At 63.6% G+C, this 57,671-nt stretch carries 46 protein-coding genes and 2 pseudogenes (1 of these 48 running past the window's edge); 20 read left to right on the top strand and 28 right to left on the bottom strand.

The annotated features are described in order from the left end of the window. The first annotated feature begins 48 nt into the window (after positions 1 to 48). From LMTR21_RS10935 to LMTR21_RS10920, 4 genes are all read left to right on the top strand, one after another. Positions 49 to 462, top strand: a complete 414-nt coding sequence (locus tag LMTR21_RS10935; protein ID WP_065753739.1) for a Zn-ribbon domain-containing OB-fold protein — start codon at positions 49 to 51, stop codon at positions 460 to 462. Positions 463 to 466: 4 nt separating this feature from the next. After that, complete coding sequence (locus LMTR21_RS10930) at positions 467 to 1,606, top strand: thiolase C-terminal domain-containing protein (RefSeq protein ID WP_057839587.1); 1,140 nt, start codon at positions 467 to 469, stop codon at positions 1,604 to 1,606. Positions 1,607 to 1,759: 153 nt separating this feature from the next. Continuing rightward, positions 1,760 to 2,674: an SDR family oxidoreductase gene (locus LMTR21_RS10925; RefSeq protein WP_065753740.1), complete on the top strand. Its 915-nt coding sequence runs from the start codon at positions 1,760 to 1,762 to the stop codon at positions 2,672 to 2,674. 448 nt (positions 2,675 to 3,122) lie between these two features. Then, positions 3,123 to 4,058: an SMP-30/gluconolactonase/LRE family protein gene (locus LMTR21_RS10920; RefSeq protein ID WP_084030669.1), complete on the top strand. Its 936-nt coding sequence runs from the start codon at positions 3,123 to 3,125 to the stop codon at positions 4,056 to 4,058. 117 nt (positions 4,059 to 4,175) lie between these two features. Here the strand turns inward: LMTR21_RS10920 and ppc are convergent, their stop codons facing one another. The 3 genes from ppc to LMTR21_RS10905 all read right to left on the bottom strand — a co-directional run bounded on the left by ppc (position 4,176) and on the right by LMTR21_RS10905 (position 9,679). Continuing rightward, positions 4,176 to 6,968 carry a phosphoenolpyruvate carboxylase gene (gene ppc, locus LMTR21_RS10915; protein ID WP_065753742.1) on the bottom strand — a complete coding sequence of 931 codons (2,793 nt, stop codon included), beginning with the start codon at positions 6,966 to 6,968 and terminating at the stop codon, positions 4,176 to 4,178. Positions 6,969 to 7,195: 227 nt separating this feature from the next. Beyond that, complete coding sequence (locus tag LMTR21_RS10910) at positions 7,196 to 8,737, bottom strand: acyl-CoA synthetase (protein ID WP_065753750.1); 1,542 nt, start codon at positions 8,735 to 8,737, stop codon at positions 7,196 to 7,198. Positions 8,738 to 8,863: 126 nt separating this feature from the next. Next, a complete protein-coding gene (locus LMTR21_RS10905) occupies positions 8,864 to 9,679 on the bottom strand; it encodes a crotonase/enoyl-CoA hydratase family protein (protein ID WP_065753743.1) in 816 nt (271 codons plus the stop codon). A gap of 100 nt (positions 9,680 to 9,779) precedes the next feature. Here LMTR21_RS10905 and LMTR21_RS10900 point away from each other — a divergent pair, with 100 nt between their 5' ends. Together LMTR21_RS10900 and LMTR21_RS10895 are read left to right on the top strand one after the other, a co-directional pair. Next, the gene (locus LMTR21_RS10900) at positions 9,780 to 10,652 is read left to right on the top strand and encodes an SDR family oxidoreductase (RefSeq protein ID WP_065753744.1); all 873 of its coding nucleotides are present in this window, start codon (positions 9,780 to 9,782) and stop codon (positions 10,650 to 10,652) included. A gap of 162 nt (positions 10,653 to 10,814) precedes the next feature. Next, positions 10,815 to 12,391 (top strand): annotated as a pseudogene (locus LMTR21_RS10895) (fatty acid--CoA ligase). A 442-nt stretch (positions 12,392 to 12,833) separates the two neighbouring features. Here LMTR21_RS10895 and LMTR21_RS10890 read toward each other — a convergent pair. The 3 genes from LMTR21_RS10890 to LMTR21_RS10880 all read right to left on the bottom strand — a co-directional run bounded on the left by LMTR21_RS10890 (position 12,834) and on the right by LMTR21_RS10880 (position 15,859). Next, entirely contained in the window at positions 12,834 to 13,994 is a 1,161-nt protein-coding gene (locus LMTR21_RS10890; RefSeq protein WP_148635953.1) for an IS110 family RNA-guided transposase, read from the bottom strand. A gap of 106 nt (positions 13,995 to 14,100) precedes the next feature. Next, positions 14,101 to 14,517, bottom strand: coding sequence for a GFA family protein (locus tag LMTR21_RS10885; protein ID WP_246175432.1), 417 nt, complete (start codon positions 14,515 to 14,517; stop codon positions 14,101 to 14,103). Between the two features lie 67 nt (positions 14,518 to 14,584). Next, positions 14,585 to 15,859, bottom strand: a complete 1,275-nt coding sequence (locus tag LMTR21_RS10880) for an acyl-CoA dehydrogenase family protein (RefSeq protein WP_065756507.1) — start codon at positions 15,857 to 15,859, stop codon at positions 14,585 to 14,587. Positions 15,860 to 16,081: 222 nt separating this feature from the next. Between LMTR21_RS10880 and LMTR21_RS10875 the strand changes: the two genes are divergently transcribed. Further along, positions 16,082 to 16,861, top strand: a complete 780-nt coding sequence (locus LMTR21_RS10875; protein WP_065756508.1) for an enoyl-CoA hydratase-related protein — start codon at positions 16,082 to 16,084, stop codon at positions 16,859 to 16,861. A gap of 151 nt (positions 16,862 to 17,012) precedes the next feature. On the opposite strand, the gene LMTR21_RS10870 is transcribed toward LMTR21_RS10875, so the two are convergent. The 3 genes from LMTR21_RS10870 to LMTR21_RS10860 are packed head-to-tail and all read right to left on the bottom strand — an operon-like array spanning position 17,013 to position 19,163. Then, the gene (locus tag LMTR21_RS10870) at positions 17,013 to 17,387 is read right to left on the bottom strand and encodes a DUF6285 domain-containing protein (protein WP_065756509.1); all 375 of its coding nucleotides are present in this window, start codon (positions 17,385 to 17,387) and stop codon (positions 17,013 to 17,015) included. 1 nt (position 17,388) lies between these two features. Continuing rightward, positions 17,389 to 18,375 carry a phosphotransferase family protein gene (locus LMTR21_RS10865; RefSeq protein ID WP_065756510.1) on the bottom strand — a complete coding sequence of 329 codons (987 nt, stop codon included), beginning with the start codon at positions 18,373 to 18,375 and terminating at the stop codon, positions 17,389 to 17,391. Continuing rightward, positions 18,372 to 19,163: an enoyl-CoA hydratase/isomerase gene (locus tag LMTR21_RS10860; protein WP_065756511.1), complete on the bottom strand. Its 792-nt coding sequence runs from the start codon at positions 19,161 to 19,163 to the stop codon at positions 18,372 to 18,374. The genes LMTR21_RS10865 and LMTR21_RS10860 overlap by 4 nt, the downstream gene beginning before the upstream one ends. A 162-nt stretch (positions 19,164 to 19,325) precedes the next feature. Here LMTR21_RS10860 and LMTR21_RS10855 point away from each other — a divergent pair, with 162 nt between their 5' ends. Further along, on the top strand, positions 19,326 to 20,105 hold the full coding sequence (locus LMTR21_RS10855; RefSeq protein ID WP_065756512.1) for an SDR family NAD(P)-dependent oxidoreductase: 780 nt from the start codon (positions 19,326 to 19,328) through the stop codon (positions 20,103 to 20,105). A 315-nt stretch (positions 20,106 to 20,420) separates the two neighbouring features. Beyond that, a complete protein-coding gene (locus LMTR21_RS10850; protein WP_246175431.1) occupies positions 20,421 to 21,827 on the top strand; it encodes an FAD-binding protein in 1,407 nt (468 codons plus the stop codon). On the opposite strand, the gene LMTR21_RS10845 is transcribed toward LMTR21_RS10850, so the two are convergent. Together LMTR21_RS10845 and htpX are read right to left on the bottom strand one after the other, a co-directional pair. Continuing rightward, positions 21,824 to 22,717, bottom strand: coding sequence for a LysR family transcriptional regulator (locus LMTR21_RS10845; RefSeq protein WP_065756513.1), 894 nt, complete (start codon positions 22,715 to 22,717; stop codon positions 21,824 to 21,826). The two genes, LMTR21_RS10850 and LMTR21_RS10845, sit on opposite strands and share 4 nt — an antisense overlap. Before the next feature lie 152 nt (positions 22,718 to 22,869). Beyond that, positions 22,870 to 23,811, bottom strand: coding sequence for a zinc metalloprotease HtpX (gene htpX / locus LMTR21_RS10840; RefSeq protein ID WP_148635952.1), 942 nt, complete (start codon positions 23,809 to 23,811; stop codon positions 22,870 to 22,872). Positions 23,812 to 24,139: 328 nt separating this feature from the next. Between htpX and LMTR21_RS10835 the strand changes: the two genes are divergently transcribed. The 4 genes from LMTR21_RS10835 to LMTR21_RS10820 all read left to right on the top strand — a co-directional run bounded on the left by LMTR21_RS10835 (position 24,140) and on the right by LMTR21_RS10820 (position 28,112). Further along, complete coding sequence (locus tag LMTR21_RS10835) at positions 24,140 to 24,520, top strand: VOC family protein (protein ID WP_065756515.1); 381 nt, start codon at positions 24,140 to 24,142, stop codon at positions 24,518 to 24,520. Between the two features lie 90 nt (positions 24,521 to 24,610). Continuing rightward, positions 24,611 to 25,948 (top strand): amidohydrolase, encoded by a 1,338-nt coding sequence (locus LMTR21_RS10830; protein ID WP_065756516.1) that lies wholly within the window; start codon positions 24,611 to 24,613, stop codon positions 25,946 to 25,948. 153 nt (positions 25,949 to 26,101) lie between these two features. Further along, positions 26,102 to 27,376, top strand: a complete 1,275-nt coding sequence (locus LMTR21_RS10825) for an acyl-CoA dehydrogenase family protein (RefSeq protein ID WP_065756517.1) — start codon at positions 26,102 to 26,104, stop codon at positions 27,374 to 27,376. A gap of 115 nt (positions 27,377 to 27,491) precedes the next feature. Further along, positions 27,492 to 28,112 carry a flavin reductase family protein gene (locus LMTR21_RS10820; protein ID WP_065756518.1) on the top strand — a complete coding sequence of 207 codons (621 nt, stop codon included), beginning with the start codon at positions 27,492 to 27,494 and terminating at the stop codon, positions 28,110 to 28,112. A gap of 102 nt (positions 28,113 to 28,214) precedes the next feature. Here the strand turns inward: LMTR21_RS10820 and LMTR21_RS10810 are convergent, their stop codons facing one another. Beyond that, a complete protein-coding gene (locus LMTR21_RS10810; RefSeq protein ID WP_065756519.1) occupies positions 28,215 to 28,970 on the bottom strand; it encodes an alpha/beta fold hydrolase in 756 nt (251 codons plus the stop codon). Positions 28,971 to 28,991: 21 nt separating this feature from the next. Beyond that, complete coding sequence (gene yghU, locus LMTR21_RS10805; protein WP_065756520.1) at positions 28,992 to 29,885, bottom strand: glutathione-dependent disulfide-bond oxidoreductase; 894 nt, start codon at positions 29,883 to 29,885, stop codon at positions 28,992 to 28,994. A 221-nt stretch (positions 29,886 to 30,106) separates the two neighbouring features. Between yghU and LMTR21_RS10800 the strand changes: the two genes are divergently transcribed. Continuing rightward, positions 30,107 to 31,258, top strand: coding sequence for an aminotransferase class V-fold PLP-dependent enzyme (locus tag LMTR21_RS10800; RefSeq protein WP_065756521.1), 1,152 nt, complete (start codon positions 30,107 to 30,109; stop codon positions 31,256 to 31,258). A gap of 102 nt (positions 31,259 to 31,360) precedes the next feature. Here the strand turns inward: LMTR21_RS10800 and LMTR21_RS10795 are convergent, their stop codons facing one another. Next, positions 31,361 to 33,019, bottom strand: coding sequence for a flavin-containing monooxygenase (locus tag LMTR21_RS10795; protein ID WP_065756522.1), 1,659 nt, complete (start codon positions 33,017 to 33,019; stop codon positions 31,361 to 31,363). Between the two features lie 222 nt (positions 33,020 to 33,241). Here LMTR21_RS10795 and LMTR21_RS10790 point away from each other — a divergent pair, with 222 nt between their 5' ends. Both LMTR21_RS10790 and LMTR21_RS10785 read left to right on the top strand, forming a co-directional pair. Beyond that, positions 33,242 to 34,375 carry a nitronate monooxygenase gene (locus LMTR21_RS10790; protein ID WP_065756523.1) on the top strand — a complete coding sequence of 378 codons (1,134 nt, stop codon included), beginning with the start codon at positions 33,242 to 33,244 and terminating at the stop codon, positions 34,373 to 34,375. A gap of 168 nt (positions 34,376 to 34,543) precedes the next feature. Next, on the top strand, positions 34,544 to 36,058 hold the full coding sequence (locus LMTR21_RS10785; protein WP_065756524.1) for an acetyl-CoA acetyltransferase: 1,515 nt from the start codon (positions 34,544 to 34,546) through the stop codon (positions 36,056 to 36,058). A 100-nt stretch (positions 36,059 to 36,158) separates the two neighbouring features. On the opposite strand, the gene LMTR21_RS10780 is transcribed toward LMTR21_RS10785, so the two are convergent. The 8 genes from LMTR21_RS10780 to ltnD all read right to left on the bottom strand — a co-directional run bounded on the left by LMTR21_RS10780 (position 36,159) and on the right by ltnD (position 48,497). Beyond that, positions 36,159 to 37,901 (bottom strand): methyl-accepting chemotaxis protein, encoded by a 1,743-nt coding sequence (locus LMTR21_RS10780; RefSeq protein ID WP_141688648.1) that lies wholly within the window; start codon positions 37,899 to 37,901, stop codon positions 36,159 to 36,161. Between the two features lie 236 nt (positions 37,902 to 38,137). Then, positions 38,138 to 39,235 carry a helix-turn-helix domain-containing protein gene (locus tag LMTR21_RS10775; protein WP_141688649.1) on the bottom strand — a complete coding sequence of 366 codons (1,098 nt, stop codon included), beginning with the start codon at positions 39,233 to 39,235 and terminating at the stop codon, positions 38,138 to 38,140. Between the two features lie 191 nt (positions 39,236 to 39,426). After that, a complete protein-coding gene (locus LMTR21_RS10770) occupies positions 39,427 to 41,127 on the bottom strand; it encodes a methyl-accepting chemotaxis protein (protein ID WP_065756526.1) in 1,701 nt (566 codons plus the stop codon). A 222-nt stretch (positions 41,128 to 41,349) separates the two neighbouring features. Then, on the bottom strand, positions 41,350 to 43,380 hold the full coding sequence (locus LMTR21_RS10765) for a methyl-accepting chemotaxis protein (RefSeq protein WP_246175430.1): 2,031 nt from the start codon (positions 43,378 to 43,380) through the stop codon (positions 41,350 to 41,352). 248 nt (positions 43,381 to 43,628) lie between these two features. Next, positions 43,629 to 45,320: a methyl-accepting chemotaxis protein gene (locus tag LMTR21_RS10760; RefSeq protein ID WP_065756527.1), complete on the bottom strand. Its 1,692-nt coding sequence runs from the start codon at positions 45,318 to 45,320 to the stop codon at positions 43,629 to 43,631. Between the two features lie 179 nt (positions 45,321 to 45,499). Then, positions 45,500 to 46,777: a 3-oxo-tetronate kinase gene (otnK, locus tag LMTR21_RS10755; RefSeq protein WP_065756528.1), complete on the bottom strand. Its 1,278-nt coding sequence runs from the start codon at positions 46,775 to 46,777 to the stop codon at positions 45,500 to 45,502. After that, on the bottom strand, positions 46,774 to 47,556 hold the full coding sequence (otnI, locus tag LMTR21_RS10750; RefSeq protein WP_065756529.1) for a 2-oxo-tetronate isomerase: 783 nt from the start codon (positions 47,554 to 47,556) through the stop codon (positions 46,774 to 46,776). Before otnI ends, otnK begins: the two co-directional genes overlap by 4 nt. Positions 47,557 to 47,582: 26 nt before the next feature. Beyond that, on the bottom strand, positions 47,583 to 48,497 hold the full coding sequence (gene ltnD / locus LMTR21_RS10745) for an L-threonate dehydrogenase (protein ID WP_065756530.1): 915 nt from the start codon (positions 48,495 to 48,497) through the stop codon (positions 47,583 to 47,585). A 120-nt stretch (positions 48,498 to 48,617) separates the two neighbouring features. Here ltnD and otnC point away from each other — a divergent pair, with 120 nt between their 5' ends. Together otnC and LMTR21_RS10735 are read left to right on the top strand one after the other, a co-directional pair. Then, positions 48,618 to 49,280 carry a 3-oxo-tetronate 4-phosphate decarboxylase gene (gene otnC / locus LMTR21_RS10740; protein WP_065756531.1) on the top strand — a complete coding sequence of 221 codons (663 nt, stop codon included), beginning with the start codon at positions 48,618 to 48,620 and terminating at the stop codon, positions 49,278 to 49,280. A 112-nt stretch (positions 49,281 to 49,392) separates the two neighbouring features. Then, positions 49,393 to 49,614, top strand: a pseudogene (locus LMTR21_RS10735) (GIY-YIG nuclease family protein); the annotation flags it as partial. Between the two features lie 268 nt (positions 49,615 to 49,882). Here the strand turns inward: LMTR21_RS10735 and LMTR21_RS10725 are convergent. From LMTR21_RS10725 to LMTR21_RS10700, 6 genes are all read right to left on the bottom strand, one after another. Beyond that, entirely contained in the window at positions 49,883 to 50,587 is a 705-nt protein-coding gene (locus LMTR21_RS10725) for an ABC transporter ATP-binding protein (protein ID WP_065756532.1), read from the bottom strand. Beyond that, on the bottom strand, positions 50,571 to 51,305 hold the full coding sequence (locus tag LMTR21_RS10720; RefSeq protein ID WP_065756533.1) for an ABC transporter ATP-binding protein: 735 nt from the start codon (positions 51,303 to 51,305) through the stop codon (positions 50,571 to 50,573). The genes LMTR21_RS10725 and LMTR21_RS10720 overlap by 17 nt, the downstream gene beginning before the upstream one ends. Then, a complete protein-coding gene (locus tag LMTR21_RS10715) occupies positions 51,302 to 52,309 on the bottom strand; it encodes a branched-chain amino acid ABC transporter permease (protein ID WP_065756534.1) in 1,008 nt (335 codons plus the stop codon). Before LMTR21_RS10715 ends, LMTR21_RS10720 begins: the two co-directional genes overlap by 4 nt. Further along, positions 52,309 to 53,142, bottom strand: coding sequence for a branched-chain amino acid ABC transporter permease (locus tag LMTR21_RS10710; protein WP_246175694.1), 834 nt, complete (start codon positions 53,140 to 53,142; stop codon positions 52,309 to 52,311). Before LMTR21_RS10710 ends, LMTR21_RS10715 begins: the two co-directional genes overlap by 1 nt. A 217-nt stretch (positions 53,143 to 53,359) precedes the next feature. Next, positions 53,360 to 54,604, bottom strand: coding sequence for an ABC transporter substrate-binding protein (locus LMTR21_RS10705; RefSeq protein WP_065756684.1), 1,245 nt, complete (start codon positions 54,602 to 54,604; stop codon positions 53,360 to 53,362). Positions 54,605 to 54,687: 83 nt separating this feature from the next. Beyond that, positions 54,688 to 55,509: a putative hydro-lyase gene (locus LMTR21_RS10700; protein ID WP_065756535.1), complete on the bottom strand. Its 822-nt coding sequence runs from the start codon at positions 55,507 to 55,509 to the stop codon at positions 54,688 to 54,690. A 120-nt stretch (positions 55,510 to 55,629) separates the two neighbouring features. Between LMTR21_RS10700 and LMTR21_RS10695 the strand changes: the two genes are divergently transcribed. Both LMTR21_RS10695 and LMTR21_RS10690 read left to right on the top strand, forming a co-directional pair. Beyond that, a complete protein-coding gene (locus tag LMTR21_RS10695) occupies positions 55,630 to 56,547 on the top strand; it encodes a LysR family transcriptional regulator (protein WP_065756536.1) in 918 nt (305 codons plus the stop codon). 36 nt (positions 56,548 to 56,583) lie between these two features. Continuing rightward, positions 56,584 to 57,671 carry the 5' portion of a Zn-dependent hydrolase gene (locus LMTR21_RS10690; RefSeq protein ID WP_065756537.1) on the top strand. Its footprint extends 163 nt past the window's final position, so the window shows 1,088 of its 1,251 coding nt (coding positions 1-1,088); its start codon is at positions 56,584 to 56,586; its stop codon lies beyond the right edge, outside the window.

The following is a 57,671-nucleotide window of genomic DNA, read 5'->3' as shown; positions in this document are numbered from 1 at the left end:
AGATTGAAACATGCGGGCAAGCGTCCGCGTCCCAAGGAGAATTGCCGAATGGCGGAGCCCGCGCGCGCTAAACCAAAACCCACGCCCGAGACGCAGCATTTCTGGGATGGAACGCAGGCCGGCGAATTGCGCCTGCAGCGCTGCGACGCCTGCGCCAATGTCTATTTTCCGCCGCGCCCGTTCTGCCCCTCCTGCGCCTCGCGCAAGGTTTCCGTGTTCAAGGCCAGCGGCAAGGGCAAGCTCTACAGCTACGTCATCAACCACCGCCCCGCCGCGCCCGGCTTCACCGCGCCTTACGCGATCGCGGTCGTCGAACTCGACGAGGGACCGCGCATGATGAGCAACATCATCGACTGCCCGCAGACGCCGGAGGCGCTGGAGCTCGACATGAAGCTCGAAGTCGCGTTCGAAAAACTCGACGACAAGATCACCCTTCCTTTGTTCCGTCCGGCGAAGGGTTAAGCATATGCGCAGAAACCAGGTCGCCGTCGTCGGCGCAGCCGAGACTACCGAACTCGGCGTCATCCCGAACATGTCGCAGATCCAGCTCCATGCGGATGCGGCGCTGAACGCCATCGCCGATGCCGGGCTGAAGCTGTCCGACATCGACGGCATCGCCACCGCGGTGGAAACCCCGCAGCAGATCGCCCACTATCTCGGCATCACGCCGACCTGGGTCGACGGCACCTCGGTCGGTGGCTGCTCGTTCATGCTGCATGTCCGCCACGCCGCGGCCGCGATCGAGGCCGGGCTGTGCAAGACCGTGCTGATCACGCACGCCGAGAGCGGCAAGTCGATGATCGGCAAGTTGCCGCGCTCGACACCGGCCGACAGCCTCAACGGCCAGTTCGAGGCGCCGTTCGGCGTCTACGGCCCGCCCAGCATGTTCCCGATTCCCGTGCTGCGCTACATGAAGACCTACGGCATTACCCATGAGCAGATCGCGATGGTCGCGGTGGCCCAGCGCGAATGGGCCGCGAAGAACCCGCGCGCGATGATGAAGGACCCGATCACGGTCGCCGACGTCTTGAACTCGCGGATGATCGCCTACCCGTTCCGCCTGCTGCAATGCTGCCTCGTCACTGACGGCGGCGGCGCGCTGATCCTCACTTCCGCCGACCGCGCCAAGGACTTTCCGAAGAAGCCGGTCTATATTCTCGGCACTGGCGAGAGCGTGGAAACGCCGATGGTCAGCCAGATGGAGACGTTCAACTCCTCGCGCGCCTTCAAGGTGGCAGGGCCGACCGCCTTCAAGGAGGCCGGCATCACCCACAAGGACGTCGATCATTTGATGATCTACGATGCCTTTGCCCATCTGCCGCTCTTTGGCCTCGGCGATCTCGGCTTCATGCCGCATGAAGAGACCGGAAAATTCATCGCCGACGGCAACACCCGCCCCGGCGGCAAGCTGCCGCTCAACACCAATGGCGGCGGCTTGAGCTACATGCATTCCGGCATGTACGGCATGTACGCGCTGCAGGAGAGCGTGCGGCAAATGCGCGGCATCGCACCGGCGCAGGTCAAGGACGCCAAGATTTCGGTCTGCCACGGCGTCGGCGGCATGTTCGCGGCGAGTGGCACGATCATCTTTACGAACGAGAAGTAATCACGTCGGTCATTCCGGGGCGATGCGCAGCATCGAACTATGATGTGCGATTGCACATCAGAGAATCTCGAGATTCTAAGATGCGCAATTGCGCATCATAGTTCCCGCTTCGCGGGCCCCGGAATGACCGACAACAACAGGAGAAATCCCTCAATGGCAAAATCACTGCAAGACAAGGTCATCATCGTCACCGGCGCAGGCCGCGGCATCGGGCGCGAGATCGCGCTGCTCTGCGCGGCCGAAGGCGCCAAGGTCGTCGTCAACGATCCCGGCGGCGCGGCCGACGGCGCCGGTTCGAGCGCGGCGCCCGCCGAGGAAGTGGTCGAGGAGATCAAGAAGCGCGGCGGCACCGCAGTCGCCAATTTCGAGTCGGTGGCCGAAGCGATCCCCGCCAGCAAGATCGTCAAGACCGCGACCGATCATTTCGGCCGGCTCGACGGCGTGGTCAACAATGCCGGCATTTTGCGCGACATGATCTTCCATAAAATGAGCGTGGAAGCGTTCGAGGCCGTCATCAAGGTGCACCTGATGGGCTCGTTCTATGTGAGCCACGCCGCGGCGCGGATCTATCGCGAACAGGAGTCTGGCGCCTTCGTGCACTTCACCTCGACCTCGGGCCTGATCGGCAATTTCGGCCAGGCCAACTACGCCGCCGCCAAGCTCGGCATCGTCGGCCTGTCGAAGTCGATCGCGCTCGACATGGGCCGCTTCAATGTGCGCTCGAACTGCGTCTCGCCGTTCGCCTGGACCCGCATGATCGGCACCATCCCGACCGGGACGGATGCCGAAAAGGCGCGCGTCGAGAAGATCAAGCAGATGGGACCGGAGAAGATCGCCCCGGTCTGCGCCCACCTGCTCTCCGATGCCGCCAAGGACGTCACCGGGCAGATCTTCGGCGTGCGTATGAACGAGATTTTCCTGTTCAGCCAGAATCGTCCGGTGCGCTCGGTTCACCGCGGCGAAGGCTGGACGCCGCAGACCATTGCCGAGCACGGCATGCCGGCGCTGAAGGGATCGTTCACCGCACTCGATCGCTCCGCGGATATCTTTACGTGGGACCCGATCTGAACGCCTAGACGAAAAAGCGCAGGGTGGGCAAAGACGCGTAGCGTCGTGCCCACCATTCCGTCACCGACCGTTCTGCATGGTGGGCACGCTTCGCTTTGCCCACCCTACGCATCCCGGCGCGCCGCCATCTTCGGTTATTCCATCACAGCCCGCCTGCTTTATGCCGGAATGCGGGCTGATGTTTTTCCTCCCAACAAAAAATACACGGGAGGAAATCATGACAACCTCACTGACCTTTTCCGATCCCCACCAACAGGGCGGCGGTTTTGACCGTCGCAAGATACTGACCGGCGCGGCAGCACTCGCCGCCTCGGCCGTGACGATGAAGACGGCTTCTGCCGCCTCTGTGGCGCCGCTCGGCCAGACCGGCGCACCGACCACGGCATCGCCGCCCCTGCCGCTCGGCCCGCTTCCCGGCGCCCGCTATCCGGATGCCCGCCTGGAGTCGATGAAGAAGCCGAAGGTTTCGTTCGGGCCGACGGGCTTTCCGGCTTTCGCCGGCACCATGGCGGTCGAGCGCGTGGCGACCGGGTTCCGCTGGGCCGAAGGTCCGGTCTACTTCCCGGCCGGGCGCTACGTGCTGTTTAGCGACATTCCCAATAACCGCATCATGCGCTTCTCTGAGGATGACGGGCATCTCAGCGTCTATCGCCAGCCCTCGATGAACTCGAACGGCAATACGATCGATCGCGAGGGACGGCTGATCACCTGCGAGCATTCGGGCCGCCGCGTCACCCGAACCGAACTCGACGGCTCCATCACGATCATCGCCGACAAGTACAATGGCAAGAAACTGAACTCGCCGAACGACGCGGTCGTCGCGGCTGACGGTTCGATCTGGTTCTGCGACCCGGCCTACGGTATCGGCGGCTTTTACGAGGGCATCAAGGCCGATCCCGAGCAGGACAAGAAAAACGTCTACCGGGTGGATCCGAAATCCGGCGACATCAAGATGGTGGTCGATGACTTCGTGCAGCCGAACGGCCTTTGCTTCTCGCCGGACGAGAAGAAGCTCTATATCTGCGACACCGGCTTCACCGACGGACCTGACAACCCGTCGCATATCCGCGTGTTCGACGTGGATCTCGCGGCCGGAAAGCTTTCGAACAGCAAGGTGTTTGCTGATATGCCCAAGCCCAGCATTACCGACGGGCTGCGCTGCGACACCGCCGGGCGCCTGTGGTGCTCCGTGGGTTGGGGCGATCCGAATGAGGACGGCGTACGCTGCTACACGCCTGACGGCGATCTCCTCGGCAAGATCCACATCCCGGAAACCGTCGCCAATCTGTGCTTCGGCGGCCAGCAGCGCAACAGGCTCTACATCTGCGGCTCGTCGTCGCTGTATGCCGTCTACACCAGTGCGCAGGGTGCGATGAAGCCGTGAGTGACTCCGCCGTCATTGCGAGGAGCGAAGCGACGAAGCAATCCATCCATCCGCGTATTCGGAAAGATGGATTGCTTCGCTGCGCTCGCAATGACGGGGTGAGGCCATCGCCGCCCCTCACCCGCTGTTCCTCAGCCCCGCCGATATCCCGTTGATCGTGAGCTGAATCTCGCGCAGCACCTGCTCATCCGGGTTCTGCGCGCGATGTTCCTTCAGCAGCTCGACCTGCACATGGTTGAGCGGGTCAAGATAGGGAAAGCGGTTGCGGATCGAGCGATCCAGCAGCGGGTTGCCCTGCAGCAGCCGTTCGTGCCCCATGATGTCGAGCAGCGTCTCGATCGAGGAATGCCATTCGCGCCGGATGCGGCCAAAAATGCTCTCGCGCAGAGCCACGTCTGGCACCAGCTCGGCATAGCGGGAGGCGATTGCGATCGAGCTCTTGGCGAGCACCATGTCCATGTTCGACAGCAGCGTGCGGAAGAACGGCCATTCGCGATAGAGCTCCTGCAGGAACGGCATGCCCTGCTCCGGATGCTCCGCGATCCAGGTCTCCACCGCCGAGCCGAAGCCGTACCAGCCCGGCAGCATCAGCCGGCACTGCGCCCAACTGAACACCCAGGGAATGGCGCGCAGGTCTTCGATCTCGCGGGTCTTCTTGCGCGACGCCGGGCGGCTGCCGATGTTCAGCGTCGAGATTTCGGTGATGACGGTCGAGCCCCAGAAGTAGTCGGCAAAGCCTTCGGTCTCGTAGACCAGCCCGCGATAGGCCTTGAAGGCCAATGCGGACAGTTCCTCCATCGCGGTCAGATACTCCTTGCGCGGCGCGCTTTGCCGGGGATGCAACAGGCTTGCTTCCAGCGTCGCCGCGGCAAGGACTTCCAGATTGCTGCGGCCGACCTCGGGGTTGGAATATTTGCTGGAGATGATCTCGCCCTGCTCGGTGATGCGGATCTGGCCGTTCACGGCGCCACCGGGTTGCGCGATGATCGCGTCATAGCTCGGTCCGCCGCCGCGGCCGACCGATCCGCCGCGGCCGTGAAACAGCCGCAGCCGCACGCTGTGGCGCTCGAACACGTCGACCAGCCCGATCTCGGCCTTGTAGAGCTCCCAGCCCGAAGTGACGAAGCCGCCATCCTTGTTGCTGTCGGAATAGCCAAGCATCACCTCCTGGATGCCGCCGCGGCTGTCGACCAGCCGGCGATAATCGTGGAGGGACAGCATCCGGTCCATGATGCCGGAAGAGGCCTGCAGGTCCTCGATGGTCTCGAACAGGGGCACGATGTTGATGGCGCTGCGGCCGGACGGATTGATAAGGCCCACCTCCTTCAACAGCACCGCGACCTCCAGCATGTCGGACATGCCCTTGCACATTGAGATGATGCATTGGTGGATCACATCGGGGCCGAAATGGGCATGGGCCTCTGCGGCAGCGCGGAACACCGCGAGTTCGCTGAGCGTTTCGTCGCTGTACCTGACGAAGGCCGAGCTGAGCGGCCTTGCGCTGCGCAGTTCGCTCAACAGCAGGCTGACGCGGGCTTCCTCGTTCAAGTCCAGATAGGACATGCCTGATATTGCCGCATCGAACAGTTCCGCCACCGTGCGCTCATGCACCGCGGAGTTCTGCCTGATGTCGAGCCGTGCGAGGTGGAAGCCGAAACAATCCACGGCCCGGCGCAGCAGGCGCAAACGGCCGCGCGCGATCACGCCCGAATTATTCGCAATCAGCGAGCGATCGAGGACATCGAGATCGGCCTTGAATTCCCGCACGCTCTCATACGGCGCGCCCTCGCCGACCGGCCGTCTCGTCGTTTCGATCTCGAGCTTCAGCGCCGTCGCGGTCAGCCGCGCATAGATGCCCGATACCGCCAGGCGGTACGGTTCGCCGCTTCGGTGCGGCGAGGAGTCGGGCGAGCGCCCGGCCAGGGCGCGCAATTCTTCGGAGACATCGGCAAGATGCGCCGCCAGCGACAGTTCCGAGCCGAGGACGTGCAACTCCTCCAGATAGAAGCTCATCACCCGGCTCGACTGAAGTCGCAGCGTGCCGCGCATGACGTCCGCGGTGACGAACGGGTTGCCGTCGCGGTCGCCGCCGATCCAGCTTCCCATGGTCAGGAACGACGCTAGATCGCCCGGCGTGCCGCCCTCTTCCCGGTTGAGCCGATCCTCCAGCGCGCAATGCAGCCGCGGCACCTCGTGCAGGAAGGTGTAGTCGTAGAAGGAGAGACCGTTTGAGACTTCGTCCAGCACGGTCAGCTTGGTCCGGCGCAACAGGTTGGTCTGCCACAGCGTCAGCACGGCGCGGCGCAACTGCTCGTCGCAGGCCTCGGCCTCCTCCGGCGTCATCTGGACGCGCTCGCGCCGGTCGAGCAATCCGGCGATTTCCATCTCGCGGTCGATCGTGCTCTTGCGGCGGACTTCGGTCGGATGTGCGGTCAGCACCGGGCTGACCTGGGCCTCCCCGAAGAAGCGGCGCAGTTCAGCCGCGCTGATCCCGGCCGTCTTGGCATGTGCCAACGTCTGGGTCAGCAGGCTCGGCCGTGGGCCGCCGGGGCCGCGGCCGCGCATCTGGCGGATGTTGTTCTGGTCCTCGGCGATGTTGGCGAGGTGCGAGAAATAGCTGAAGGCGCGGACGATCCGCACGGTATCGGCGGTCGACATGCTGTCGAGGATGGTCTCCAGTTCCCGCCGCGCCAGCCTGTCTTCGTCGCGGTGGAACCGGATCGAGGTCTGCCGGATGCGCTCGACCAGGTCGAACACCTCGGCGCCCTCCTGATCGCGAACGGTATCGCCGAGAATCCGGCCGAGCAGCCGGATATCGGTCCGCAGCCGCGCATCTTCCTCCATCGCCAGCGTTTCATCGCTGCGATTGAGCCGGATCTCGATCTCGGAAGGCATGATCTGGGAAGACATCGGCTCGCCACCTCAGGAACAGCCCGGCTGTCCCGAGTGTGCAATTTTTTTGCCGCAGTGCAAGATAAAGATGGAGGCGGGTCTTCGTCGTCCTTCTCTTGCGTCGTCCCTGCGAAAGCAGGGACCCATAGCCACCGGCCATGGGGCTCGCATAAGGTCTGGGCCGGCGTGGCCGTCAGAGAAGCCGCGGAGTATAGGTCCCTGCGTTCGCAGGGACGACAAGATACCTAAATCCTCCGCCCTGCCCGCTCCCAATAGGGATCGCGCAGGCGGCGCTTGAAAATCTTGCCGGAATCCTCCCGCGGCAGGTTGGACTGGATCTCAATGTGCTTCGGCACCTTGTAGTCGGCGAGCGAAACCTTGAGCTGGCCGCGGATGGATGCGAGGTCGAGCGTCACGCCCGGCTGCGGCTCCACCACCGCCATCAGCGCCTCGCCGAATTCCGCATCGGGAATGCCGAACACCGCGCAGTCATGCACACCGGGAATCGCATGCAGTGCCGCCTCAATCTCGGCCGGATAGATGTTGACGCCGCCTGAGATCACCATGTCGCGCTTGCGGTCGCAGATAAAGACATAACCATCGGCGTCGATATAGCCGACGTCGCCCGAGGTGATGAAGCCTTGGCGATCGATCTCGGCGCGCTTCTCCGGCTTGTTGTGATAGGTGAAATCTGGATTGCCCGCGATGCGCGAATAGATTTCGCCGATCTCGCCCTGCGGCAATTCCCTGCCGTCGTCGCCGATGAAGCGCAGCTCCGCGCCGGGCGAAATCTTGCCGACAGTGCCGGGCTTCTTCAGCGCGTCCTCGGACGTGGCAAAGGTAACCGCACCCGACTCGGTCGAGCCGTAGAATTCGTAGATGACCGGGCCCCACCACTCGATCATCGCGCGCTTGACGTCCGCCGGACAGGGTGCGGCTGCATGGATGATGTGGCGCAGCGAGGACATGTCGTATTTCTTGCGCACCTCCTCCGGCAGCTTCATCAGCCGGATGAACATGGTTGGCACCATGAAGATGGTGTCGATCTTCTCGGTTTCGATCACCCGCAAAAACTCTTCCGCGTCGAAACGCGGCATGATCACCAGCGCACCGCCGAGCCGGCCGGCGCGCAGGCCGAACGAGTTCGGCGCGGAATGATACAGCGGGCCCGGCAGCAGCGCGCGGGCGCCCGGCTTAAGGCCGTAGATCATCGCGCGCATGCGCTCGGCATTGGCGGTCTGCTCCGGCGTCGGCGCGAAACGACGAACTCCCTTGGGATGACCCGTGGTGCCCGAGGTGTAGATCATGTTCTGCGGCTGCGGCACCGCCGGCCCGTCATAGCGCGGGTGCTGCTTCAGCCAGGATTCGAAATCGATGGCGAAGTCGGGCGTCGCGAGGTGATCCGGATCGATCTTGTAGTTCGCGACGATCTCCGGCGGGGTCGGCACGCTGAGCGCAGTGACGCCGCTCGGGATGGCCTCGCGCAACTGATGCAGCATGTCGGCATGCGCGATCAGCACCGCGGTGCCGGAATCCTTCAGCACGTAATTGATCTCTTCCGGTTTGAAATGCCAGTTGACCGGCACTCCATAGGCGCCAAGCCGCATCGCGGCATAGGCCGCCTCGATGAAGGCGATGTCGTTGCGCATCAGCATGGCGACGCTGTCGCCCTGCTTGACGCCGAGCTGCTGCAATCCGCTGGCGATGCGCTCACTGCGCTCGGCGATCTCGTCGTGGCTGCGGCGGCGCGGGCCGCTGATGATGCCGAGGAAGGGGGAGGTAGACATTTGTCGCTTTCCGATCTGCTGCCGGGTTTGTGTCGACGTCATTCCGGGGCGATGCGCAGCATCGAACCCGGAATCTCGAGATTCCGGGTCTGGTGCTAACGCACCATCCCGGAATGACGGATGAGATTATCCCGCCTCCGCGAACCGCGGCGCACGTTTTTCCATATTGGCGCGCACCGCCTCGGTCTGGTTCGGGCTGCCGATCAGCTTCTGCTGCTCGACGGATTCGGCGAGCAGCGCCGGAGCCGGATCGACCGAGAGCTTGTTGAGCATGCGCTTGGCGGCGCGGATTGCATCAGGGCTCTTGCCGGCGATTTCGCGTGCCACTTCGAAGGCCGCCGCGCGGGGATCGTCGCAGATCCGTGTCGCGAGCCCATAGCTCATGGCTTCCTGCGCGGAGAAGATGCGCCCGGTGTAGGTCAGCTCCCGCAAGATATCGTCGCGGACGAGGCTGGCGAGAATGGGCGTGCCCGCCATGTCGGGCACCAAGCCCCATTTGATTTCCATAATCGACATCCGCGCATCAGGCGTGAGGAAGCGCATGTCGGCGCCGAGCGCGAGCTGGAATCCACCGCCGAACGCGACGCCCTGGATCGCGGCGATGACAGGCACCGGAAGCTGACGCCAGCCCCAGACCGCCTGCTGCGGGAAGTTCGCGAGACCATGCGTGCGTGCAGTCAGGTCGCGTTTCTCGCCGCCGGCGATCCCGTTACCGCCGTTTTCCTTCATGGCCTGGAAGCGCCCCATGTCGAGACCGGCGCAAAACGCCCGTCCTTCCCCCGACAATACGACCACCCGGACGCCTTTTTCATGCGCCAGCCGCTCGGTCGCCGCCACCAGCGCCTCGAACATCGCGGCATCGAGCGCGTTCATCTTGTCGGCCCGCACCAGCCGGACATCGGCGATACCGTCCGAAATCGAGATCGAGACGCGTTGCTCCATGAAAATCTCCTCGCTGAGGCCGCTGTTGCGGCTTTACAGAACGGAATTGTCCGGTTTTAGTCAATCGACCAATTAACAGACAATCCCGTGGGTGGAAACGATGTTCAACGATCAGCTTCTCGCCGGGCGCCGCATTCTCGTGACCGGAGGCGGCACCGGCCTCGGCAAGTCCATGGCCGCGCGGTTTCTGCAACTGGGAGCCGAAGTCCATATCTGCGGCCGCCGCAAAATTGTGTGCGACGAAACCGCGACCGAATTGATGGACCTGCATGGCGGGCGTGTGGTCAGCCATGGCGTCGACATCCGCAATGCGCTTGCCGTCGACGAGATGATCGAACAGATCTGGACCTCGGGGCCTCTCACCGATCTCATCAACAACGCCGCCGGCAATTTCATCTCGCGCTCGGAAGAACTCTCGCCGCGCGGCTTCGATGCGGTCGCCAATATCGTGATGCATGGCACCTTCTATGTGACGCATGCGGTCGGGCGGCGCTGGATCGCCGGAGGCCACCGCGGCAACGTGGTGTCGATCACGGTGACCTGGGTGCGCAACGGCTCGCCCTATGTGGTGCCGTCGGCGATGAGCAAGTCCGCGATCCACGCCATGACGATGTCGCTTGCGGTGGAATGGGGCAAACACGGCATCCGCCTCAACACCATTGCTCCAGGCGAAATCCCGACCGAGGGCATGAGCAAGCGCATCAAGCCCGGCGACGAGGCCGGCGCACGCACCAGGGCGCAGAACCCGATGGGCCGGGTCGGCACCATGGAGGAACTGCAGAATCTTGCCGTGTTCCTGATCTCCGGCGGCTGCGACTGGATCAATGGCGAGACCATCGCCATGGATGGCGCGCAGGCGCTCGCCATGGGCGGCAATTTCTACCAGTTGCGCGACTGGAGCGACGACGACTGGAACAAGGCGCGCGACTCGATCAAGGCACAGAACGAGAAGGACCGCGCGGCGCGGGGATAATCCGGTGCCGTCATTGCGAGGAGCGTAGCGACGAAGCATTCCATGCTTCCTGCTCGGCGCTATGGATTGCTTCGCTTCGCTCGCAATGACGGATGATTGCGTGTAACGCTCCGAACCCATATCATCTCCCGGGTAAACAATAATAATGTCTACGGGAGCGACATGTCCGCTTCGCAGGAGTTGACCAACCTTGTCGACATGGTGCGGGAACGCGCACGAACATATGGCGACGCCATCGCCTATGAATTCGAGGGACGGCAGACCAGCTTTGCCGAATTCGCAAGACCAACCGCGTCTCCAACGCGCTGATTGCGATGGGCGTCAAGCCGGGCGAGCGGATCGCCTATCTCGGCAAGAACAGCGACTTCTATTTCGAGCTCTTGATGGGCGCAATGAAGGCCAGGGTGGTGATGGCGCCGGTCAACTGGCGTCTCGCCGGCCCCGAGGTCGCCTTCATCGTCGGCGACTGCCGGGCGCCGGTGCTGTTCGTGGGGCCTGAGTTCATCACCCAGGTTCGCAACATCAAGTCGCAACTGCCTGATGTCCGCACCGTCATCACGACCGAGGGCGGCGCGCCGGAATGGCAGGATTTTGTCGCCTGGCGCGATGCCGCCAGCGGCGACGATCCGAAGGTGCCGATCAGTCCGAAGGACATTGCGATCCAGCTCTATACCTCGGGCACCACAGGCAAGCCCAAGGGCGCGATGCTGTCGCATGCCAACTTCCTCAACCTCGCGACCGCCGGCAATGCGGCCGAGAAGCCGGAGTGGAACAAGTGGTCGACGGATGACGTCTCGCTGGTGGCAATGCCGGTGTTCCATATCGGCGGCTCCGGCTGGGGCGTGATGGGTCTCTATCACGGCGTGAGGGGCGTGATCGCGCGCGAATTCGATCCGACCAAGGTGCTGGATTTCCTCGAGCAGTCCGGCATTACCAAGCTGTTCATGGTGCCGGCCGCGATGCAGTTCGTGGTACGCCAGCCGCGGGCGAAGCAGGTCGATTTCTCCCGCCTGAAATACATGCTCTACGGCGCCTCCCCGATTCCGGCGGCGCTGCTGAAGGAGTGCATCGAGGTGTTCAAGTGCGGCTTCGTGCAGCTCTACGGCATGACCGAGACAACAGGCACCATCGTCGCACTCCCGCCCGAAGACCATGTCGAGGGGCTGGAGCGCATGCGCTCTGCGGGCAAGGCACTCCCCGGCATCGAGCTTGCGATCCTCGATCCCGACGGCAACCGCCTGCCGCCGCGCCAGGTCGGCGAGATCGCCACCCGCTCCGGCTCCAACATGGCGGGCTACTGGAACCTGCCGGAGGCGACCGCCAGGACGCTCGGCAGCGACGGCTGGTTGCGCACCGGCGACGCCGGCTACATAGACGAGGACGGCTACCTCTATATCCACGATCGCATCAAGGACATGATCATCTCCGGCGGAGAGAACATCTACCCCGCCGAGGTCGAGAGCGCGATCTGCGATCATCCTGATGTCGCCGAAGCCGCCGTGATCGGCATCCCCGACGACAAATGGGGTGAGGCGGTGAAGGCGGTCGTGGTGATGAAGCCGGGCAAGCAGGCGAGCGCCACCGACATCATCAACTTCACGCGCGAACGCATCGCCGGCTTCAAGACGCCGAAGTCGGTCGACTTCCTGGAAGCGCTGCCGCGCAATCCGTCGGGGAAAATCTTGCGGCGGAATCTGCGGGAGCCGTATTGGGCTGGCAAGGACCGGCAGGTGAATTGATCCCACTTCGTAGGGTGGGCAAAGCGCAGCGTGCCCGCCATTCCAGCCACCTTCACGCATCAAGATGGTGGGCACGGCGCTAACGCGCCTTTGCCCACCCTCATATGAGGCGTTTTGAGTCAAGCATCCCGACAGGGCTTGGATGTGATTTTTACGTTCGGTGGAGCGGCGGCGCGCGGAGCCATGCGTAGCGCAGCGTGCCGCCGCGGTCGGTGCGCTCAGGGACTGGCTTCCGGCGATTTATGCAGTTGCTCACTGCATCACCTCATATCCGGTCGGACCGTTGTCCGTACCCACATTCCGCATGCATGCGGCGAGGAAGCCACGAGGATGAGACCCATCTACGAAACAGCCTGTTTGCTGGCCCAAGGGTGGCACGGTCATCATCCATCCCGCGCTGACCGCGGCAGATGCCGCGACGCTGACGCATTCGTTGAAGTGGTTAGATCTTTACAGCCTTGAGCGCCGCGCCCTCGGGCACGAGGCCGGTCGTGAGATAGCGCCAGAGCGCCACCATCAGCTTGCGCGCCAGGGCGACGATGGCGACGCGCTTGATGCGCTTGCCGGCATCGAGCGTGCGCTTGCGGTACTCCAGGGTCAGCTTGCTGTCCGGCTGATGCCGCAGCCACAGCCAGGCCAGTTCGATCGCGGCACAGCGGGCGCGCGGATTGCCCGCCTTGCTGATGCCCTGGTCGCGGTCGATGCCGCCGCTCCGCCACGGACTGGGCGTCAGCCCGAAATAGCTCCCGACCTCGCGGCGATTGCGGAAGTCCTTGTAGAACACCTCGCTGGTCAGCGTCGTCGCGAACGCCGGGCCGAGACATTTGAGCCGGCGCAGCAGTTCGCTGCGCCGGGTCATCTCGGCTTCCGCAGGCATTGGCTCCGCTGCGGCCGCCTCCTGCGCGAGCGCATCGAGCCGATCGCGCACCAGCATCAGCCGCGCGTGCTCGTGTCGGATCTCGCTCAGCATCCGCGGCGGGACCGCCTGGCCTTGCCAATCCCGCTGCGTTGCCAGCCAGCTCAGCCAGTCGCGCCGCCGCGGGTTCCCGACCGCCATGCCCCGCAGCCGCAGCAGTGCCTTGATCCGGTTGGTGTGAGCGGTTTGCTCCTTGATCAGCCGGTCGCGTTCGCGGCTGCCGCGGCGGGCGTCCTCCTGTTCGGCTGCAGGCACCCGGACGATCCGCACCACCCGCGGCTCGCCGCGCAGATACGCCATCAGCGTGCGCAGCATCCGCTCGCCATCGATCCGGTCGGTCTTCACCCGCCGCGCCCGCTGGTCCACCGCAATGCTGGCGGGATCAAACACGTAGTTCGTGATGCCGGCCGCCAGCAGCAGCCGGTGCAGCCAGAACCCGTCGTAGCCCGCCTCGTAGCAGCTCGCCACCGCCGGAACGCCTCCCAGCGTTCGAGCCGCCCGCTCCCGAACCCGACCCACCAACGCCAACAGCTCGGCATGATCGCCACCCTCCAGCTTGTGGTGCGATATCTTGTCCTTGTCCGGGCTGTGCAGCGCGACCCGCCAGCTCCGCTGGCTCAGTTCGATTGCAACGAAAATTGTGCCAATATGGCCGGCGGTGGGCGTGGCTACGGTGGATGCTTGCATCTGACTCTCCGAGGGGTTCGAGTGTGGAAACCCAAACCTTATCGGAAAGGCCACGCTCACCGCCTCATGGAATCTATGATTCCTCGCAATGCCCACGTAGCAGCGCCTACTTCTTCATCCGCTCCCGCAACACCCGCCGGCGCTCCTTGGCTTCGTCCGACCAGACCTCGGTGACATCGTAGAACTCCGCCACCGCCTTCGCCCCCTGCGGCAGCGCCACCCAGGGCTGTTTGGTTGAGGTGAAGATGTGGATGTCCGGCGGGCATTGGCCGGGATCGTCCATGGTGCCGACGCGCACGAACCGCACGGCGGGACCAAATCCCGGATAGTTGCTCCAGACGGCAACCTTGCAGACCGGGCAGCGCGCGATGCGCTGGCCCTTGCCGCTGGCCGACGGCGTCACGACGATCTCGGGCTCAGCCGCGATATGCTCGACCCTCTCGGCCTCGTACATCGCATTGAGCGCGTGCACCGTGCCCGTCTCGCGCTGGCACCAGGTGCAGTGGCAGGCGTGCACGATCATCGGCCTGCCATTCAGGCGATAGCGGACGTTCCGGCACGTGCATCCACCTTCCATGACTTACGTCCCTCTAAAGCTTCCCCGCTCCCATGTAGCCGAACAGGAATCCCGCCACCTTGCGCTTCTGGATTTCCTCGCTGCCTTCGGTGATGCGGTAGCGGCGGTGGTGGCGGTAGATGTGCTCGAACGGCTTGTGGCGCGAATAGCCCATGCCGCCATGCACCTGCATGGCGCGGTCGGCGGCTTCGCAGCACAGCCGGTTTGCCCAGTAGTTGCACATCGACACCCGGTCGGACAGCGTGTTCTCGACCTGCGCCTGGGTGAGCTGGTCCATCTCCCACGCGGTCTTGCGGATCAACAACCGCAGCATTTCGGCCTGCGTCGCCAGTTCGACCAGCGGCCACTGGATTGCCTGATTCTCGGCGAGCGCCCTGCCGAACGGCTTTCGCTCACGCGCGTATTTGACGCTTTCGTTGATGCAATAGACGGCGGCCCCCAGCGAGCTCGCTGCCTGGCGGATGCGGTTCTCGTGCACAAAACATTGCGCCAGCGACAGGCCCCGGCCGATTTCGCCGAATAGCGCATCCTCAGGCACGAACACGTCGGTAAAGCTGACACGCGGATGATCCGTCGGCATGTTGAAGGTCCACATATATTCCTCGACCTTCACGCCTTCGCTCTTCGCCGGCACGAGGAAGCAGGTGATGCCGCGCGCATCGCCGTCATTGCCCGAGGTACGGGCAAACAGCGCGCAATGGGTCGCGACATGCATCCCGGTCGTCCACATCTTCTGGCCATTGATGATCCAGCCCTTGACGTTATCGCGGGTCGCCTGCTTCGCTTTGGTTTCCATATGCGTGGCGTCGGAACCGTGATCGGGTTCGGTGAGGCCGAAGGTGATGCGGTATTTGCCCGTGATCGAACCTTCGATCATCGCCTTCTGTTCATCGGTGCCGTAGCGATCGAGCATGGTGACAAGCGGCAGATTGCCGACGATCGAATGCTCGTTCTGCAGGTCGTTGTGCAGGCCGAGGCCCTTGGCAGCAAAATGCTCGCGGATCACGGCCATCCAGAGATTGGAACCGTCCTTGCCGCCGTAGCGCTTCGGGATCGCAAACCGCAGGTGGCCTGCGGCATCTGCAAGATTCTTCGCCTTGCGCAGCAGCGCCTCCCATTCGTGCCGCGGCAGGCCGCCCTTCTCGAAATCGGTGCGCGCCCATTCGCGGCGATGGTCGAAGAAGCGGATGTTGTCGTCGGCCTCCTCCAGCGGCTTGATCTCGCGCGCGATGAAGCGGTCGAGTTCGTCGAGATAGGCCGTGAGGTCGGCAGGCAGGTTGAAATCCAAGGTCTCTCTCCCGGAAATGTCGTTTATTGCTTTTGCGTTTAGGCGCTACGCGAGCGCTCCTGCTGGGATCGATTTAGCTGAGAAGACCGCCTCCAAGTCAAGCAACGGAATTGACCTTGGCATGCGCGGGGGCCTTGCGTAATTGGATGGTTTCAGGCCCGCGCCGCGCGCTATTATCGCGGCCAATATTCTTCTCCGCAGAAAATCAACACGGGAGCCAACATGGATCTGAAATTCTCCAAGGTGACGCGCAAGGGGCCGATCACGATCATCACGCTGTCGCGGCCGGAAGTGTACAATGCGCTGCATATCGATGCGCATTTCGAACTCAACAAGGTGTTCGACGATTTCTCCGCGGACCCTGAGCAATGGGTGGCGATCGTCACCGGCGCGGGCGACAAGGCGTTCTGCGCCGGCAACGACCTGAAATGGCAGGCAGCCGGCGGAAAGCGCGGCTGGGACAAGGGCGGCTTCGCCGGCCTCACCTCGCGGTTCGACTGCGACAAGCCGATCATCGCCGCCGTCAACGGCGTCGCGATGGGCGGCGGCTTCGAGATCGCGCTGGCCTGCGACCTGATCATCGCCTCTGACAATGCCACCTTCGCCCTGCCTGAACCGCGCGTCGGCCTCGCCGCACTGGCCGGCGGCGTGCACAGGTTGCCGCGCCAGATCGGGCTGAAGCGCGCCATGGGCATGATCCTCACTGCGCGGCACGTTTCGGCCAAGGAAGGCCTTCAGCTCGGTTTTGTGAATGAGGTGGTTCCCGCCGGTGAAGCGCTTGCGGCGGCCGAGCGTTGGGCGGAGACGATCTGCAAGAACTCGCCGATGTCGATCCGCGCCTCCAAGCAGGCGATCCAGCGCGGGCTTGAGGTGTCGCTGGAACAGGCGATCGCCGAGCAGCGGGAGTATCCGGCGGTGAAGGCGATGGCGGCGTCGCAGGATTATATCGAGGGACCGAAGGCGTTTGCGGAGAAGCGACCGCCGAAATGGCTGGGGCGGTGAGGATCGCAACGCTCCATCCACGTCATTGCGAGCGCAGCGAAGCAATCCACATATCCGCTTGCGGCGAGATGGATTGCGTCGTCGCTTCGCTCCCTTGCACAAACGCTTCGCGTTTGTCGCAGGCAATGACGGCGGAGAGTTGGTCGCGACCCTACTTATTCCCCAACTCCCGTTTATACGACGCATAGTTCGGTTGGTCGACAGCGAGCTTGTCCATCGTCGTCTGCCAGAGATGCTCCGCCAGCCCCGGCGTCTGCAGATCGACCTCGCCGTTTGCAATCTTCTCCGACAGCGCGCGATTCAACTCGACCAGCGAGCCATCCGCGCCCAGCAACTGCTTCAGTCGCTCGGCCTCCGCCGCATCGCTCCCCTGTTCCAGCGCCAACTGCCGTGTCACGAGATCAAGCGCATTGATACCGACGCGAAGCTTGAAGGCGTTGTGGCCCTTGATCTCTGGCGCGATCTCGTTGCGGAGGAAATCCGCAACCGCCTTGATCAGTTCGGTGGGTGTCGGTTCGTCCTGCATCTCAACCTCCCCGCGGCGCCAACAATCGCAACAGATCGATTTCCGTTTCCGATGAGCGCCGCCCGATCATGGCGCGCTCCATCGAATGATCAGGGCCTTGCCGAAAACGCTGCATCATGCCGCAGCACATGATGCCCCAGCGCAGCGTGCCCATCACTTCCCAGAACATCACCCGGTCAGCATCGACCGAGCGGCCGGCTTCCTCATAGCCTGCGAACAGCTCTTCGCGCGTACCGAAGCCGCCGACCGGTTTGTCGATCTCGCCGAAGCGCCAGGAGTTGACGCAGATCCACCCCAGGTCCTCCATTGGATCGCCGAAATGCGCGAGCTCCCAATCCAGCACCGCGCGCACGCCATCGGGGCCGATGATGAGATTGCCGTGGCGGAAATCGCCATGCACCAGCGTCACCTCCCGCGACGGTCCGGGATCGTGCTCGCGCAGCCAGCGTAGCGCCAGCTCGAACACCGGTCGTGGCCAGTTGAAGCTGCGGTATTCCCGCTCGAGGTCGGCGATTTCCGTCGTCGCGCTCATCTCGCGCAGCTTCGGCAGCTTTGCCGCCGGCAGGCCGTGGATACCCGCGATGACGCGGCCCAACTGCCACGCCAATAGCGGCCGCGCCTTGGTGAATTGCTCGTCGCGCAAAATCTTGCGCGCGATGGTCTCGCCCTCAATCCGCTGCATGATGAAGCCGCGGCCGAGTTCGTCCTCCGGCTTCAGTACATGCATCACGCGCGGCGACGGCAGGCCGGTATCATGCGCGAGTTGCATCAGCGTCGCTTCGGCATCGAGGCCAGCCGCCCGTCCCGGCGAGGCGCCATAGCCCGGCGGCGCGCGGCGCAGGATGGCGCCGACATCGCCGTTCGGATGCACGATGTCGAACGTCCAGGTCTCCTGGCTGGCGCCGCCGGAGAGTTTTGCGGCACCAGTGACGCCGGTCGCTCCCGGATACCAGGAGGCGACGCAGCGTCCGAGTTGGTCCTCGATCATTTGCCCTTGAACTTGGCGGGACGCTTTTCCAGGAACGCAGTGACGCCTTCCTTGAAGTCTTCCGCGGCACCCGCGATGCGCTGCGATTCGTATTCGAGGTTGAGCTGTTCCTCGAAGGAGTTTTCCGGGCTATCCCAATAGAGTTTTCGGATCAGCGACAGCGCGATGGTGGGACCATTGGCGAGCTCATGCGCGAGCCTCATCGCCTCTTCCATCAATACCGCGTCGTCATGGACGCGGTTGACGAGGCCCCATTCCAGCGCCTTCTCGGCCGGCAGCCGTTCGCCCATCAAGGACAGCTCGACCGAGCGCGCCTTGCCGATCATGCGCGGCAACAGCCAGGTCGAGCCGCAATCCGGCACCAGGCCGATGCGCCGGAACGCCTGCAGGAAGTAGGACGAGCGCGCGCACAGGATCATGTCGCCCATCAATGCAAAACTCATCCCGGCGCCGGCGGCAGGACCGTTGACGGCAGTGACGAGCGGGCAATGCAGCCGGCGAATGCGGCGCAGGAACGGATGGAAACCGATTTCCAGCGATTGCCCGGCATTGCTCTTGCCGGGCTTCTGGTTGTTGCGGCCCTGCAGGTTGGCGCCGGTGCAGAAGGCGCGGCCTGCGCCGGTCAGCACGACGCAGCGGACTTCGTCGCGCTTGTCGTCGATCGCATCGAGCGCCTCGCCAAGTCCGCCCAGCATGTCCATCGATACCGCGTTCATGACCTCCTGATGGTCGAGCTTGAGAACGGCGACCGGGCCGTCGAAATCGAGCGTGACGTGCTTGAACTGCATTGTTTCCTCTTGACTTGTGTTTACGCGCTATTTCGCTGCGCGGAAGACCTGATGATGTCGCGCCCATATTTGATTTTCCTGACGGCGTTGTCCATGCTTGCGCCAGAACATCTGCCCGCCACCGGGCGCAAGTCTGCTATTCAAACAAATTGGAAACATCCCATGAGCATCTTTGACCTCACCGGCCGCACGGCCGTCATCACCGGCGGCAATGGCGGTATCGGCCTCGGTATCGCGCAGGCGCTGAACGCGCAGGGCTGCAACGTCTCGATCTGGGGCCGCAACGCGGACAAGAACAAGGCCGCGGCCGCGACCATGTCGGCCGGGCCCGGCAAGGTTCATACAGAGACCTGCGACGTCTCCGATCCCGCCTCCGTCAAGGCCGCGATGAAAGCGACCCTCGACACGTTCGGCCGCGTCGACGGCTGCTTTGCCAATGCCGGTATCGGCGGCGGCGGACGCCGGTCCTTTATCGACCGCACCGAGGAAGAGTGGCGAAAAATGTTCGCGACCAATCTCGACGGCGTCTTCCATGTGTTTCAGGCCGCGGCCCGCCACATGACCGAACGCGCGGAGGCCGGCGACAAGTTCGGCCGGCTGGTCGCGACCTCCAGCCTCGCCTCGCTGTTCGGCACCGCCCGCAACGAGCATTACGCCGGCACGAAAGCGGCGCTGAACGCGCTGTGCCGCGCGCTCGCGGTCGAGCTTGCGCGCCACGGCGTCACCGCGAATGCGATCCTGCCCGGCTGGATCAAGAGCGACATGACCGCCGGCATCATGGCGAATGACAAGTTCGTCGCCAACGTGATGCCCCGCATTCCTGTCCGCCGCTTCGGCGAGCCGACGGATTTCGGCGGCATCGCGGTGTACATCATGAGCAAGGCCTCATCGTATCATACGGCGGATTGTTTTGTGATCGATGGCGGCTATACGGCGTTTTGAGGTTGGGTGCGGCGCTGCCGGCGACCTGCCCTTGCGCGGAAAGCAAATCAGTTCGCAGTTTCGTAGGGTGGGCAAAGGCGCGATCGCGCCGTGCCCACCATCATTACCGATCGCACTAGCTGATGGTGGGCACGCTACGCTTTGCCCACCCTACGACATCTGCGCCGCGGCCGCCGCAACGGCATCAGCACTATCCCGGTTTTCGGGAAACTCCATAGCGCAAGGCGGCAATTGTTTCCCGGCATAATCGAAGCCAGGTTCACTCACATCACCCCAACTGAGTTCGCTTTTGGTCGGGCGATGGAGGATTGCTGCATGACGTCAGACAGGCGCACGTTTCTGGGCACCGGCCTCGGCATCGCCGCCGCCGTTACTTCGCACACCTACGGCCTGACCGCCGGCGAAATGCCGTCGCGCGATGGCCTTCGCACCGAGGCAAGCGAGGATTTCGGACGCCTGATCCATCGGGAACCGCGCGCGGTGGCGCAGCCGGTTTCCAGTGCGGAGGTCGCCGGCCTGTTGCGGCTGGCGAGAAGCGAGGGGCTGAAGGTTGCGGCGCGTGGTCAGGGCCATTCGATCTATGGTCGCTCGCTGAGCGAGGACGGCATCGTGATCGACATGGGCAGGCTCAATTCGATCCGCGAACTCCGGCCGGACCGCATCGTGGTCGAGGCGGGCGCCACCTGGAAAAGCGTGCTCGACGGCACGCTCTCGCAAGGCCTGACGCCGCCGGTGCTGACCAACTATCTCGGCCTGTCGGTCGGCGGCACATTGGCGGTCGGCGGAATCGGCGCGGCGTCTTCCCGATATGGCATGCAGACCGACAATGTCCTCGAACTCGACGTGGTCACCGGAGACGGTCAGGAGCTGACCTGCTCGGCGGAATCGAACCCCAATGCCTTTGACGCCGTTCGCGCCGGGCTCGGCCAGTGCGGCATCATCACGCGTGCGACCTTGCGCCTGGTACGTGCTCCGGAGCGCGTGCGACGCTTTCAACTGTTCTATCCTGGCCTGACCGAACTGATGGCCGACCAACAGCGCGTCCTGGCAGAAGAACGCTTCGACCAGTTGCAGGGAGCGATCCTCCCCGATGGCGCCGGGGGCTGGCGATATCAGCTTGACGGGGCCGTGTACTACACCGGGGACCGGTCGCCGGACGATACCGCCCTGCTCAAGGGACTATCGGGCACGCGCAGCGCCGCCGTGATAACCGACCTGACCTATGGCGAGGACGCCGCCGCATTTGCAAAGTTCGAAGCCCTGCTGCGATCGAAGGGCCAATGGTCTACGCCCAAGCCTTGGCTGTTGACGTTCCTGCCCGGCAGCAACGCGGAACAGATTGCGCGCGAAATCCTTGCCGGATTGACCGATGCGAATGTCGGGCCGTTCGGACGGATCACCATCTATCCGATGCTGACGCGCGCGTGCCGCACGCCGCCGTTTCGTCTGCCGGACGAGAACGTCGTCTTCCCGTTCAACATCATCCGCATGCCGGCTTCGGACGATGCCGCCGCGGCGGAGCGCATGGTCGAGCAGAACCGGGCGCTCTACGATCGCATCCGCAGTGCCGGCGGCGTGCAGTATCCGGTCGGCGCCTTTCCGATGTCGCACGGTGACTGGAAGAACCATTTCGGATCGAGCTGGCCGCGATTCAGTGAAATCAAGCAGCGCCTCGATCCGGCGAATATACTCACGCCGGGTTACGGTATCTTCCAGGATTAAAGCAGCTCGGTCTTGAGACCGTTCGCAAGGAAATCGGCAAAGCGCCGCATCCGCTCCAGCGGCGCTTTCGTCGGCGGCCAGACAAGCTGGATCGGCATGCCGTCGGTCTCGAATTCAGCCAGCACGATCGCAAGCGTGCCCTGCTCGACCAGCTCCCTGATCTGCCAGAGCGGCAATTGCGCGAGGCCGACGCCCTCGCCGGCGACCGCGCGGATCGCTGCGGCGCTGTTGGAGTGAAAGCGGCCGGAGACCCTCACCTTCTGCAACTTGCCGCCGACGCGAAACGGCCATTTGTCGGTCCCGCCGGTGCCCGCCCGCAGCACGCAGTGATGACTTTCGAGCTGATCGGGATGTTTCGGGGTGCCATGCTCCGCGAGATAGGACGGTGCGCCACACGTCACGACGCGCAGCGCCTGCAGGCGCCGCGCGGTCAGCTGTTCGTCGACGGACTCGCCGATCCGCACCGCCATGTCGATCCCGTCGGCAACCAGATCTACCTGATCGTCGGATGCTTTCAGCTCGACCTCTACGTTCGGATAAAGCTTTAGAAAGCGGCCGATGATCGGCGCGACATAGGACGAGGCGAACAATACCGGCGCGCCGATCTTCAGCGGACCCGAGACCTCGCCGCGGATGTTGGCGGCTTCGTTGCGAGCTTCGATGATCTCGGCAACGGCCGGCTTGATGCGCTCGTAGAACATGCGCCCGGCTTCTGTCGGCTCCGATCGCCGCGTCGTGCGCTTGATGAGTTCGACGCCGACGGCGCGTTCGAGGGCGATCAGCGAGCGGTTGAGCGATTGCAGCGGACGCCGGAGGTGGCGCGCGGCGGCCGCCTGACTGCCCTTCTCGACCACGGCCACGAATGCTTCGAGGTCGTCCAACCGTTCCATGCCGGGATCCCTCTTCGCGATGCTGTATCAAGCAGCATTGCTCCATCTGGGTTTCATCGCGGGAGCAACACGAAGTCACGGCACGGAGCCGGCTGGTCGCCGGCACGACGAGACCCGCCACTGCGACAGCGGCGGGTCTCTGCTCTATCGGCTTAGCCCCACGGACCGCGCGAGGCCGAGGGCCGGCCCCACGGGCCGCGGCGCGGGTAGTTGCCACGGGCGTCGACGGAAAGCGTTCCGCCCTGCGCGCCCATCTGCGCCGCGAGCTGCTGCAAGGCGGCGATGCGGTTCTCAGTCGAGGGGTGCGTCGTGAACAGATTGTCCATGCCCTGCCCCGACAGCGGGTTGATGATGAACATGTGCGCGGTAGCCGGATTGCGCTCGGCTTCCGGGTTCGGCACCACATGCGCGGCACCCGCGATCTTGCTCAAAGCGGATGCAAGCCACATCGGCTGGCCGCAGATGCGCGCGCCGAGGTCGTCGGCCGCGTATTCGCGGGTACGGCTGATCGCCATCTGCACCAGCATGGCGCCGAGCGGCGCCAGGATCATCATCGCGATCGAGCCGATCATGCCGGGGCCGTGATTGCTGTCACGGTTGCCGCCGAAGAACATGCCGAACTGCGCCAGCATCGAGATCGCACCGGCGATGGTCGCGGTGATGGTCATCAAGAGCGTGTCGTGATTTTTGATGTGCGCGAGCTCGTGCGCGATCACGCCGGCGAGTTCTTCGCGGCTGAGTGACTGCATCAGGCCCGTGGTGACGGCGACCGCGGCGTTCTGCGGATTGCGGCCGGTGGCGAAGGCGTTCGGCTGCGCCTCGTCCATCACGAACACGCGCGGCATCGGCAGCCCGGCACGGCCGGCAAGCTCGGCCACGAGGTGAACGAGGTCGGGCGCGCTGTTGCGGTCGACCTCATGGGCGCCGTACATCGACAGCACCATGCGGTCCGAATTCCAGTAGGCAAATATGTTGGTGGCGGCCGCGATCACGAGCGCGATCATGGCACCGGTGGCGCCGCCAATCAGATAGCCGACGCCCATGAAGAGGCCGGTAAGACCGGCCAATAGAATGGCAGTCTTGAAATAGCTCATTGTCGTCTCCCTACAGCCTGCGGCGGATAGGCCGTGGCTGGCATCCCAGAGGTAGGAACTGCCCTGACGGTGCTGCAAGAGGCGGTAGTGCGTCGTGGCGCCGCGCTGGCCTTCGAAAACCGCCCCTCCGGCCGGATTACTGGAATGTAATCTGCAAAGCTCTGGCTGGTTTTCGGGCATCTCGACGGTTGCCCCGCCTCCTTGTGCAACGCCAATACCACCGTCTACATTGCCGGCAACGGACAGCGCGCAGGATTTGTTCCGCCCAGCGAAAGTGAAGCGCCGAGCAATCGCGTTGTTCGTCGGAAAAACTGGGAGGAATTGACTAATGTTTTCGCATATCATGATCGGCACCAACGACCTGGAAAAGGCCAAGGCGTTCTATGACGCATTGCTCGGCACGCTCGGCGTCCGGCCGGCAAAGGTCGATGGCCACCGCATCTTCTATTTCACCAAGACCGGGGTGTTCTCGGTGACCAAGCCGATCAACGGCCAGCCGGCGACGGCGGCGAATGGCGGCACCATCGGTTTTTCGGCTGACTCACCCGAGCAGGCCGACGCCTGGCATGCGGCCGGCATCGCCAACGGCGGCACAACTTGCGAAAATCCGCCGGGCATTCGCGAAGGCGCGGGCGGCAAACTCTATCTCGCCTATTTGCGCGATCTCGACGGCAACAAGATCTGCGCCATGCACCGGATACCGGCGTAGCTTCATCTCCTTCGTCATGGCCGGGCTTGCCCGGCCATGACGGGCGAGTGACTTTGACCCGCGTTGGCGCAATCGAAGGAAGGCCATGCCATGAATCGATTTGTCAGCTCCCTGGCCGCGGCCCTCGCCCTGTTCGCGACGACGTCGCTGCCGGTCCATGCAGAACTCGATGTCGCCCAACTGAAGAAGACGATCCAGGCCTCGATCGAAAGCGATTACCCAAAGCTCGACGCGCTCTACAAGGATATCCACGCCCACCCGGAACTTGCCTTTCAGGAAGTGAAGACCGCCGCCAGGCTCGCCGCGGAGATGCGCGCGCTCGGCTTCGACGTCACCGAGAACGTCGGCAAGACCGGGCTGGTCGCGATCTACAGGAATGGCGAAGGGCCCACCATCATGGTGCGCACCGAACTCGACGGCCTGCCGATGGAGGAAAAGACCGGCCTCGACTATGCGAGCCGCGACAAGACCAGCTGGATGGGGCGGGAAGTGTTCGTCGCCCATAGCTGCGGCCACGACATCCACATGGCGAGCTGGGTCGGAACGGCGAAGATGCTGCTCGGCCTGAAAGCTCATTGGCAGGGCTCGCTGATGTTCATCGCGCAGCCCGCCGAAGAAATCGTGGCAGGCGCCAAGGCGATGCTGGCGGATGGCCTGTTCACGCGGTTTGGCAAGCCCGACATCGCCCTTGCCCTGCATGCCGGCCCGACGGCTCATGGCATGGTCTTCTATCGTGCCGGGGTCGGCTCATCCGCCGCCGATGGTCTCGATATCACATTCCACGGCCGCGGCGGTCACGGCTCGGCGCCGCACACGACCATCGATCCCGTCGGGATCGCGGCGCGATTCATCGTCGACGTGCAAAGCGTGATCAGCCGAGAAAAGGACCCGTCTGAATTCGGCGTCGTGAGCATCGGCGCCATTCACGGCGGCACCGCCCCGAATATCATCCCCGACTCGGTGCGGCTCGCCGGCACCATCCGCACCTACAAGCCCGAGGTCCGCGCCAAACTGCATGCCGGGATCGAACGTACCGCAAAGGCCGCCGCTGCGATGTCGGATGCACCGCCGCCTGACATCAAGATCGCCGAGGGCACCAAGCCCGTCATGAACGATCCCGACGTGGTCGCGGCCACGGCCGAGGTGTTAAAGATAGCGTTCGGTGACAAGTTCAGGACTTCGCCGCCCTCGACGGCCAGCGAGGATTTTTCCGAATTCGCCGGCGCCGGGGTGCCGTCGATGATGTTCAACATCGGCGTCTATGACGAGGCACGGTTCGTCGCGGCACGCAATGGCTCCGGCCCGCCGATACCATCCAATCATTCGCCGCTGTTCGCGCCGGTGCCGAGGCCGACCATCGAAACCGGCATCACCGCGATGACGCTCGCGGTGCTCAGCGCGTTCGACCAGAAGGCGCGGCGGAAGTAAGACGCAGCCGCAGCGCCGCTTCCCATGAGACGGAAAATCGTTGCCCTTCGCACGCGCTTGTACAAGCCCCTCCCCGCCGTCTACATTGCCGGCCAACGAGCCAAGCGCGCGCCCGCGGGATCAACATTTCCTGCGTAAATGGGAGGAATATCCATGAAACACGCCTATATCCCGCGAACCACGACCTACAATCTCAATCCGGGCGAGGAGCTGAACGATTTGCGCATGTCGGACGAGGTCCGTCCGCTGTATGAGCACGTCAAGAAGTTCATCCGCGAAACCGTCGATCCGATGTCGGTCGAGTTCATGCGGCTTGGCGAGGCCAAGAAGGATCGCTGGAGCTTTACGCCCGAGCAGCTCGCGGTGCTGCAGAAGGCCAAGGACAAGGCCAAGGAGGAAGGTCTCTGGAACTTCTTCCTTCCCGATGCCGAGACCGGCGAAGGCCTGAAGAATCTCGATTACGCCTATATCGCGGTGGAGCTGGCGAAAAATCCGATGGCCTCGGAGACCATGAACTGCTCGGCGCCCGACACCGGCAACATGGAAGTGCTGGAGCGCGTTGGCACCAAGGCGCAGAAGGAGAAGTGGCTGAAGCCGCTGCTGGCCGGCGAGATCCGCTCGGCCTACGCGATGACCGAGCCGAACGTCGCCTCCTCCGACGCCAAGAACATTTCCACCACCGCAAAGCTGGTCGGCGACGAATGGGTGATCAACGGCGAGAAGTATTACATTTCGGGCGCTGGCGATCCGCGCTGCAAGATCATGATCGTGATGGTGAAGACCAATCCCGATGCGCCGCCGAGCAAGCAGCAATCGCAGATCCTGGTGCCGATCGACACGCCCGGCGTGGAAATTCTTGGACCGATGCACGTGTTCGGCCACGACCACGCGCCGCGCGGCCACATGCATCTGCGCTTCAACAATTGCCGGGTGCCGAAGGAGAACATGCTGCTCGGCGAAGGCCGCGGCTTTGAAATCTCGCAGGTTCGCCTCGGACCGGGACGCATCCATCACTGCATGCGCACGATCGGCAAGGCGGAAAAGGCGCTCGACCTGATGGTGCAGCGCGGCCTCACCCGCGAAGCCTTCGGCAAGAAGATCGCCCATCTCGGCGGCAATATGCAGATCATCGCGCAGGCGCGCTGCGAGATTGAGGCGATGCGGCTGATGGTGCTGAAGGCGGCGAAAGCCATGGACGTGCTTGGCAACAAGGAAGCGCGGATCTGGGTCAGCATGGTCAAGGCGATGGTGCCGGAGCGCACCTGCAAGATCATCGACCAGGCGATCCAGATGCACGGCGCCACCGGCATTTCGCACTGGAGCCCACTCGGCGAGATGTACCAGGATGTCCGACACCTGCGCTTCGCCGACGGCCCGGATGAAGTGCACTGGATGGTGGTCGGACGGCACGAGCTGAGCATGCCGTAGGGTTAAGCTGTCGTAGGGTGGGCAAAGGCGCGCAAGCGCCGTGCCCACCACACCTTGCGCCCGCGCAAAATGGTGGGCACGCTGCGCTTTGCCCACCCTACGCGGAGCCCGTTGCATGCAATATGATCCCGGTGACCTCAAACCGCGCGAGCGCTACAAGGTGCTCACCTCCTTCGTGTTGCCGCGGCCGATTGCGTGGGTGACTTCGGTCGGACCAACCGGCGTGGTCAATGCGGCGCCGTTCAGTTTCTTCAACGTGTTCTGCGAGGATCCACCGCTCTGCATGTTCGCGGCCAATCTGCGGCCCGACGGGCGCATCAAGGACACCGTGATCAACATTCGCCGGACTAACGAGTTCGTCGTCAACATGACCGACGAGCCCTTGGCGCAGGCGATGCATGAATCCAGCGGCGATTTTCCACCCGACGTCGGCGAGCCGGACTATCTGAATCTAAAGCTCGCGCCCTCGACGAAAATCGCCGTGCCACGGCTGGCGGACGCGCCGTTTGCGATGGAATGCAAGACCTGGAAGGAGATCGACGTCAACGGCGACCGGCTGCTGGTGATGGGCGAAGGCATCCACTTCCACATCCGCGATGAATTGTGGGATCACGCTGCGATGCGCGTGCACATGGAGCACTATCACCCGATCGGCCGCATGTTCGCGGACCGCTACTGCCGGACGGATGACCGCGTGGTGTTTCCACCGGCGGAAGGGGCGAAGACGGCGGTGTAGTCCGTAGATCGTAGGTGCGTAGGGTGGGCAAATCGAAGCGTGCCCACCATTTCAACCGCGCACGAAGATGGTGGGCACGGCGCAAGCGCGCCTTTGCCCACCCTACGAAGCCGGCCTATGCGCGCGCAGGAAAGACCGGATCTGGCGCACGGCAAGCGGCACGTGCTCTTTCGGCTCCTTCCACGGAAACAAACTCACTTCCGCATTCGGCGCCAGCAACGCGCTCTCCATCGCAACCGCGTAAGGATGCGCCGGGATATCGTCGGGCAGGATCAGCACTGGCGTCTGACATTGACGCACGAAATCGCGCGTCACCGTGAAGACGAAATCCGGATCGGTGCGGTACATCCGCGTCAGGAATTTCTCGGCCTGCTCCATTGTGATGTCGGGCCGGCTCGCGACGAGCTGCGGCGCCCAGCCCTTCATGTTGTTGTCGTAGAACAGGTCGCGCATTTCGGGACGCGAGCCCGACGGCATCGCGAGCACGCCCGCGACGACGCGATCGGGCGCGCGCTTGATCAGATTCCAGATCAAGGGGCCGCCGATGCAGAAACCCAGCACCATGAACTTGTCGAAGCCGAGATGATCCATCAGCGCGAGCTGGTCGTCGGTGTGGGAATCCCAGGGGCGGTCGATTTCGAGCGGGCCCGAGGATTGCCCGGGCGGCGCGTTGCGCAGATCGTAGGCGATGCAGCGGTACTCATCGCCGAATTCCTTGATGGCGTTGAACGGCGGATAGTCGCCGGTGATGCCCGATATGTTCGAGTTCAACCCACCACCGGCGATCAGGAGCAGCGGGAAGCCGGAGCCAGCTTCTTCGTAATGGATGCGGACCGCGCCTTTTTCGAAAAAGCTCATGGCGTTTCCCCTACCCTCTCCTCACGTCTTCGTCGGCTCGCCGATCTTGTCCTGCGTCTTCGTATCGAAATCGCTGGCGTCATGCCGCTCGTGCAGCTGGCTCGCCGGATCGCCGGAGATGCGGTTGACCATGCGGCCGCGCTTCACTGCCGGACGTTTGGCGATCGCGTCGGTCCAGCGCTGCACGTTCTTGTATTCGTGCACCGAGAGAAATTCGCCGGCGCCATAGACCAGGCCCTTGGCCAGCGCGCCGTACCACGGCCATGTCGCCATGTCGGCGATCGTGTAGTCCTTGCCTGCAAGAAATTCGTTATCGGCCAGGCGGCGATCGAGCACGTCGAGCTGGCGCTTCACCTCCATGGCGTAGCGGTTAATGGCGTATTCGATCTTGGTCGGCGCGTAGGCGTAAAAGTGGCCAAAACCGCCGCCGAGGAACGGTGCGCTGCCCATCTGCCAGAACAGCCATGACAGGCATTCCGCCCGCGCCTCGCCGCTCGTCGGCAGGAAGGCGCCGAACTTTTCGGCCAGGTGCATCAGGATGGCGCCGGATTCGAACACGCGGATCGGGGTCGGTCCGCTGCGGTCCATCAGCGCGGGAATTTTAGAGTTCGGATTAACCCCTACAAACCCGCTGCCGAACTGGTTGCCGTCGATCTTGATCAGCCAGGCGTCGTATTCCGCGCCACTGTGGCCGGCGGCAAGCAACTCCTCGAACATCACGGTGACCTTGACGCCGTTGGGAGTAGCCAGCGAATAAAGCTGGAACGGATGGCGGCCGACCGGCAGCTCCGCCTCATGCGTGGGGCCCGCGATCGGACGATTGATGGCGGCGAATTGGCCGCCGCTTGCCTTGTTCCAGGTCCAGACTGTTGGCGGGGTGTATTCGGCGGGTTCGTTGACGGGGGCGTCGGTCATTTCTTTTTATCTCCAGAGCCACAGGGCGGGCAAAGGCGCGCTTGCACCATGCCTACCACGCAAATGTGCGTGTTGCATATGGTGGCCACAACCCGCCTTGCCTACCCTACATATCTGCGTGATGGGCCCGCGGCCGCAGATGTACTCGGAGCAATGCTTCTGTGGCTGGCGTGGTCGAGATCGGCCATACTGGATGTGTCGCTACAGCAGAGACCTTCCAGATGCTCCCATCACAGCGCGCCTTGTTCGAGATACCGCGCCAGGTTTGCTACCTCAATGCCGCCTCTTACAGCCCGCTGCCGCTTCGAACCCTGGAGGCCGGGCGATCAGCGGTTCTCCGCAAGGGAACGCCATGGACGCTCGAGGCCTCCTTCGCCAGCCAGCAGAATGAGCGCGCGCGCCTGGCTGCCGCCCGGTTGATCAATGCCGAGGCCTCTGATATCGCGCTGATCCCCTCGATCAGCTACGGCGTTGCGACCGCCGCGAAGATCCTGCCGATCGCCCGCGGCACCCGCGTGATCGTGCTGGAGAACGATCATTCCTCGCCGGTGCTCGAATGGCATACCCGGGCCGAGGCGGAAGGGTTTTCCGTCGAGACGGTTCGGCAACCCAACGACGGCGACTGGACGTCGGCGGTGCTTGCCGCGGTCGAACGATCCGGCGCGCCGCCGGTCAGCCTGGCCTCGATCTCTTCGGTCCACTGGTCGGATGGCGGGCTGATCGATGTCGACAAGGTCGGCGAAACACTGCGGCGACAGGGCGCCGCCTTCCTTGTCGACGCGACGCAGAGCACCGGCGTACTGATGACCGATGTGAAGCGTCTCGACCCGGATTTTGTGGTCTTCCCGACCTATAAATGGCTGCTCGGCCCTTACGGCCGCGCCTTTCTCTATGTTGCAAAACGCCATCAAGGCGGAATCCCGCTGGAGCAGACCGCGTCCGGCCGCCGCAACGTGCGCGCCGAGAACGCGGTCTATTTCACCGATTCCAGTTACGTCGGCGATGCCCGTCGCTACGATATGGGCGAGCGCGATTATTTCATCTCGATGGAGATGGCCTCGATCGGCATGGAGATGATGGCCGAATGGGGAGCGCCGGCCATCACGCAACGCCTCACGATGCTGACGGAGCGGATCGCGGCGGGCGTGCGCGACATCGGCGTCAGCGTGCCCGAGCCTGGTCTCCGCAGCCCGCATATCTTGAGCCTCGCTTTCAAGGGCGGCATGCCGGCCGGATTGATCGAGGGAATGGCAAGCGAGGGCGTCTACGTCGTGCCGCGTTTGGGACGCATGCGCGTCTCGCCGCACGTCTATAATGACGAAGCCGACGCTGACCGGTTTGTCGAGGTGTTGAGCCGGCGGCTGCGCGCCTGACGCGCAGGGTGGGCAAAGGCTCGCTTGCGCCGTGCCCACCATGTTCTTGTTACGCTGCAAGATGGTGGGCACGCTGCGCTTTGCCCACCCTACGGGAGCGGGTTATGACGCCACCATCTCGCGCGGTTGCTCAGCCCGCTCCATCACAAAGCCCTCATAGCCCTTGGCGGCGACGTCGTTGCAGATCTGCCGGTACGGCCCGACGCCACCGATATAGGGCATGAAGATGCGCGGCTTGCCGGGCACGTTGGCGCCCATGTACCAGGAATTGGCCTGCGGATAGAGCGTGGTGGCGGCGACCTCGTTGACGTGGGTAACCCATTTGTCCTCCGCGTCGACTGTCGCCTCCATCGTGTCGAGGCCGCGGCCGCGCATATAGGTCATGCAGTCAGTGATCCAGTCGACATGCTGCTCGATCGAGACGATCATGTTCGACAGCACCGAGGGGCTGCCGGGGCCGGTGACAACGAAGAGATTGGGAAAGCCGGCGCTCATCAGGCCGAGATAGGTGCGCGGTCCGGCGGCCCATTTTTGATTGAGCGTCTGCCCGTCGCGGCCCCTGATATCGATCTTCGCCACCGAGCCCGTCATGGCGTCGAAGCCGGTCGCTAGCACGAGTGCATCGACCTCGTAATCCCTGCCCGCGACGCGCACCGCGTTTTCGGTGATCTCCTCGATCGGATTCGATTTGATATCGACCAGCGTCACGTTTGGGCGGTTGAAGGTCGCGAAATAATCCGTGTCGATGCAGATGCGCTTGGAGCCGATCGGATGGTTGTTCGGCTGCAGCAACTCTGCGGTCTTCTGATCCTTGACGATTTCCGCAATCTTGTCGCGGACGAAACTGGCGGCGGTGTCGTTGGCGGCCTTGTCCAGCGCGAGGTTGTTGTAGACCGACATGAAGGTGAGCCCGCCGCGAGTCCAGCGCGCCTCATACTTCGAACGACGCTCGTTGTCGCCGTCATCAAGCGCGCCGCGGTCCGGCATCTCGGTATAGATGCCGTTCTTCGCGACTTCGCGCGCAAAGCGCCTGATCTCGGGATAGTTGTCGCGGAATTTTTGCCGCTCTTCCTGCGTCAGCGGCGCGTTGCGGGCGGGAATGGAAAAGTTCGCGGTGCGCTGGAAAACCGTAAGATGCCTCGCCTGCTCGGCAATGACCGGCACCGACTGGATGCCCGACGACCCCGTGCCGATGACGCCGACGCGCTGGCCGGTGAAATCGACTTCCGCATGCGGCCAGTGGCCGGTGTGGTAGACTTTGCCCTTGAAGCGATCGAGGCCGTTGATGTCGGGCATCCGCGCGTTCGACAGGCAGCCGGTGGCGAGCACGACGAATTTTGCCGTCACCGTCCTGCCGTCGGAGGTCGAGACCGACCAGAGGCTGGTGACCTCATCGAACGCGGCGCGCTCGACGCGGGTATTGAACTGGATGTCCTTTCGCAAATCGAAACGATCCGCGACGTGGTTGGCGTATTTTAAAATCTCCGGCTGCGGCGCGTAGCGCTCGCTCCAGTCCCATTCCTGCTGCAGCTCTTCCGAAAACGAATAGGAGTACTGCATGCTCTCGACGTCGCAGCGCGCGCCGGGATAGCGGTTCCAATACCAGGTGCCGCCAACGCCCGAGCCCTGCTCGTAGACCCGCGCCGTCATCCCCTGCCCGCGCAACCGGTGCAGCATGTACATGCCGGCAAAGCCCGCACCGACCACGACGACATCGTAGCTCTCGGACGATTTGGCGGTAACGGAAGACGTCGCAGACATGAAAACTCCCTGAAAGATTATCTCGTTTGCCCGTCAGCATTCTATCGATAGCGTCAAAGCGCAAGACGCAAATCGGCGGCATGGCATTGCATATTTTGCGCGGTGGAATGTTTGCCCCTCATGACGAGGAGCAAGGCCGCTTGGCATGCAAGCCTCCGATGGGCTAGCGTCTTGCGGAAAGCCGAGCAGCAATCTGGAATGCTGCCGCCGGGAGGACAAGCCATGAAATCGCCGATCTGTGACATGCTGGGAATCGAATTTCCGCTGCTCGCCTTCAGTCATTGCCGCGACGTCGTGGCCGCCGTCAGCCGCGCCGGCGGGTTTGGCGTGCTGGGCGCGACCGCGCATTCGCCTGAAACCATCGAGCAGGAACTGAAATGGATCGACGATCACACCGACGGCAAACCCTACGGGCTCGACGTGCTGATACCCGAAAACATTTCGACCGCGGGTGAAAAGGACGTCACCTGGAAGAGCCTGGAAGCGCGGATCTCACCGCAGCATCGCGACTTCACCCGCAACCTCCTGAAGAAATACGGCATTGAGCTGACGACGACCAACGTCGCCGACAACCAGCCGCAGCCGTTCGACGCGCAGCGCGCGCTCGATGTGCTCGAGGTCTCCTTCCGTCACCCGATCAAGCTGATCGCGAACGCGCTCGGCGTGCCGCCGAAGCAGATGATCGACATGGGCCGCAAGCATGGCGTGCCGGTTGCAGCACTCGTTGGTTCGAAGGAGCACGCGCTGCGGCAGGTCGCAGCCGGTGTCGACATTCTGGTTGCCCAGGGCACCGAGGCCGGCGGCCACTGTGGCGAGGTCTCGACCATGGTGCTGGTGCCTGAAGTGATAAAAGCGATCAGGCCGGTGCGCGACGTGCCGGTGCTGGCTGCGGGCGGCATCATGACCGGACGGCAGATGGCGGCGTGCATGGCGATGGGCGCGGCCGGCGCCTGGACCGGATCGGTGTGGCTGGCGACGGTGGAATCCGAAACGACCGAGATCTTCCGCGAGAAGATGATCGCGGCCTCCTCGCGCGACGCAGTCCGTTCCAAGGGCCGCACCGGCAAGCCGGCGCGGCAATTGCGTTCGGTGTGGACGGATGCGTGGGATCGTGGGCCGGACAGCCCCGGCGCGCTGCCGATGCCGCTGCAAAGCATCATCAGCCGCGACGCCTTCAATTCGATCGACCGCGCCGCCGCTGCCGGCAACGCGCAGGCGCGCGATCTCGTCAGCTATTTTGTGGGACAGGGCGTTGGCCTGATCGACAGCGTGAAGTCGGCCGGCGCGGTCGTGCAGGAATTCAAGGAAGATTTTGCCGATGCGGTGGAGCATATGAATATGCTGATGGAGGAGTGATTACAAACCTCCCGTAGGTGGCAAAGCGAAGCGTGCCCACCACCTCCGAGCAAGACGTTAGATGGTGGGCACGGCGCAAGTGCGCCTTTGCCCACCCTACGAGTTCTTCGCTCGCAATGACGGAACAACGAGCTGAGAATTTACTCACAGAAAGCGAAACAAGAAAAAATGCCGAACTCTCCCCTTCCCGAAGACCGCATTCCCGTCATCGTCGGCGTCGGCGAAATCGTCGACCGGCCCAAGGACATCGCTGATGGCCTCGAGCCGATGGCGCTGCTCGAACAGGCGGTGCGGCGCGCGGAAGCCGATAGTGGCGCAAAGCTGCTCGGCGAGCTCGGCTCGCTCGACGTGGTCAACTTCCTGAGCTGGCGCTACCGCGATCCGGAGAAGCAGCTCGCAGCAAAGCTCGGTGCCAATCCGGCGCATTGCTACTACGGCCCGGTCGGCGGCGAGAGCCCGATCCGCTACATTCACGAAGCGGCACAGCGCATTGCGCGCGGCGAGTGCAGCGTGGCCGCGGTCTGCGGCGCGGAAGCGCAGTCGACCGCGACCAAGGCCGAGCGCGGCGGCATCTCGCTGCCGTGGACGCCATTCGCCCACGACGTCGAGGAGCCCAAGCGCGGCGCGGCATTTCAGAAACCGATGGCGGTGAAGCTCGGCGTATTCAGACCGATCACCGTCTATCCGCTGTATGAATCCGCGACCTCGGCGCATTGGGGCCAGACGCCGCGCGAGGCGCTCGCCGAATCCGGCGAACTGTGGTCGACCTATGCACGCGTCGCGTCCGGGAATGAAAATTCATGGCTGAAAAAGCGTTTTGCGCCGGACGAGATCATCACGCCGACGCCGGACAACCGGCTGATCGCCTGGCCCTACACAAAGCTGATGGTAGCCAATCCGACCGTGAACATGGGCGGCGCGGTTCTGTTGACGTCGCTCGCCAAGGCACGCGCGGCCGGCGTATCAGAGGATCGCCTGATCTATCCGATTGGCGGCGCCTCGGCGGAAGAGCCGCGCGATTACCTCGTGCGCGACCAGTTCTATGAAAGCCATCCGCAGAACGCCGTGCTGAAGGCGGTGATGGACCTCGTCGAGGGCGACGGCAGGAAGTTCGACGCGATCGAGCTCTATAGCTGCTTCCCCTGCGTGCCCAAGATGGCGCGGCGGACGCTGGGCTTGGGCCGCGACGTGCAGCCAACGGTGACCGGCGGGCTCACCTTCTTCGGCGCGCCGCTCAACACTTATATGACGCACGCGGCGGTGGCGATGGTGCGCAAGCTGCGTCAGAGCGGCAAGCTCGGCCTGCTCTACGGCCAAGGCGGCTTTGTCACCAAGCATCACGGCCTGGTGCTGTCGCGCGAAGCGCCGAAGGCGGCGCTGAAACAGGAAACCAGCGTGCAGGCCGAGGCCGACCGCAACCGCCGCAAAGTGCCGGAGTTCGTCACCGAAGCCTCGGGCAAAGGCAAGGTCGAAGCCTTCACCGTGATCTACAAGGGCAAGGGCGACGTCGAGCATGGCGTCGTGATGCTGCGCACCGAGGCCGATGCGCGGGCACTCGCCCGCATCCCCGCCAATGACGAGAAGACACTGAAGCATTTGCTGAACATGGACCAGACGCCGGTGGGGACGGTCGGCGACGTCGTTGCGGCCGATGATGGGGTGCTGGAGTGGCGCGTGGGATAAATGCGCTCCGCCGTCATGGCCGGGCTTGTCCAGGCTTGTCCCGGCCATGACGAGCAAGAGAACGCGCTGTCGTCTCACCAGCTCATGCTGGCAGCCCCCGTCAGGCCGCCCGCACGGTATCCAGGAACTTGCCGACTTCCAGCTTGAGGCGATTGCTGTCCGCGGAAAGCGACTGCGCCGCCGACAGCACCTGTGCGGAGGCTGAGCCGGTCTCGCCGGCGCCGCGCTGCACGTCGGTGATGTTGGCGGAGACCTGCTGGGTGCCGTGAGCGGCCTGCTGGACGTTGCGGGAGATTTCCTGGGTGGCGGCGCCCTGCTCTTCCACGGCGGCCGCAATCGTCGAAGCGATCTCGGCCAGCCGTTCGATGGTGCCGCTGATTTCCTTGATCGCGCTGACCGACTCCTGGGTAGCGCCCTGGATGCCGGTGATCTGCTGGCCGATCTCGCCGGTCGCTTTCGCAGTCTGCTCGGCGAGCGCCTTCACTTCGGATGCGACGACCGCAAAGCCGCGGCCGGCCTCGCCGGCGCGCGCCGCCTCGATGGTGGCGTTGAGCGCCAACAAATTGGTTTGCCCTGCGATGGTGTTGATGAGTTCGACGACGTCACCGATGCGGGCTGCCGCCTTCGACAGTTCGCTGACGCGGTCGTTGGTGACGCGGGCCTGGTCGACGGCCTCGCCGGCCATCCGCGCCGAGGCCTGCACCTGACGGCTGATCTCGTTGACGGACGACGACAGTTCCTCCGTCGCCGATGCGACCGACTGCACATTGGTGGAAGCCTCTTCAGAGGCCGCGGCCACCATGGTCGTCACCTGCTGGGCGCGTTCGGCGGTTGCCGTCAGCGTGCCGGCAGAGGCTTCGAGCTCGGTGGATGCCGACGAGACGGTTTCGACGATCTCGCCAACGGCTGCCTCGAAGGAATCCGCAAGCCTGACCATCTCGGCCTTGCGCTGTTGCGCCGCGATCTGGTCCTGCTTCATCTTGGCTTCCGCTTCGTCACGGGCCTTCTGCTCCGAGACGACCTTGAATTTCTCGACGGCGCCGGCCACAGCACCGAGTTCATCCCTGCGCCCGAGGCCCGGCAGCACCACGGCGAAATTGCCGCCCGCAAGCTCTTCCATCGATACGCTCAAGGCGCGCATCGGCCGGGCGATGGTGAAGAAGGACAATATGCTGGTCGCGATCAGCAGCAGGATCGTGCCGATGCCCAAGGCAAGGGCTTCCCATTCCGTCGCGGCCATTTCCCGCTCAGCCTGCGCGGTCTGCTCGTCCAGCCTGTGCTTGGCGAAATCGGCGATCTGGTTGGCAAGCGGCTCAAGCTCGGCTGCGATCGGCAGCGTCACTTCGCGGGCAATACGCACGATCTCTTCGTTCAACCTGGCAACCTTCGCAGCCGCTTCGGCGCCGCCGCCCGCCGCAGCAATAGCTTCACTACGAACGGCCACAATCTGCTGGGCGGCCTTCGAATAATCCTCCGCGCGTACCTTGAGCTTCTCGATGCGCGCCTTGTTCTCGGCGGACTTCGACAGCCTGTGCATTTCATCGGTGAATTTGTTCGCCGACTCAAGGTGGGCGGCTATGTATTCATTGGCCTTCTGCAGGTCTGCCGCCGTGTTGGCGAGGCGAAGGTCGCGGACGCCAATCTGCATGCCACGGATCGATGCCTTGGCGTCTATCGCACTGCGCGCGATCGTCTGTTGCGCCGCCATGCGGACGTTGACGTCGCGCATCGCAGCGTTGGCCCAGATCTGGACAATCACCATCGTGGCGACGAGCAGCACGCCGAGGGCTGAAGCGATGCCGAGTTTGGCGCCGATCGACAGGTTGAGGATGAATCGGGACATGGCCTTGCGTCCTTCAAATCGGGGAAATCGCAACACGACCGCCTGTTTCCCGCACGGCGGGATCACGGTTGAAGAAGCGCCGGGCCAATTTGGACGAGCCGGTTCGTTACGACCGAAGGGCTCCTGTGGCGAATGACCACAGAGCGGCACCCATGATGCCACGGTCCCATGCAGTGGTTAACCAGTGTCTAACGTACCGCGGATGACGGTAGTCTTACGGAACCGCGCCGTCGTCATCATGATGGGTCATTGGTTTGCTTGCGTGCCGCCGACAATGTCTGCTGCGGCGTTTCGCCAAACAAGTCGCGGTAGAGAGAGGTGAACTCGCCCATGTGCCAGAAGCCATTTGCGAGCGCGACCGCCTTGATCGATTGCGGCGGAGCTCCGTGCACCAGTTGTTGACGCACATTCCACAATCGCCGCAGCCGCATGTAGCGATGCATACTCATGCCGCGAATGGCAACCACGGCGTTATGCAGCGTCCGTACAGAGACCCCGAGTTGCCGCGCTACGTCGGCGCTGTACAGCGTCTTGCCGCTACTTTCGGCCACGAACTCGTCGAGCTTCCGGACCAGCGCCAGATAGTGGCTAAGACTCAGGCGCTTGGCTTCGGGTGTGGGCGATGCCGCAGCCATCGCCAGATCGAACGATTGCAGGATCGATTCTTCAACGTGCTCGATGACGTTCGGCTGTGCGAAAGTATCGGGCGAATGCGAAGCGAGCGTCAAGACATCGCGAACCGTCGCCCGCAGCGTCTCGCATTTGTCCGGCTGCGTCGCGATCAATTGAGCGGCATCGGCATCGCCCGGCCAATCGCGATCGTCGATGGAAGCGAAATTCACAAGCGCGACCAGATTGGCCTGCTGCTCCACGATCTCACACGTCGCGGTACCCTTGACCAGGAGCAAAGACGGCGCGCGGGCTTCAACGCCGTTGATGATCAACGAAGTCGCATCGTCCATCGTTAAGCCGACAATCGCGCCGGTGGTGGAATACTGCATCTGCAGGATTCGCGGGAATGTCCGCTGCAGATAGACCCAACAGGACTTCAGCTTCAGCGAGGCGAAAGCGGCGGCGAAGTCCTTGGCGTCGATCGGAATGCTTTTGGCATCGCCCAGTCCCTCGATGCTCCGGAAATGATCGACGTCCGGAGACCGGCTGATCTTTACGAATCTGGACTCACGTAGTTCATCAAGCAACGACACGCGGCGATCATCCGAGCCATCGGCAGCGATCCATGGGAGATCTTCTGGCACCAGACCTTTTGACATCAAATCGTCACGATGCCTTTGCGTATTACCACTTTTTCCCGATTCCGGAAGTTCGTTCGCCACATTTGGCCCCAGTTTCGCTCAGGGCGATTGGTCGACACGTGCCGCAATCGCAATTTCACGATCTAGGGATGTCTCCTGCTCCTCTTGCAGCCAAAACCCGGCTGCTCCACGGCAGTTCGCGTGTTTCCGATTCGAAGCGGTCTCGAAGCCGGCATCAGAAGCCGGCTTCGGAGCGAACAATCAGGACGAGCTCAGGCCGCCCGCACCGAGTCAAGGAAGCGGCCGACCTCGAGCTTGAGGCGGTTGGAGTCGCCCGAGAGCGACCGCGCCGCCGAAAGCACCTGCGAGGACGCCGATCCGGTTTCGCTGGCGCCGCGCTGCACGTCGGTAATGTTGGACGACACCTGCTGGGTGCCGGTGGCCGCCTGCTGCACGTTGCGGGAGATTTCCTGCGTCGCGGCGCCCTGCTCTTCCACGGCGGCCGCAATCGTCGACGAGATCTCGGACAGTTTTTCGATCGTGCCGCTGATCGCCTGGATGGCGTTGACCGACTCCTGGGTGGCGGCCTGGATGCCGGTGATCTGTTGCCCGATCTCGCCGGTGGCCTTTGCGGTCTGCTCGGCCAGCGCCTTGACCTCGGAGGCCACGACAGCGAAGCCGCGGCCGGCCTCGCCGGCGCGCGCCGCCTCGATGGTGGCGTTGAGCGCCAACAGGTTGGTCTGGCCCGCGATGGTGTTGATCAGTTCGACGACGTCGCCGATACGGGTTGCCGCCTTCGACAATTCGCTGACGCGTTCGTTGGTGATACGCGCCTGATCCACGGCGTCATTGGCCATCCGCGCCGATTCCTGCACCTGACGGCTGATCTCGGTGACGGACGACGCCATCTCCTCGGTCGCCGACGCCACCGACTGCACATTGGTCGAGGCTTCCTCGGAAGCCGCCGCAACGGTGGTCGCGAGTTCCTGCGCGCGTTCGGCGGTCGCCGTGAGCGTGCCCGCCGAAACCTCGAGCTGGCTGGACGCCGACGACACGGTCTCGACGATACGGCCCACCGCAGCCTCGAAGTCATTGGCCATCTTGTTCATGTCCGCCTTGCGGCTTGTCGCCGTGCGGGTCTCGGCCTCGCGCTGTTCGGCCTCCAACGTCTTTTGGGCGAGAGCGTTGCTCTTGAACACCTCCACCGCCTTGGCCATCTCGCCGATCTCGTCGCCCCGTCCGACACCGGGCACCTCGACGGCAAGGTTGCCGCTGGCGAGATCGTTCATCGCTGCCGTCATCCGCTGCAGCGGCGCGGCGACGCTCCGCGCCACGAACACCGACACCACGAGGGTAAACAGCAGGATCACACCCGCCACCATCAGGGAGCGCTGGGTCGAGGCCCAGGTCTGCGCCGTCAGGTCGTCGATATACACGCCGGTGCCGACGACCCAGTTCCATGGCGCAAAGCCGACCACATAGGACAGTTTCGGTTGCGGCTTGTCGAAGCCGGGCTTGGGCCATTCATAGGGGACGAAGCCCGAGCCGCCGTTTTTGACGGCATTGACGAAATCGACGAACAGCAGCTTGCCGTTCGGATCCTTGTAGGCCGACAGATCATTGCCATTCATTTCCGGCTTGATCGGATGCATCACCATCTTCGGATGCATGTCGTTGATCCAGTAATAGTCGTTGTTGCCGTAACGGAGCGCGCCGATTCGCGCCATCGCCCGCTTCTGCGCGTCGGCGTCCGAAACGCCGCCCTTCTGCGCCGCGGCATGCTCTTCCTTGATGATGCCGAGCACGAGGTCGCCGAGGTGCCGCAGCTCGATCTGCTTCTGCTGACTGAGACTCGACGCCAGCTCCCGGGAGTCGAGGAAGGCAATGCCCAGGAGCCCGACGAAGCCGAGGCAAATGAGGGCATAGATCTTTCGGCCAACCGTCATCCTGGCCCGACTTACCATTGCAAACATGCTCGAATCTCCACGCGACGACGAAGGTCGTCCGCCCCATTGCGCGGAATCGTATAGGTCAGCCGCTTTCTACCCGTTAATTTTGTAATCAGTAGATATACGGAGTTCGGTTAACCTCGCGCGGCCAGGCACCTCTCGCAGTTTTTATCTCGCCGGGTTCCGAACGGCAAAAAGCCTGCCTCTTGTTGAGAGGCAGGCCTTTCTTCTGAAGCCCATCGGTAACTAGGCCGCGCGCACCGAGCCGAGGAACTTGCCGACCTCGCGCTTGAGACGGCCGGAGTCGGACGACAGCGACTGCGCGGCCGAGAGCACTTGCGATGAAGCCGAACCGGTTTCGCCGGCGCCGCGCTGCACGTCGGTGATGTTGGAAGAAACCTGCTGGGTTCCGCGCGCAGCCTGCTGCACGTTGCGGGAGATTTCCAGCGTGGCCGCGCCCTGCTCTTCCACGGCGGCTGCAATGGTCGAAGAGATCTCCGACAGCTTCTCGATGGTAGAGCTGATCGCCTGGATCGCTCCGACCGACTCTTCCGTCGCGGCCTGGATGCCGGTGATCTGCTGACCGATCTCGCCGGTCGCCTTCGAGGTCTGTTCGGCCAGCGCCTTTACCTCGGAGGCCACGACGGCAAAACCGCGGCCGGCGTCGCCGGCGCGCGCCGCTTCGATGGTGGCGTTGAGCGCCAGGAGATTGGTCTGCTCGGCGATGGTGTTGATGAGTTCGACCACCGCGCCGATGCGGGCAGCGGCCTTCGACAGTTCGCTGACGCGGTTATTGGTAGTGCGGGCCTGATCGACGGCCTCATTGGCCATCCGCGCAGATTCCTGAACCTGACGGCCGATCTCGGTGATCGACGACGCCATCTCTTCGGTGGAAGAGGCCACCGACTGCACATTGGTGGAGGCTTCCTCGGACGCAGCGGCCACCATCGTGGTCAGTTCCTGGGCGCGTTCGGCGGTCGTCGTCAGCGTGCCGGCGGCGTTTTCGAGGTCGGTCGAGGCCGACGACACCGTCTCCACGATGTTGCCGATCGCGCCTTCGAAATCGTCGGCGAGCTTGATCATTTCGGCCTTGCGCCGCTGCGCCGCGACCAGGTCCTGCTGGACCTTGGCTTCGGCTTCCTCGCGCGCCTTCTGCTCGGCGTTCTCGCGAATGACAGTCACCGTCTTGGCGAGGTCGCCGATTTCGTCGCCGCGGGTCGCACCGGGGATCTCGACTTCGAGATTGCCGCCGGCCATCTCACCCAGCGCACCGTTCAGGCGCGTCATCGGACGCGCGACACCCATGAACGAGAATACCACGGAGGCGATCAGCGACGCGACGACGATGATCGCCATGATCAGGTTGATCTGGTTGGCGCGCTCGGTGTCGGCCATGACCTCATCCTTCGAGGTCCTGGCATCCTTCTGCGCGCCGGCGACGGTTGCCTCCATCAGATCGGCGACATCAGCGGCGGCCTTGACGGTGCGGTTGGCGATGATGTCGTTCTTGACCTGCTCGGTCTTTACCGCTTCCTCATTGGCCGCGAGGAAGCGCTTGACGATCGAAGACAGGTTGCTGACCACGACCAGCAGGTCCCGGTCGTCGGCCTCGCCGCGCAGCTTGTTGAAGATATCCTTCAGCGAGGCCTCGGTCTTGGCCATCTCCGTGACCAGGTTGGCATCACCGGTGGCGCCGAGCTTCCAGGCACCAGCCCGCAGCGCGTTCACCTTGCCATCGGCCTGGAACAGCAGGCGCTCGATCTCGAGGCGGTTGTCCAGCTTCTGCATGGCCGGCAGCTTCATCTGCGTATCGACGGCCTTGTTCCATTCCTCCGAGACCACCGAGCGCTTGTCGATCTGCGTCAGCAGCGTCGCCTGCGCCTTGGCGAGATCTTCCACGGCAGCGGCAAAGCCTTCCATCAGGGATTTCGTCTTCTGTAGACGCTCCTTGGCGTCCGCTTGCTGGGCCATCGCCAGCGCCGCCTCCAGCTCCTTTGCCGCGCTCGCCTTGTGGCGCTGCAAATCGGCGAGGGCTTTTTCGACTTCAGCCGGCTTTCTCGACAGGCGGACGTCGCCGGCGGCCAGCTGAATCTTGCGCAGGTCGATATGCGCGGCGAGCGCACTATTCGCAACCTGCTGCGACCGGTTGGCGCGCTCGCTGGCTTCCTCGATCTTCGCTTCGGTGACCATCTGGTTGGCCACCATGCCGATCGCCAGCAGGACGCCGACCGCCCCGGCCAAGCCCAATTTGTTTCCGATGCGGTTGAGCTTGATCATGTCGACGACCCCAAATTCTTCTGAATCAGTTTTTCCGGAGACGGAATTTGCGACGAACGGACCGGCAACCTGCGCATGCAAATCCCGAAGATGCGGGCCAGCGTAGTGGTGATCGGTTAATTTCCGCTTGCGAGACACTACGGATTGTCAGACCGGGGTTGCAGTTCGACCAACTTCGCGCCATGCGCGAAAAAAAGCCCGGCTCCCTGTCCGAAAGCCGGACCTTATCGTCTGCCGTCGGCCGGTCGTCAGGCTGCCCGGACCGACTCCAGAAACTTGCCGACCTCGAGCCGGAGGCGGTTGCTGTCGCCCGACAGCGACTGCGCCGCCGACAGCACCTGGGACGAGGCCGCGCCGGTCTCGCTGGCGCCGCGCTGCACGTCGGTGATGTTGCTGGAGACCTGCTGGGTGCCCCGCGCCGCCTGCTGCACGTTGCGGGAGATTTCCTGGGTAGCGGCGCCCTGCTCTTCCACGGCAGCCGCAATCGCGGAGGAGATTTCCGCCAGCCGTTCGATGGTGCCGCTGATTTCCTTGATCGCGTTCACGGACTCCTGGGTCGCGCCCTGGATGCCGTTAATCTGCTGGCTGATCTCGCCGGTGGCCTTTGCGGTCTGTTCGGCCAGCGCCTTGACCTCCGAGGCCACGACCGCAAAGCCGCGCCCGGCATCACCGGCGCGCGCGGCCTCGATGGTGGCGTTGAGCGCGAGCAAATTGGTCTGGCCTGCAATGGTGTTGATGAGTTCGACCACGTCGCCGATCCGGCCGGCCGCCTTGGACAATTCGCTGACGCGGTTGTTGGTGACGCGGGCCTGACCGACGGCATCGGTCGCCATCCGGGCCGACTCCTGCACCTGGCGGCCGATCTCGGTGACCGAGGAGGAAAGCTCCTCGGTCGCCGACGCCACCGACTGCACGTTGGCGGAGGCTTCGCCGGAGGCCGAGGCTACGGTCGAGGTCAGCGTCTGCGAGCGCTCGGCAGTCGCCGACAGCGTGCCGGCGGATGCTTCGAGCTGGGTCGAGGCCGACGACACCGTCTGCACGATCTCGCCGATTATGCTTTCGAAATTGCGGGTAATGCCGTCGACCCGCCGGCCGCGCTCGATCTTGGCTTCGGCGTCGGCGGCGGCGGCCTGATCGGCGGCCTTCTTGGCGATCAGCGCTTGCTTGAACACCTGTAAGGTGTCGGCCATCGCACCGATTTCAGTCTTCTCGCCCTGATGCGGCACGTCGGCGCTGAGATCGCCGTTGCCCAGCGCCTGCATCGGCATGACGATGGAGGCAATGCCGATCGAGACGTCCCGGACCAGATAGGCGCTGATGGCAATACCGGCGATGACGGCAGCCCCGAGGATCAGAGCCAGCATCATGAGCGCGGCGTCAAAGCTGTCAGCCGCTTGGCTCGCCGCCTTGTCAGCACCGGCGTTGTTGAGGTCGATGTCCTTTTTCAGCACCGCATCGGCCTTGAGCCCGATCTTGTTGACCGTCTGGGTGTTCAAATCGTGAGCTTCAGTGGGAATCCTGCCGGCCGCATTGCGCGACAGCTCCATCACTTCCTGGGTGCCCTTCTTGTAGCTTTCCCACAGCCTGACCCATTCATTGTACAGCGCGCGCTCTTCCGCCGAGGTGATCAGCGGCTCATAGGCGGCGCGGATCTTGTTGTTGCTCTCGACGACCATCGCGAGTGTTTTTTCCTCCGCCAGCTTCTCTTCAAGCGTCTCGGACAGCATGTGCTCGCGGATCACGTTGCGATAGGTGATGACGCTGGCGCGCAGGTCGCCCAGCACGCGGACGCTCGGCAGCCAACCCGTCGAGATGTCGACCGTGTTGGCATTGATGGCCCGCATGTTCCGGACGGCGAGCAGGCCCATGCCCGTCATCGCGACGAGCAGGAAGGCGACCACGGCGATGATCTTGGTGCGGATCGAATAGCGGGCGAGCATGGCGGAATCTCTTGGTTTTGGGCGTACGGGTACACGCCGGATGGAAAAGCCGAGGAGTTGGAAAAGAGGGATGCCTGCGAAATATCAAACCCGACGCGCCCTCAGGTTGAGTTAATGCGCGTCGGTACAAATACCTACGCGACAGACCTCACCAGGAAATGAATGTCGGCTTGAGGCGATCAGCGCATCAGCTTCAGCGCGTCGGAGAAGAACTCCGGTCCACCGAAATTGCCTGACTTCAGGGCAAGCAGCATCTCGCCTTTGTCGGCGCCGACAGTGCGCAAAACCGGCACGCCTGCAGCGATTTCTTCGCCTACGAGAAAGCCGGGAAGGCGCAGGCGATCGACGACGGCGCCTGAAGTTTCGCCACCGGCGACCACCAGCCGCCGCACGCCTGAGCGCTCCAGGCCTTCGGCGATATCGGCCATTGCCTGTTCGATGGCATGTCCGGCTGCATCGCGGCCATGCCTGGATTGCAGAGCTGAAACCTGATCCGGCGTCGAGCTGCTGGCGATCAGGATTGGCCCGTCGGTGATTCGGTCGCTCGCCCAGGCCAGCGCGCGGCGGGCCTCGGCGGGGCCGGCGATGATCTGCTCGGGGTCGAGATGCAAAACGGGCATCGTCTTTTCGGCGTTGGCAATCTGCGCCAGCGTCGCCTGCGAGCAGCTCCCCGCGAGGCACACCGCCGGTCCACCGACCGGCGCGCCTGATACCGCGCCCGCGGCGGTAGCCTTGACCTTGCCGGAGGCGACCAGCGCCCGCGCGAGGCCGAGGCCGATGCCGGATGCACCCACCGACAGGCGGTGATCCAGCGCGACGGCGCCGATGGTTTCGAGGTCCCGATCAAAGACGGCGTCGATGATAACAGCGCCGATGCCCTTGCCCGAGAGATCGGCGAGGCGCCCGCGAACCGCCTCCGCGCCGCGCGACAGGGTGGCGAGATCGGCCAGTCCGACCTTGGTCCGGCTCTGGCGCGCCAGCACCCGCACCAGATTGGAGTCGTGCATAGGGTTGAGCGGATGGTCCTTCAACGGGCTTTCGTTCAGCGGCACGGAACCGACGAACAGGTTGCCCTGATAGACGGTGCGGCCGGTTTCCGGAAAGGCCGGCGTCACCAGCACGATCGCATCGCCGGAATCCGTGCGCAGCGCGTCCATCACCGGGCCGATATTGCCTGCATCGGTGGAATCGAAGGTCGAGCAGATCTTGAACAGCACATGGCCGGCGCCGCGACCGCGCAGCCATTTTTCCGCGGCGCGCGAGCGATCCACCGCGACATCAGCCTCGATCGAGCGGCTCTTGAGGGAGACCACGACCGCATCGACTTCAGGCAGCGCCAGATCGTCCGATGGCACGCCGATGGTCTGCACCGTGCGCAGGCCCTGACGGGTCAGCGTGTTGGCGAGATCGGAGGCGCCGGTATAGTCGTCCGCGATGCAGCCCAGAGACAGTTTCACGATTTTGCTCCGGCATAGGGCTTGAACCAGCCAAGTCCGTCGACGGTCTTGCCGCGCGGGTTGTACTCGCAGCCGACAAAGCCGCCGTAGCCGAGCCGGTCGAGCTCAGTGAACAGGAACGGATAGTTCAGTTCCTCGCCGTCGGGTTCGTTGCGCGAGGGAATGCTGGCGATCTGGACGTGGCCTGTGATCGGCATCATCTCGCGCAGCCGCATGGTGACGTCGCCGTGGATGATCTGGCAGTGGTAGATGTCGAACTGCAGTTTCAGGTTTGAAATCTTCAGCTCGGTAATCAGATCGCGGGCGAAGCCGAAATCGTTGAGAAAATATCCCGGCACGTTGCGCGAATTGATCGGCTCGATCACGACATCGAGGCCGTGGGGCGCATAGAATTCCGCCGCCCACGCTACCGATTTGTAGAACTGCTCAACGGCCTTGGCGTTGCTACGGTCGGCAATACCCGCCATCAGATGCAGCCGATTGACACCAGTGGCTTTTGCGTAGGGCAAGGCCGTATCGAGGCTTCGCTTCAGATCGTCAAATCGCTCCGGCAGCGCGGCAAAGCCTTTTTCGCCGGCGTCCCAATTGCCCGGCGGCAAATTGAACAGCGCCTGTGTCAGGCCGTTCTTCTTCAGCCGCTCGCCGACAGCCTCCGCCGGATGATCGTAAGGAAACAGGAATTCGACCGCGGTGAAGCCGGCTTTCGCCGCAGCATCGAAGCGGTCGAGAAACGGAACTTCGGTGAACATCATGGAGAGATTGGCGGCAAAACGCGGCATCGAGCGTCCCCTTCTTGATCTTGCGACTATTTCGGCTCGCCCGGCAGTGACGTGCCGGTGACCTTGGCGTACATCCGCGCCACCGAGGCGTCGTCATCGCGGCCCATGCCGGCGGCCGATGTCATCAGGAACATCTGCAAGGCCGCGGCGGAAACCGGCACCGGGAATTTCTGCGAGCGCGCCATGTCCTGGATGATGCCGAGGTCTTTCACGAAAATATCCACCGCGCTGCGCGGCGCGTAATCGCCGTCGAGCACATGCGGCATGCGGTTTTCGAACATCCAGGAATTGCCGGCCGAGGCCGTGATCACCTCATAGACCTTTCGGATGTCGAGGCCCTGCTTTGCAGCGAACGCCATTGCTTCCGAAGCCGCGGCGATGTGCACGCCGGCGAGCAACTGGTTGATCATCTTGAACGCGGCGCCCTGGCCGGCGTCGTCGCCGAGCTCGTAGAGTTTGGCCGCCATCGCATCCAGCGCCGGGCGCGCTTTTGAAAATGCGGCTGGGCTGCCCGATGCCAGAATGGTGAGTTCGCCCTGTGCCGCGCGCTGCGCGCCGCCGGAAATCGGCGCGTCGAGGTAGTGGCGACCGGTGGCCTCCAACTGTTTGGCGAGCCGCCGCGCGACGTCGGGATCCATGGTGGCGGAGGAAATGAATACCGCGCCCTCGCCCAGGGTTTCCGCGACGCCATTGGCGCCGAACAAAATGGTTTCGGTCTGGGCGGCGTTGACGACGACGCTGACGACGATGGCGGCCGATTTCGCGGCTTCCGCCGGCGTGCTCGCCCCCTTGCCGCCGTCCGCCACGAACCGCTTCACCGTTTCAGCCGAGACGTCGCAGCCGGTAACTTCCAGCCCCGCGCGACGCAACGAGGTCGCCATGCCATATCCCATCGAGCCCAGCCCGATGACGGCGACACGCGGTTTGGCGGATTCTGGCATTGCGGCGATTCCTCGATGGTTTCTCGTTCGCCGCCATGGGCCGGCGGCCTTGCCCCTTGCGTATCACGGCTTGGCCGCGCTGCCAAAGCGTGAGACAAGACGAAAAATGGGGTCGGTTTTATGAGCGAAACAAGGATCCGCGAGGAAATCTGCCGCCTCGGCCGCTCGCTGTTCGAGCGCGGCCTGACGCCCGGTTCCTCCGGCAATATCAGCGTCAAGCTCGACGATGGCGGCTGGCTGGTGACGCCGACCAACGCCTCGCTCGGCTTCCTCGATCCGGCACGGATGTCACGGCTCGGGCCGGATGGACGGCTGGTTTCCGGCGACGCGCCGACCAAGGAGGTGCCGCTGCACACCGCGATCTACCAGACCCGCGGCGCGGCACGCGCCGTGGTGCATCTTCATTCGACCCACTCGGTGGCGTTGTCGATGCTGCCCGAGATCGACCCCCGCGCCGCGCTGCCGCCGATGACGCCTTATTACCTGATGAAATGCGGCCAGACGGCGCTGGTGCCGTATTATCGTCCCGGCGATCCCGCCGTGGCGGACGCGATCAAGGGACTGGCCGGGAAATATTCATCCGTGCTTCTCGCCAATCATGGGCCGGTTGTGTCAGGCGACACGCTGGAGGCCGCGGTGTTCGCGATGGAGGAGCTGGAGGAGACGGCGAAGCTCTATCTGCTGCTGCGCGGGTTGAACCCGAGGTATCTGTCGCCGGAACAGGTGAAGGATTTGACTGATGTGTTCGGGCTGACGTTGCCGGAGCATGGCGAGCATTTGTAACGATTGGATACCAAGCTCTATCCGCGTCATTGCGAGCGAAGCGAAGCAATCCAGAAGGCCACGGAAAGACTGATCGTTTCGGCGCTAACGCAATACCCGGCGGAGAGATCGAATGAAACAACCTTGCGTCTACATCATGGCAAGCCGCCGCAACGGAACGCTTTATACCGGCGTGACAAGTAACCTGCCGAAACGGGCTTTTGAGCATCGCGAAGGGTTGGTCGCGGGATTTTCAAGGAAGCACGCGTGCAAGGTTCTGGTTTGGTACGAGCTTCATGGCAGCATGATCGATGCCATCACTCGAGAAAAGCAAATCAAGGCGGGCAGCCGCACGTAGAAGCTGGCGTTGATCGAGGGCCTTAACCCGAACTGGCGCGACCTTTACGACGATCTGATTTGAGCTCGTCATTAGCGACTAAGAGATCCAGACTGTCGCTGCTGCAAGACTCTGGATTGCTTCGCTTCGCTCGCAATGACGTGGCAGGACTTCCGTTCTGCCCACCACTTCACAGCAATCGTAGCCCGCATGAGCGCAGCGACATGCGGGACCGCCTGCCCCGGATATCGCTTCGCTCATCCGGGCTACGGCAGCGTGCTTGCGGCTACAGCCCCAGATACGCCTTCCGCACATCCGGATTGACGCTGATATCAGCCGCGTTGCCCTGCATCAGCACGCGACCCGTCTGCAGGATGTAGGCGCGGTCGGCGATTTCCAAACACTCCGACATGCGCTGCTCGACGATCAGCACGGTCATGCCGGCGTCGCGGATGCGCTTGACCGCCTGGAAGATTTCATCGACCAGCTTTGGCATGATGCCCTGCGACGGCTCGTCCAGCATCAGAAGCCGCGGGCGCGTCATCAGGGCGCGGCCAATGGCGAGCATCTGCTGCTCGCCGCCGGAGAGCGTTTCGGCGCGCTGCTCCAGCCGCTCCTGCAGGCGCGGAAACAATTTGAACACGAGATCGAGCGGCGCTTCGCGATCGGCCTCGCCGCGATAGAGGTAGCTGCCGAGCCTTAAGTTGTCGCGCACCGACAGGCGCGGAAACAGCCGGCGGTTTTCCGGCACATAGGCGATGCCGCGCGAGGTGATGACGTGCTGCGCCATGCCGTCGATCCGGGTGCCGTCGAACGACACCGTGCCGGAGCGCGGGCGCTCCGCGCCGGCGATCGATTTCAACAGCGTCGACTTGCCGGCCCCATTGGCGCCGGCGACGCAGACGATTTCGCCCTTCTCCACTTCGATCGAGACCGCCGAGATCGCGACCAGGCCCTGATAGGCGGTGGTGACTTCATGCACCGACAGCATGACGGTCTCCCAGATAGGCGGTGATGACTTTCGGATCGCGGACGACGTCGGCGGGCTTGCCCTCGACCAGCACCTTGCCGAGATCGAGCACGATCGCGCGGTCGACCAGCGGCATCACGATTTCCATGACATGCTCGACCATCAGCACGGTGATGCCGGTGTCGCGCACCTTGCGCACCAGCTCGACGCCGGTCTTGGCTTCGACCGGCGTCAGGCCGGTGAGCACTTCATCGAGCAGCAACAGCTTCGGTTCGGTCGCCAGCGCCCGGGCCACTTCAAGCCGGCGCTTTTCGGACGGAACCAGGTCGCTCGCCAGCACGTTGGCGCGCGGGCCGAGGCCACAGAATTCCAGCACCTGACGCGCCTTGCGGCGGGCATCGCGCATCACGGTGGTGCGGACCAGTGCGCCGACGATGACGTTGTCGATGACCGTCATGGTCTCAAAGCTCTTCACGACCTGGAAGGTACGGCCGACGCCGCGCTGGCAACGTTCGGCCGCCGGCAGCGCGGTGACATCCTCGCCGTCGAAGATGATCGAGCCTTGCGTGGGCGGCAACACGCCCGCGATCAGGTTGAACAGCGTCGACTTGCCCGCGCCGTTCGGACCAATCAGGCCGACGATCTCGCCGCGCCCGACCGAGATCGAGACGTCGCTGTTGGCGATCAGGCCGCCGAAGCGCTGCCAGACGCCGCGGGTTTCCAGCAATGGCGTCGTCATCGGACCGCCTCCTTGCCCTTGGGCGAGAACAGTCCGGCGAAGTGCTTCAACGAGAACAGGCCGATCAGCCCCTGCGGCCGCGCCAGCGAGATCGCGATGATCAGGCCGCCATAGACGATGAGGTCGATGCCCTTTCCGGAGCCGCCGACATAGGACCGCGTCAGTTCCGTGAGCGGGATCAGGATGACCGCGCCCAGCATCGGTCCCCACAGCGTGCCAATGCCGCCGAGCACGGCGGGCAGCGCCATCAGCAGCGAGAACTGAAAGCCCATGACGCTTTCGGGATCGATGTAGGAGACGAATTGCGCATAGAAGCTGCCGCCGACCGCGACCAGGAATGCCGATACCGCCGCTGCGCCCATCTTGGAATTGAACACGACGACGCCAAGGCTTTCAGCGGCTTCCGGATTGTCCTTTACTGCGCGCCACCAATAGCCCCATTTGGAATCCTCCAGCCACCAGGTGACGAACCAGGCAACGCAGGCCAGCGCCAGCGCGAAGTAGAAATACGGCAGCTTGCTGCGCGGGAACTGGAACTTCAGCCAGCTATCGCCGCGCACCGGAATCTCGATGCCCATCGCGGCGCCGGCCCAATCCCAATTGTGGAACAGCAGCAGCCCGATTTCGGCGATGACGATGGTGGCGATCACGAAGTAATGGCCGCGCAGCCGGAAGCAGGGATAGCCGAGCGCCATCGCGATCAGCGCGGAGATCACGCCGCCGCCGAGCATGCCGAACCACGGCAGCACACCGAATTTGGTGAACAGCAGCGTGGTGGTATAGGCGCCAAGGCCGAAATAGAGCGCGTGGCCGAGCGAGATCTGCCCGCAATAGCCGGAAAGGATGTTCCAGCTTTGCGACAGCGCACCCCACATCAGGGTCAGCACCATCATGTTCTGGAGGTAGGAGTCCTTGACGAACAGCGGGACGGTGGCCGCGATCGCGGCGAGGATAAAGGCGACAATGAGGTCGCGGCGGCGGCGTTCTGCGAAAGCGGTATCCATCACATCGATCCGAACAGGCCGCGCGGGCGGACGAAGACGACAAGGAGATAGACGGCGTAGATGCCCACCGCCTTCAGCGACGGCGGCAGCAACATCGCGGTGGTGGCCTCGACGAGGCCGACGATGATGCCGCCGGCGAAAGCGCCGAACACGCTGCCGAAGCCGCCGAGCGCCACCGTGACATAGGCGATCAGCGCAAAGGAGGCGCCGACATCAGGGTAGATGTAGAAGAAGATCGCCATGATCGCGCCGGCAAGACCCACCAGCGCCGCGCCAAGACCCCAGCCCAGCGCAAACACCTTGTTCTTGTCGATGCCGACCAGCGCCACCGCGCCGGCGTCCTCGCGGGTCGCCTCCAGCGCGCGGCCGAAATCGGTGCGGTTGATGAAGAGATACAGCCCGCCGAACGCCGCGATCGCGACCAGCGCGCCGACCAGTTGCGGCACCGGCAGGAAGATGCCCGCCACCGACACCGTCTTGCCGCCGAGCCATGAATGGGTGACGCTGCGGTAGTCCGGCGTGAAGAAATACTGCGTCAGGCCCCGCATGACGATAGCCAGACCGAAGGTCGAGAAGATCTGTACCATGCCGGCATTGGCCTTGGCGCGCACCGCAAAGCGCACGATCAACAGATAGACCACAGCCCCAAACACGAACAACGCCGCCGCGACCAGCGGCGCGGACAGCAGGGGGTCGATCGCGAAGAACACGAACAGGAAGAACGTCGCGTACATCGCGATCATCAGGAACTCGCCATGGGCGAAGTTCACGACGTCCATCAGCCCGAAGATCAGCGCGAGGCCGACGGCGATGAGGCCGTAGAGCAGACCCATGAGGAGGCCGCTGGCGAGGCTTTGGATGATGGCTTCGGCTGTCACCGGGATGCCCCCATTGCTCGTCGTCCCTGCGAACGCAGGGACCCATAACCACCGGATTCGCATTTGAAGGAAGGACGAGAGACCGCGGTCAAACTGATGCTCCTCGGCGTATGGGTCCCTGCGTTCGCAGGGACGACGCTGCGGTTGTGATGTCTTCTCGGGAAGCGTCCGCTTATTTCATCGGCCAGACGGCTTCCGCAATGGCGGCCTGCGGCGGGAAGATGGTGACGAACTTGCCGCCGATATATTGCAGCAGCACCGGGTCGGCGTCGTTGTTCTGGCCGAGTTCGTCGAACTTGACGCGCTTCCAGGGCATGATGGTCTGCTCGCCCGGAATGTCGGTCGCGACCAGCGCCTCGCGGATCTTCTCGCCGTCGGTCGACTTGGCGCGGTTGATGGCATCCGCCATCACCAGGAGACCCATGAACTGGCGCGAGGTGAGATCGTTGAAGTCTTTGCCCGACTTCTCCTTGAACATGGCGTTGATCTTGCCGACCATCGGTCGCTTGGTGGCGAGGTCGAGCGAGAAGCTGCCGCGCGAGATCACGCCTTCGAGCTTGTCGCCGACGGCGTCGTACAGGGCCTTTTCGGAGAAGCCGGCGTCCTGCGCCACGATCGCATTCGGCTTGTAGCCGAGCTCGGCCATGGTCTTCACCAGCAGGATGCCGTCGGTGGTGTAGCTCGAAGGCATCAGGACGTCGGCATTCGCGGTCTTGAGCTGCTGCACTTCCGCGGACAATGACGGCGAGTTGGAGCGGTACTTGATGTCGGAGATGACCTTGTAGCCGCGCTCGGAGGCGAGCTTGAGCTGGGTATTGGCGGAGTCGGTGCCGAAGATGGTGTCCTCGTGGAACAGCGACAGCGTGTCGATCTTGGTACCCTTCTTCTTCATCGCATCGAAGAAGTTGAACATCGCGGCCGAGAACATCTCGTCATGGGGCGCGGCGCGGAAATAGAATTTGAGGCCGCGCTTGTGGAGGCTCGGCGAGGAATTGTCCGCCGAGATGAACGGCACCTGGTAGCGCTCGCAGATCTGGCTGACGGTGACGGCGACCGCGCTCTGGTAGGTGCCGATGACGGCGCAGACCTTTTCCTGGGTGATCAGGCGTTCGGTCTCGGCGCGGCCCTTCTGCGGATCGGCCTGATGGTCGGCGAACACAAGGCGGATCTTGGCGCCGCCGAGACCCGGCAGTCCCTCGCCCTTCGCCAGCGGCAGATCGAAATCATGGTTCTTGTTGATGATGTCGAGCGCGGTCTCGAACGACTTCTGCGCATCGACGCCCATCTGCGCGCTGGCGCCGGAGAACGGATAGATCACGCCGATCACGACCTCGGACGTCTGCGCGCGGGCCGCGACAGGTCCGAGCGCTGCGGCAGCAGTGGCTCCAAGCAGTACGTTACGGCGCGTGATGTTCATGGCGATATCCTTATGCTGGATGGCGACTATCGATGAAACGGGCGAAGGGTACGGTAAAGCCTCAATGAGCAGCAGGCGCTGCATCAAAGCACGGCAAGCGCTTTGTTCCTGAGATCGGTCACGAGCATCAATCCGGGCGCATGCGTAATTGCAAATGGCACCTTCGCGGCCTGGATGACCGATTGCGGAGTCACGCCGCACGCCCAGAACACCGGAATTTCGTCAGGCTCGACCGGCACCGGATCGCCATAGTCGGGCTTGGCGAGGTCGACGATGCCGATCGCTTGGGGGAGACCGATATGAACCGGCGCCCCATGCACCGAGGGAAAACGTGAAGTGATCTGCACCGCGCGGATCGCATTGGCGGGCTTGAACGGCCGCATCGTCACCACCATCGGTCCGGCAAAGGGACCTGCGGGGCTGCAGGCGATATTGGTGCGGTACATCGGCACGCGCACGTCGCGCTCGATATGGCGGATCGGCAGACCTTCCTCCAGCAGCGCTTCTTCAAAAGAGAAAGAGCAACCGAGCACGAAGGCCACGAGATCATCGCGCCAGTGCGCCATGATGTCGGTCGGCTCCTCCACGATTTCGCCGTCGCGCCAGATGCGATAGCGCGGCAGGTCGGTGCGGATATCGAGGTCGATGCCGAGTGCGGGAATGCGGGGATCGCCGACGTCGGACATGCCGATGATCGGGCACGGCTTGGGATTGAGCTGGCAGAAGCGGTGAAAGGCGCCCGCGAGTTTTTCCGGCAGGATGGCGAGATTGCCCTGGACGAAGCCGTTGGCGACGCCCGCGGTGTGATGGGCCATGCCGTTGCGGCAGGCATGACGGGCCGCGACGCTCGGCGATAAATCCGCCGTATCCTGACCTTCCCGTTCCGTCCTCGCCAAGCCGGTCATCGTTGTCCCCGCTTCCATTCTTGTCGACATCTACTCCCGCATATGGCTATGATAATGTCTAATCGTCTTTTCTAATCAACTTCAATAAAACTAAATTATCGATCTGCGGGCAGAGGGTGCATGACTGATTTCAAGGCAATTGAGACTTTCATGTGGGTGGTGACGCTCGGCAGCTTCCGTGGCGCCGCCCAGAAGCTCAACACCACCCAGCCTGCGATCTCGCAACGCATCGCGCAGCTCGAACGCGAGGTGGGCGTGAAACTCCTGCAGCGCGATCGCCGCATGGTGCTGCCGACGCCGAACGGCCGGCAATTGATGGTCTATGCCGAGAAGCTGATCGGGCTGCGCTCGGAAATGCTGGCGGTGGTCGGCGACCGCTCGGCGATGCGCGGCGTGCTGCGACTCGGCGTCGCCGAAACCATCGTCCACACCTGGCTGCCGCAGCTCATCAAGAGCGTCAACCACGCCTACCCGAACCTGTCGCTCGAAATCGAGGTCGACATCACCTCGAACTTGCGCAACCGGCTGCTGGCGCAGGAAATCGAACTTGCCTTCGTGCTCGGGCCGCTAACGGCACCGATGGTCAACAACCGGACACTATGCGATTATCCCATAGGCTTTACGGCCAGCCCCTCGCTCGGGCTCGGCAAGCAGGAGCTGACCCTGCACGATCTGGCGAAATTTCCGATCATCACCTTTTCGCGCCGAACCCAGCCCTATGAAATCGTGCGTTCCCTGTTCAACCGCCCTGACCTGCCGCCGATACGGCTGCATGCGAGCGCTTCGCTCGCAACCGTCATCCACATGGCGATCGAAGGTCTCGGCATCGCCCTGATACCGACCGCGATCGTCGAGGACGACATGGCAAACGGGCGGCTGCAATTGCTGTCGACCAATCTGCAGTTGGCGCCGCTGACATTTTCGGCAAGCTGGCTCGCCTCCCCCGATACGGTCGCGGTGGAGCGCGTGGTCGAACTCGCCGCCAGCCTGGCGCGAGGCGGCGTCATTGTTGACGCGCCGCCACAGGCGCGTCATTGAAAACGATAACGCGTTTGTGCCTCACGGAAGTATCCCATGACCAAGATCGGATCCAACCTGCAGATCGATTCCGCCCGGCTGTGGGACACGATTCACGAAACCGCCAAATTCGGCGCGACGCCGAAAGGCGGCGTGCGGCGGCTGACGCTGGGGCCCGAGGACAAGCAGGTACGCGACTGGTTCCGCGAACGGTGCGAGGCCGCAGGCCTTGAGGTGCATGTCGATGCGCTGGGTTCGATGTTCGGGCTGCGCAAGGGCCGGGATATGTCGAAAGCCCCGATCGGCCTCGGCTCGCATCTCGACACGCAACCGACCGGCGGCAAATATGACGGCGTGCTCGGCACGCTAGCGGCGCTGGAAGTGGTGCGCACGCTCAACGATGCCGGCATCGAGACCGAGACGCCGATCTGCGTCTGCAACTGGACCAACGAGGAAGGCTCGCGGTTTGCGCCGGCGATGATGGCCTCCGCCGCCTATGTCGGCGATTTCACCACCGACGACATTTTGTCGCGCCGGGATGCCGAAGGCGTCACCGTGGCGCAGGCGCTGGACAGTATTGGTTACCGCGGCGACCGGCCGGTGGGAACGCAGAAATTTTCGGGCTTCGTCGAACTGCATATCGAGCAGGGTCCGATCCTGGAGGCTGAAAACAAGACCATCGGCGTCGTCGATTCCGGCCAGGGCGTGTTGTGGTACGACGGCAAGATCACCGGCTTCGAGAGCCACGCCGGCTCGACCCCGATGCCGTTGCGGCGCGACGCGCTGGCGACGCTGTCGGAAATCGTGCTGGCGATGGAATCGATCGCAAAGAAGCACGGGCCGAAAGCGGTCGGCACCATTGGGGAAGCCGTGATCGCCAACCCCTCGCGCAACGTCATTCCCGGCGAGATCGCCTTCACGGTGGATTGCAGAAGCGCCGATGCCGCCATCATGGATGCGCTGGACAGGGATCTGCGCGCGGCGATTGCCGAGATAGCGGCCCGGCGCAAGGTCGAGGTACAGTTCGATCTGATCTGGCGCAAGCCGCCGACCCATTTCGATCCGAAGCTGGTGGATGCGGTGGAGAACGCCGCAAAAATGCTGGGGTATTCGCATCGCCGTATCACTTCCGGCGCCGGCCACGA

The organism is Bradyrhizobium paxllaeri, assembly GCF_001693515.2.
In the GTDB taxonomy this organism is placed as follows: Bacteria; Pseudomonadota; Alphaproteobacteria; order Rhizobiales; family Xanthobacteraceae; genus Bradyrhizobium; species Bradyrhizobium paxllaeri.
Note: the sequence above shows the minus strand (reverse complement) of the source record. Positions and strands in the feature narration are given on the sequence as shown.

Coding starts and splice junctions, on each gene's coding strand:
- LMTR21_RS10875 (WP_065756508.1), top strand. CDS start 16,082: ATGGATCTGAAATTCTCCAAGGTGACGCGCAAGGGGCCGATCACGATC.
- LMTR21_RS10935 (WP_065753739.1), top strand. CDS start 49: ATGGCGGAGCCCGCGCGCGCTAAACCAAAACCCACGCCCGAGACGCAG.
- LMTR21_RS10700 (WP_065756535.1), bottom strand. CDS start 55,509: ATGACCGGCTTGGCGAGGACGGAACGGGAAGGTCAGGATACGGCGGAT.
- LMTR21_RS10810 (WP_065756519.1), bottom strand. CDS start 28,970: ATGAGCTTTTTCGAAAAAGGCGCGGTCCGCATCCATTACGAAGAAGCT.
- LMTR21_RS10825 (WP_065756517.1), top strand. CDS start 26,102: ATGAAACACGCCTATATCCCGCGAACCACGACCTACAATCTCAATCCG.
- LMTR21_RS10705 (WP_065756684.1), bottom strand. CDS start 54,604: ATGAACATCACGCGCCGTAACGTACTGCTTGGAGCCACTGCTGCCGCA.
- LMTR21_RS10930 (WP_057839587.1), top strand. CDS start 467: ATGCGCAGAAACCAGGTCGCCGTCGTCGGCGCAGCCGAGACTACCGAA.
- LMTR21_RS10785 (WP_065756524.1), top strand. CDS start 34,544: ATGCCGAACTCTCCCCTTCCCGAAGACCGCATTCCCGTCATCGTCGGC.
- LMTR21_RS10890 (WP_148635953.1), bottom strand. CDS start 13,994: ATGCAAGCATCCACCGTAGCCACGCCCACCGCCGGCCATATTGGCACA.
- LMTR21_RS10860 (WP_065756511.1), bottom strand. CDS start 19,163: ATGCAGTTCAAGCACGTCACGCTCGATTTCGACGGCCCGGTCGCCGTT.
- ltnD (WP_065756530.1), bottom strand. CDS start 48,497: ATGCCAGAATCCGCCAAACCGCGTGTCGCCGTCATCGGGCTGGGCTCG.
- LMTR21_RS10725 (WP_065756532.1), bottom strand. CDS start 50,587: ATGCTGTCGGTGCATGAAGTCACCACCGCCTATCAGGGCCTGGTCGCG.
- otnI (WP_065756529.1), bottom strand. CDS start 47,556: ATGCCGCGTTTTGCCGCCAATCTCTCCATGATGTTCACCGAAGTTCCG.
- LMTR21_RS10715 (WP_065756534.1), bottom strand. CDS start 52,309: ATGGATACCGCTTTCGCAGAACGCCGCCGCCGCGACCTCATTGTCGCC.
- LMTR21_RS10855 (WP_065756512.1), top strand. CDS start 19,326: ATGAGCATCTTTGACCTCACCGGCCGCACGGCCGTCATCACCGGCGGC.
- LMTR21_RS10905 (WP_065753743.1), bottom strand. CDS start 9,679: ATGGAGCAACGCGTCTCGATCTCGATTTCGGACGGTATCGCCGATGTC.
- LMTR21_RS10770 (WP_065756526.1), bottom strand. CDS start 41,127: ATGTTTGCAATGGTAAGTCGGGCCAGGATGACGGTTGGCCGAAAGATC.
- LMTR21_RS10870 (WP_065756509.1), bottom strand. CDS start 17,387: ATGCAGGACGAACCGACACCCACCGAACTGATCAAGGCGGTTGCGGAT.
- LMTR21_RS10710 (WP_246175694.1), bottom strand. CDS start 53,142: ATGGGTCTGCTCTACGGCCTCATCGCCGTCGGCCTCGCGCTGATCTTC.
- LMTR21_RS10795 (WP_065756522.1), bottom strand. CDS start 33,019: ATGTCTGCGACGTCTTCCGTTACCGCCAAATCGTCCGAGAGCTACGAT.
- LMTR21_RS10850 (WP_246175431.1), top strand. CDS start 20,421: ATGACGTCAGACAGGCGCACGTTTCTGGGCACCGGCCTCGGCATCGCC.
- LMTR21_RS10765 (WP_246175430.1), bottom strand. CDS start 43,380: ATGATCAAGCTCAACCGCATCGGAAACAAATTGGGCTTGGCCGGGGCG.
- LMTR21_RS10920 (WP_084030669.1), top strand. CDS start 3,123: ATGAAGAAGCCGAAGGTTTCGTTCGGGCCGACGGGCTTTCCGGCTTTC.
- LMTR21_RS10695 (WP_065756536.1), top strand. CDS start 55,630: ATGACTGATTTCAAGGCAATTGAGACTTTCATGTGGGTGGTGACGCTC.
- LMTR21_RS10760 (WP_065756527.1), bottom strand. CDS start 45,320: ATGCTCGCCCGCTATTCGATCCGCACCAAGATCATCGCCGTGGTCGCC.
- LMTR21_RS10885 (WP_246175432.1), bottom strand. CDS start 14,517: ATGATCGTGCACGCCTGCCACTGCACCTGGTGCCAGCGCGAGACGGGC.
- yghU (WP_065756520.1), bottom strand. CDS start 29,885: ATGACCGACGCCCCCGTCAACGAACCCGCCGAATACACCCCGCCAACA.
- LMTR21_RS10790 (WP_065756523.1), top strand. CDS start 33,242: ATGAAATCGCCGATCTGTGACATGCTGGGAATCGAATTTCCGCTGCTC.
- LMTR21_RS10845 (WP_065756513.1), bottom strand. CDS start 22,717: ATGGAACGGTTGGACGACCTCGAAGCATTCGTGGCCGTGGTCGAGAAG.
- LMTR21_RS10800 (WP_065756521.1), top strand. CDS start 30,107: ATGCTCCCATCACAGCGCGCCTTGTTCGAGATACCGCGCCAGGTTTGC.
- LMTR21_RS10835 (WP_065756515.1), top strand. CDS start 24,140: ATGTTTTCGCATATCATGATCGGCACCAACGACCTGGAAAAGGCCAAG.
- otnC (WP_065756531.1), top strand. CDS start 48,618: ATGAGCGAAACAAGGATCCGCGAGGAAATCTGCCGCCTCGGCCGCTCG.
- LMTR21_RS10830 (WP_065756516.1), top strand. CDS start 24,611: ATGAATCGATTTGTCAGCTCCCTGGCCGCGGCCCTCGCCCTGTTCGCG.
- ppc (WP_065753742.1), bottom strand. CDS start 6,968: ATGTCTTCCCAGATCATGCCTTCCGAGATCGAGATCCGGCTCAATCGC.
- LMTR21_RS10925 (WP_065753740.1), top strand. CDS start 1,760: ATGGCAAAATCACTGCAAGACAAGGTCATCATCGTCACCGGCGCAGGC.
- htpX (WP_148635952.1), bottom strand. CDS start 23,811: ATGAGCTATTTCAAGACTGCCATTCTATTGGCCGGTCTTACCGGCCTC.
- LMTR21_RS10720 (WP_065756533.1), bottom strand. CDS start 51,305: ATGACGACGCCATTGCTGGAAACCCGCGGCGTCTGGCAGCGCTTCGGC.
- LMTR21_RS10910 (WP_065753750.1), bottom strand. CDS start 8,737: ATGTCTACCTCCCCCTTCCTCGGCATCATCAGCGGCCCGCGCCGCCGC.
- LMTR21_RS10780 (WP_141688648.1), bottom strand. CDS start 37,901: ATGTCCCGATTCATCCTCAACCTGTCGATCGGCGCCAAACTCGGCATC.
- LMTR21_RS10865 (WP_065756510.1), bottom strand. CDS start 18,375: ATGATCGAGGACCAACTCGGACGCTGCGTCGCCTCCTGGTATCCGGGA.
- LMTR21_RS10900 (WP_065753744.1), top strand. CDS start 9,780: ATGTTCAACGATCAGCTTCTCGCCGGGCGCCGCATTCTCGTGACCGGA.
- LMTR21_RS10820 (WP_065756518.1), top strand. CDS start 27,492: ATGCAATATGATCCCGGTGACCTCAAACCGCGCGAGCGCTACAAGGTG.